The 51,857-nt window shown below is 64.0% G+C and carries 55 protein-coding genes, 1 tRNA gene and 1 pseudogene; 41 read left to right on the plus strand and 16 right to left on the minus strand.

Going from position 1 to position 51,857, the window contains the following annotated elements; all coding sequences use genetic code 11:
- Positions 1 to 967 precede the first annotated feature (967 nt).
- The 6 genes from ACW2Q0_RS28965 (at position 968) to recN (ending at position 6,830) form a co-directional block, all read left to right on the plus strand.
- A complete protein-coding gene (locus ACW2Q0_RS28965) occupies positions 968 to 1,840 on the plus strand; it encodes a tetratricopeptide repeat protein (RefSeq protein ID WP_457194146.1) in 873 nt (290 codons plus the stop codon).
- 178 nt (positions 1,841 to 2,018) lie between these two features.
- Positions 2,019 to 2,915 (plus strand): HAD-IIA family hydrolase, encoded by an 897-nt coding sequence (locus ACW2Q0_RS28970; protein WP_457194094.1) that lies wholly within the window; start codon positions 2,019 to 2,021, stop codon positions 2,913 to 2,915.
- Positions 2,916 to 2,928: 13 nt separating this feature from the next.
- Entirely contained in the window at positions 2,929 to 3,237 is a 309-nt protein-coding gene (locus tag ACW2Q0_RS28975; protein WP_457194095.1) for a hypothetical protein, read from the plus strand.
- Position 3,238: 1 nt separating this feature from the next.
- Complete coding sequence (locus ACW2Q0_RS28980) at positions 3,239 to 4,060, plus strand: TlyA family RNA methyltransferase (protein ID WP_457194096.1); 822 nt, start codon at positions 3,239 to 3,241, stop codon at positions 4,058 to 4,060.
- Complete coding sequence (locus tag ACW2Q0_RS28985) at positions 4,057 to 5,061, plus strand: NAD kinase (RefSeq protein ID WP_457194097.1); 1,005 nt, start codon at positions 4,057 to 4,059, stop codon at positions 5,059 to 5,061. The genes ACW2Q0_RS28980 and ACW2Q0_RS28985 overlap by 4 nt, the downstream gene beginning before the upstream one ends.
- Positions 5,061 to 6,830: a DNA repair protein RecN gene (recN, locus tag ACW2Q0_RS28990; protein ID WP_457194098.1), complete on the plus strand. Its 1,770-nt coding sequence runs from the start codon at positions 5,061 to 5,063 to the stop codon at positions 6,828 to 6,830. Before ACW2Q0_RS28985 ends, recN begins: the two co-directional genes overlap by 1 nt.
- Positions 6,831 to 6,834: 4 nt before the next feature.
- Here recN and ACW2Q0_RS28995 read toward each other — a convergent pair whose 3' ends face one another.
- Complete coding sequence (locus tag ACW2Q0_RS28995; RefSeq protein WP_457194099.1) at positions 6,835 to 7,254, minus strand: SRPBCC family protein; 420 nt, start codon at positions 7,252 to 7,254, stop codon at positions 6,835 to 6,837.
- 160 nt (positions 7,255 to 7,414) lie between these two features.
- On the opposite strand from ACW2Q0_RS28995, the gene steA reads away from it, so the two are divergent.
- From steA to ACW2Q0_RS29060, 13 genes are all read left to right on the plus strand, one after another.
- Entirely contained in the window at positions 7,415 to 8,626 is a 1,212-nt protein-coding gene (steA, locus tag ACW2Q0_RS29000; protein WP_457194100.1) for a putative cytokinetic ring protein SteA, read from the plus strand.
- Positions 8,623 to 9,570 (plus strand): copper transporter, encoded by a 948-nt coding sequence (locus ACW2Q0_RS29005; RefSeq protein WP_457194101.1) that lies wholly within the window; start codon positions 8,623 to 8,625, stop codon positions 9,568 to 9,570. Before steA ends, ACW2Q0_RS29005 begins: the two co-directional genes overlap by 4 nt.
- Positions 9,571 to 9,700: 130 nt before the next feature.
- Positions 9,701 to 11,422: a CTP synthase gene (locus ACW2Q0_RS29010; RefSeq protein ID WP_457194102.1), complete on the plus strand. Its 1,722-nt coding sequence runs from the start codon at positions 9,701 to 9,703 to the stop codon at positions 11,420 to 11,422.
- The gene (locus ACW2Q0_RS29015) at positions 11,422 to 12,081 is read left to right on the plus strand and encodes an NUDIX domain-containing protein (protein WP_457194103.1); all 660 of its coding nucleotides are present in this window, start codon (positions 11,422 to 11,424) and stop codon (positions 12,079 to 12,081) included. The genes ACW2Q0_RS29010 and ACW2Q0_RS29015 overlap by 1 nt, the downstream gene beginning before the upstream one ends.
- A gap of 12 nt (positions 12,082 to 12,093) precedes the next feature.
- Positions 12,094 to 13,044: a site-specific tyrosine recombinase XerD gene (gene xerD, locus ACW2Q0_RS29020; protein ID WP_457194104.1), complete on the plus strand. Its 951-nt coding sequence runs from the start codon at positions 12,094 to 12,096 to the stop codon at positions 13,042 to 13,044.
- 365 nt (positions 13,045 to 13,409) lie between these two features.
- Positions 13,410 to 14,384 carry a ParA family protein gene (locus ACW2Q0_RS29025; RefSeq protein WP_457194105.1) on the plus strand — a complete coding sequence of 325 codons (975 nt, stop codon included), beginning with the start codon at positions 13,410 to 13,412 and terminating at the stop codon, positions 14,382 to 14,384.
- Positions 14,385 to 14,503: 119 nt separating this feature from the next.
- Positions 14,504 to 15,367, plus strand: coding sequence for a segregation and condensation protein A (locus tag ACW2Q0_RS29030; protein WP_457194106.1), 864 nt, complete (start codon positions 14,504 to 14,506; stop codon positions 15,365 to 15,367).
- Between the two features lie 479 nt (positions 15,368 to 15,846).
- Entirely contained in the window at positions 15,847 to 16,494 is a 648-nt protein-coding gene (gene scpB, locus ACW2Q0_RS29035) for an SMC-Scp complex subunit ScpB (RefSeq protein ID WP_457194147.1), read from the plus strand.
- Positions 16,495 to 17,028: 534 nt separating this feature from the next.
- On the plus strand, positions 17,029 to 17,907 hold the full coding sequence (locus ACW2Q0_RS29040) for a pseudouridine synthase (RefSeq protein ID WP_457194107.1): 879 nt from the start codon (positions 17,029 to 17,031) through the stop codon (positions 17,905 to 17,907).
- A 32-nt stretch (positions 17,908 to 17,939) separates the two neighbouring features.
- Complete coding sequence (cmk, locus tag ACW2Q0_RS29045; RefSeq protein WP_457194148.1) at positions 17,940 to 18,650, plus strand: (d)CMP kinase; 711 nt, start codon at positions 17,940 to 17,942, stop codon at positions 18,648 to 18,650.
- Positions 18,651 to 18,681: 31 nt separating this feature from the next.
- Entirely contained in the window at positions 18,682 to 20,097 is a 1,416-nt protein-coding gene (gene der, locus ACW2Q0_RS29050) for a ribosome biogenesis GTPase Der (protein ID WP_457194108.1), read from the plus strand.
- Between the two features lie 545 nt (positions 20,098 to 20,642).
- Positions 20,643 to 20,915, plus strand: a complete 273-nt coding sequence (locus tag ACW2Q0_RS29055) for an ArsR/SmtB family transcription factor (RefSeq protein ID WP_457194109.1) — start codon at positions 20,643 to 20,645, stop codon at positions 20,913 to 20,915.
- Positions 20,916 to 20,932: 17 nt separating this feature from the next.
- Complete coding sequence (locus ACW2Q0_RS29060) at positions 20,933 to 21,934, plus strand: LLM class flavin-dependent oxidoreductase (RefSeq protein ID WP_457194110.1); 1,002 nt, start codon at positions 20,933 to 20,935, stop codon at positions 21,932 to 21,934.
- On the opposite strand, the gene ACW2Q0_RS29065 is transcribed toward ACW2Q0_RS29060, so the two are convergent.
- Positions 21,931 to 22,458, minus strand: a complete 528-nt coding sequence (locus ACW2Q0_RS29065; protein WP_457194111.1) for a hypothetical protein — start codon at positions 22,456 to 22,458, stop codon at positions 21,931 to 21,933. The two genes, ACW2Q0_RS29060 and ACW2Q0_RS29065, sit on opposite strands and share 4 nt — an antisense overlap.
- 114 nt (positions 22,459 to 22,572) lie before the next feature.
- Here ACW2Q0_RS29065 and ACW2Q0_RS29070 point away from each other — a divergent pair, with 114 nt between their 5' ends.
- Positions 22,573 to 23,325, plus strand: coding sequence for an acyl-[acyl-carrier-protein] thioesterase (locus tag ACW2Q0_RS29070; protein ID WP_457194112.1), 753 nt, complete (start codon positions 22,573 to 22,575; stop codon positions 23,323 to 23,325).
- A gap of 92 nt (positions 23,326 to 23,417) precedes the next feature.
- Positions 23,418 to 23,491 (plus strand) — tRNA-Pro (locus tag ACW2Q0_RS29075).
- A gap of 45 nt (positions 23,492 to 23,536) precedes the next feature.
- Here the strand turns inward: ACW2Q0_RS29075 and ACW2Q0_RS29080 are convergent.
- From ACW2Q0_RS29080 to ACW2Q0_RS29105, 6 genes are all read right to left on the minus strand, one after another.
- On the minus strand, positions 23,537 to 24,799 hold the full coding sequence (locus ACW2Q0_RS29080) for a tyrosine-type recombinase/integrase (protein WP_457194113.1): 1,263 nt from the start codon (positions 24,797 to 24,799) through the stop codon (positions 23,537 to 23,539).
- The gene (locus tag ACW2Q0_RS29085; RefSeq protein WP_457194114.1) at positions 24,799 to 25,026 is read right to left on the minus strand and encodes a helix-turn-helix domain-containing protein; all 228 of its coding nucleotides are present in this window, start codon (positions 25,024 to 25,026) and stop codon (positions 24,799 to 24,801) included. The genes ACW2Q0_RS29080 and ACW2Q0_RS29085 overlap by 1 nt, the downstream gene beginning before the upstream one ends.
- A complete protein-coding gene (locus ACW2Q0_RS29090; RefSeq protein ID WP_457194115.1) occupies positions 25,023 to 25,223 on the minus strand; it encodes a helix-turn-helix transcriptional regulator in 201 nt (66 codons plus the stop codon). Before ACW2Q0_RS29090 ends, ACW2Q0_RS29085 begins: the two co-directional genes overlap by 4 nt.
- A 534-nt stretch (positions 25,224 to 25,757) precedes the next feature.
- The gene (locus ACW2Q0_RS29095; RefSeq protein WP_457194116.1) at positions 25,758 to 26,534 is read right to left on the minus strand and encodes a hypothetical protein; all 777 of its coding nucleotides are present in this window, start codon (positions 26,532 to 26,534) and stop codon (positions 25,758 to 25,760) included.
- The gene (locus tag ACW2Q0_RS29100) at positions 26,531 to 27,271 is read right to left on the minus strand and encodes a hypothetical protein (protein ID WP_457194117.1); all 741 of its coding nucleotides are present in this window, start codon (positions 27,269 to 27,271) and stop codon (positions 26,531 to 26,533) included. The genes ACW2Q0_RS29095 and ACW2Q0_RS29100 overlap by 4 nt, the downstream gene beginning before the upstream one ends.
- 8 nt (positions 27,272 to 27,279) lie before the next feature.
- Entirely contained in the window at positions 27,280 to 28,149 is an 870-nt protein-coding gene (locus tag ACW2Q0_RS29105; RefSeq protein WP_457194118.1) for a hypothetical protein, read from the minus strand.
- Between the two features lie 231 nt (positions 28,150 to 28,380).
- Between ACW2Q0_RS29105 and ACW2Q0_RS29110 the strand changes: the two genes are divergently transcribed.
- The 3 genes from ACW2Q0_RS29110 to ACW2Q0_RS29120 all read left to right on the plus strand — a co-directional run bounded on the left by ACW2Q0_RS29110 (position 28,381) and on the right by ACW2Q0_RS29120 (position 31,637).
- Entirely contained in the window at positions 28,381 to 29,223 is an 843-nt protein-coding gene (locus ACW2Q0_RS29110; RefSeq protein ID WP_457194119.1) for a sigma-70 family RNA polymerase sigma factor, read from the plus strand.
- A complete protein-coding gene (locus ACW2Q0_RS29115) occupies positions 29,223 to 30,047 on the plus strand; it encodes a hypothetical protein (protein WP_457194120.1) in 825 nt (274 codons plus the stop codon). The genes ACW2Q0_RS29110 and ACW2Q0_RS29115 overlap by 1 nt, the downstream gene beginning before the upstream one ends.
- A 1,245-nt stretch (positions 30,048 to 31,292) precedes the next feature.
- The gene (locus ACW2Q0_RS29120) at positions 31,293 to 31,637 is read left to right on the plus strand and encodes a hypothetical protein (protein WP_457194121.1); all 345 of its coding nucleotides are present in this window, start codon (positions 31,293 to 31,295) and stop codon (positions 31,635 to 31,637) included.
- 225 nt (positions 31,638 to 31,862) lie between these two features.
- On the opposite strand, the gene ACW2Q0_RS29125 is transcribed toward ACW2Q0_RS29120, so the two are convergent.
- The 4 genes from ACW2Q0_RS29125 to ACW2Q0_RS29140 all read right to left on the minus strand — a co-directional run bounded on the left by ACW2Q0_RS29125 (position 31,863) and on the right by ACW2Q0_RS29140 (position 33,854).
- Complete coding sequence (locus ACW2Q0_RS29125; protein ID WP_457194122.1) at positions 31,863 to 32,126, minus strand: tyrosine-type recombinase/integrase; 264 nt, start codon at positions 32,124 to 32,126, stop codon at positions 31,863 to 31,865.
- 379 nt (positions 32,127 to 32,505) lie between these two features.
- Positions 32,506 to 33,021: a DUF6630 family protein gene (locus ACW2Q0_RS29130; protein ID WP_457194123.1), complete on the minus strand. Its 516-nt coding sequence runs from the start codon at positions 33,019 to 33,021 to the stop codon at positions 32,506 to 32,508.
- 429 nt (positions 33,022 to 33,450) lie between these two features.
- Positions 33,451 to 33,651 (minus strand): hypothetical protein, encoded by a 201-nt coding sequence (locus ACW2Q0_RS29135; protein ID WP_457194124.1) that lies wholly within the window; start codon positions 33,649 to 33,651, stop codon positions 33,451 to 33,453.
- An 8-nt stretch (positions 33,652 to 33,659) separates the two neighbouring features.
- Positions 33,660 to 33,854, minus strand: coding sequence for a hypothetical protein (locus ACW2Q0_RS29140; protein ID WP_457194125.1), 195 nt, complete (start codon positions 33,852 to 33,854; stop codon positions 33,660 to 33,662).
- A gap of 214 nt (positions 33,855 to 34,068) precedes the next feature.
- On the opposite strand from ACW2Q0_RS29140, the gene ACW2Q0_RS29145 reads away from it, so the two are divergent.
- Genes ACW2Q0_RS29145 through ACW2Q0_RS29155 form a run of 3 tightly spaced genes read left to right on the plus strand, consistent with a single transcriptional unit; the run spans position 34,069 to position 35,457 of the window.
- Positions 34,069 to 34,536 (plus strand): NUDIX hydrolase, encoded by a 468-nt coding sequence (locus ACW2Q0_RS29145; RefSeq protein WP_457194126.1) that lies wholly within the window; start codon positions 34,069 to 34,071, stop codon positions 34,534 to 34,536.
- A gap of 7 nt (positions 34,537 to 34,543) precedes the next feature.
- Positions 34,544 to 34,885: a hypothetical protein gene (locus ACW2Q0_RS29150; RefSeq protein ID WP_457194127.1), complete on the plus strand. Its 342-nt coding sequence runs from the start codon at positions 34,544 to 34,546 to the stop codon at positions 34,883 to 34,885.
- Positions 34,882 to 35,457 carry a carbohydrate kinase family protein gene (locus ACW2Q0_RS29155; protein WP_457194128.1) on the plus strand — a complete coding sequence of 192 codons (576 nt, stop codon included), beginning with the start codon at positions 34,882 to 34,884 and terminating at the stop codon, positions 35,455 to 35,457. Before ACW2Q0_RS29150 ends, ACW2Q0_RS29155 begins: the two co-directional genes overlap by 4 nt.
- Here ACW2Q0_RS29155 and ACW2Q0_RS29160 read toward each other — a convergent pair.
- Genes ACW2Q0_RS29160 through ACW2Q0_RS29170 form a run of 3 tightly spaced genes read right to left on the minus strand, consistent with a single transcriptional unit; the run spans position 35,454 to position 37,950 of the window.
- Positions 35,454 to 36,128, minus strand: coding sequence for a hypothetical protein (locus ACW2Q0_RS29160; RefSeq protein ID WP_457194129.1), 675 nt, complete (start codon positions 36,126 to 36,128; stop codon positions 35,454 to 35,456). The two genes, ACW2Q0_RS29155 and ACW2Q0_RS29160, sit on opposite strands and share 4 nt — an antisense overlap.
- A complete protein-coding gene (locus ACW2Q0_RS29165; RefSeq protein WP_457194130.1) occupies positions 36,125 to 37,270 on the minus strand; it encodes a radical SAM protein in 1,146 nt (381 codons plus the stop codon). Before ACW2Q0_RS29165 ends, ACW2Q0_RS29160 begins: the two co-directional genes overlap by 4 nt.
- The gene (locus tag ACW2Q0_RS29170) at positions 37,267 to 37,950 is read right to left on the minus strand and encodes a hypothetical protein (protein WP_457194131.1); all 684 of its coding nucleotides are present in this window, start codon (positions 37,948 to 37,950) and stop codon (positions 37,267 to 37,269) included. Before ACW2Q0_RS29170 ends, ACW2Q0_RS29165 begins: the two co-directional genes overlap by 4 nt.
- A gap of 338 nt (positions 37,951 to 38,288) precedes the next feature.
- Between ACW2Q0_RS29170 and ACW2Q0_RS29175 the strand changes: the two genes are divergently transcribed.
- The 3 genes from ACW2Q0_RS29175 to ACW2Q0_RS29185 are packed head-to-tail and all read left to right on the plus strand — an operon-like array spanning position 38,289 to position 42,160.
- Positions 38,289 to 39,581, plus strand: coding sequence for an XRE family transcriptional regulator (locus tag ACW2Q0_RS29175; RefSeq protein ID WP_457194132.1), 1,293 nt, complete (start codon positions 38,289 to 38,291; stop codon positions 39,579 to 39,581).
- Positions 39,578 to 40,477: a phosphotransferase family protein gene (locus tag ACW2Q0_RS29180; protein WP_457194133.1), complete on the plus strand. Its 900-nt coding sequence runs from the start codon at positions 39,578 to 39,580 to the stop codon at positions 40,475 to 40,477. Before ACW2Q0_RS29175 ends, ACW2Q0_RS29180 begins: the two co-directional genes overlap by 4 nt.
- Before the next feature lie 3 nt (positions 40,478 to 40,480).
- Positions 40,481 to 42,160, plus strand: a complete 1,680-nt coding sequence (locus ACW2Q0_RS29185) for a hypothetical protein (protein WP_457194134.1) — start codon at positions 40,481 to 40,483, stop codon at positions 42,158 to 42,160.
- Between the two features lie 324 nt (positions 42,161 to 42,484).
- Here the strand turns inward: ACW2Q0_RS29185 and ACW2Q0_RS29190 are convergent, their stop codons facing one another.
- Complete coding sequence (locus tag ACW2Q0_RS29190; RefSeq protein ID WP_457194135.1) at positions 42,485 to 42,895, minus strand: hypothetical protein; 411 nt, start codon at positions 42,893 to 42,895, stop codon at positions 42,485 to 42,487.
- Here ACW2Q0_RS29190 and ACW2Q0_RS29195 point away from each other — a divergent pair.
- From ACW2Q0_RS29195 to ACW2Q0_RS29245, 11 genes and pseudogenes are all read left to right on the plus strand, one after another.
- The gene (locus tag ACW2Q0_RS29195) at positions 42,880 to 43,635 is read left to right on the plus strand and encodes a hypothetical protein (RefSeq protein ID WP_457194136.1); all 756 of its coding nucleotides are present in this window, start codon (positions 42,880 to 42,882) and stop codon (positions 43,633 to 43,635) included. The two genes, ACW2Q0_RS29190 and ACW2Q0_RS29195, sit on opposite strands and share 16 nt — an antisense overlap.
- A gap of 354 nt (positions 43,636 to 43,989) precedes the next feature.
- On the plus strand, positions 43,990 to 44,502 hold the full coding sequence (locus tag ACW2Q0_RS29200) for a DUF6301 family protein (protein WP_457194137.1): 513 nt from the start codon (positions 43,990 to 43,992) through the stop codon (positions 44,500 to 44,502).
- Complete coding sequence (locus ACW2Q0_RS29205) at positions 44,499 to 44,963, plus strand: TY-Chap domain-containing protein (protein ID WP_457194138.1); 465 nt, start codon at positions 44,499 to 44,501, stop codon at positions 44,961 to 44,963. Before ACW2Q0_RS29200 ends, ACW2Q0_RS29205 begins: the two co-directional genes overlap by 4 nt.
- A gap of 590 nt (positions 44,964 to 45,553) precedes the next feature.
- A complete protein-coding gene (locus ACW2Q0_RS29210) occupies positions 45,554 to 46,792 on the plus strand; it encodes an IS110 family RNA-guided transposase (RefSeq protein ID WP_457194139.1) in 1,239 nt (412 codons plus the stop codon).
- A 111-nt stretch (positions 46,793 to 46,903) separates the two neighbouring features.
- A pseudogene (locus ACW2Q0_RS29215) lies at positions 46,904 to 47,194 on the plus strand (transposase); the annotation flags it as partial.
- Positions 47,195 to 47,363: 169 nt separating this feature from the next.
- On the plus strand, positions 47,364 to 48,200 hold the full coding sequence (locus ACW2Q0_RS29220) for a hypothetical protein (RefSeq protein ID WP_457194140.1): 837 nt from the start codon (positions 47,364 to 47,366) through the stop codon (positions 48,198 to 48,200).
- Positions 48,201 to 48,298: 98 nt separating this feature from the next.
- Positions 48,299 to 48,787 (plus strand): DUF6301 family protein, encoded by a 489-nt coding sequence (locus ACW2Q0_RS29225; protein ID WP_457194141.1) that lies wholly within the window; start codon positions 48,299 to 48,301, stop codon positions 48,785 to 48,787.
- A 5-nt stretch (positions 48,788 to 48,792) separates the two neighbouring features.
- On the plus strand, positions 48,793 to 49,233 hold the full coding sequence (locus tag ACW2Q0_RS29230; RefSeq protein WP_457194142.1) for a TY-Chap domain-containing protein: 441 nt from the start codon (positions 48,793 to 48,795) through the stop codon (positions 49,231 to 49,233).
- Between the two features lie 7 nt (positions 49,234 to 49,240).
- Positions 49,241 to 50,038 carry a hypothetical protein gene (locus ACW2Q0_RS29235; RefSeq protein ID WP_457194143.1) on the plus strand — a complete coding sequence of 266 codons (798 nt, stop codon included), beginning with the start codon at positions 49,241 to 49,243 and terminating at the stop codon, positions 50,036 to 50,038.
- 5 nt (positions 50,039 to 50,043) lie between these two features.
- A complete protein-coding gene (locus tag ACW2Q0_RS29240; protein WP_457194144.1) occupies positions 50,044 to 50,583 on the plus strand; it encodes a hypothetical protein in 540 nt (179 codons plus the stop codon).
- Between the two features lie 492 nt (positions 50,584 to 51,075).
- Positions 51,076 to 51,774, plus strand: coding sequence for a hypothetical protein (locus tag ACW2Q0_RS29245; RefSeq protein ID WP_457194145.1), 699 nt, complete (start codon positions 51,076 to 51,078; stop codon positions 51,772 to 51,774).
- Positions 51,775 to 51,857: the final 83 nt, after the last annotated feature.

Consider the following 51,857-nt stretch of genomic DNA (forward strand, 5'->3'; position numbering starts at 1 on the left):
CACGATAGGGGACCCAACACTTTGGGTCCCCTATCGTCGTTTGTGCACCTATACCTACACCGTGTTCGGGCCCGACCGCCGACACGTGATTGAATTCAGAGGTTCGACAACCTCTGGCGGAACCTAGAAAGGGGCCACCGTGTCGGAACAGAACGACGGCCGGAAGTCTTTCCGGCAGGACGGTCCCGACCGCGATCGCGGTGATGCCTCCCGCAGCTCCGACCGAGGCGATTCCGGCGAACGTCGCGGCTTCAAACGCAGCGGCGACTCGCCCCGGAGTGGTTCGAACGATCGCAGCTCCGGCGACCGCGGTGGTTTCAAGCGCAGCGGATCCGGCGAGCGCGGCGGCTACAACCGCAGCGCTGATGATCGTGGTGGCTTCAACCGCGGCGGTGGACGGGGCGGTTTCGAGCGCGGCGACTCTGGCCAGCGCAGGGATTCCGGCGACCATGGCAGCTTCGACCGTTCGGGCGAGCGCGGTGGATTCAAGCGCTCCGGTGATTCCGGCGGCCGCGGTGGTTTCGACCGCGGCGGCTCCAGCGAGCGTGGCGGTTTCAGCCGCTCCGGTGATTCCGGCCGCAGTGGTGCTTCCGGCCGACGTGGTGATTCAGCTGAGCGCGGTGGTTTCAGCCGAGGTGGCTCCGGTGAGCGCGGTCGCTTCGATCGGGGCGATTCCGGCGAGCGTGGCGGTTTCGACCGTGGCGGTGATTCCGGCGAGCGCCGTGGTTTCAAACGCGGTGATTCCGGACAGCGCAATCACTCCGGCGATCGAAGTGGCTTTTCCCGCAGTGGTTCCGGTGAACGCGGCGGTTCCGGTGAACGCAGTGACTTCAGGCGCAGTGGCTCGGGTGATCGCGGCGGCGGGTTCAATCGTGGTGACTCGGGCAATCGAGATGGGTTCAGCCGCGGTAGCAGCGGTGAGCGTGGCGGCTTCAAGCGTGATGCCGAATCGAGACCGCGAGGCGATGTGAACGAAGGCGGCGGGTTCAAGCGACGCGAAGAAGCCGGACAGCGCGGCGGATTCAACCGTGGTGGTGACTCCGGTGGTCGAGGTGATTCGGGCCAGCGCGGCGGCTGGAACCGCGACGATGCGCAGGATCGTCGTCGCGGTGGCGAAGGTGCACGTACCGGGGGCGGCTCGGCTGATAGACGTGCGCCCCGTCCCGAAGAGCCGGATCTGCCCGATGACGTCCAGGCCACCGACCTCGAAATCGAGGTGCGCCGCGACCTGCTGAGCCTCGACAAGGGCAATGCCGAAACCGTAGCCCGGCACCTCGTAATGGCGGCTCGACTCATCGATGACGACCCGCGTCTTGCTTTGGCTCATGCGCGGGCCGCCCGTCAACGCGCGGGCCGCATCGCCGTGGTCCGCGAAACCGCGGGTGTCACCGCCTATCACGCGGGTGAATGGGCTGAAGCCCTTTCCGAATTGCGCACGGCCCGCCGGATGTCCGGTGGATCCGGTCTACTCGCGGTCATGGCGGACTGCGAGCGCGGCCTCGGCCGCCCGGAGCGCGCCATCGAATTGGGCCGCAGCGATGAGGCCCGTGCCCTGCGCGGTGACGAGGCCACCGAACTCCGCATCGTGGTCGCCGGTGCGCGCATGGACCTCGGCCAATACGACCAGGCCGTAGTCACCCTGCAAACCTCGGAACTCGACCCCTCCCGCACCGGGTCCGCTGCTGCCCGCCTGTTCTACGCCTACGCCGACGCCTTGGTCGCGGCCGGTCGCACCGCCGAGGGCCTCACCTGGTTCCTCAACGCCGCCTCCGCCGACCTCGACGGCGAAACCGACGCCGAGGAACGCGCCGAAGAACTCACCGGAGACACCGAGCTGTAGGGTCCGGCTCCTGGGCCCGATCACCGATGAGTGCGTCGACTGAGGTGACAGCGCAGGCCGGCTCGGCGGACCGGGCTTGCGACAGACCGTCGGTCGACGCTGTCATTTTCCTGTCGGCGGGCTGGCGTAGGGTTCGGGAACGGCAATGTGTCGGTCGGCGACATGAAGTGAGAGTGGTGTGAAGCGGCTACGAGAGCAGTACGAAGCCCTGCTGCTGGATCTGGATGGCACGCTGTATCGCGGGCCCGAGGTGATCGGTGGCGCGCCGGAGGCATTGGTGAATTCCGTTGTGGCACAGCGGCTTGTGTATGTCACGAACAATGCGAGTCGTGGTCCGGACGTGGTTGCGCGGCATTTGGCCGAGCTCGGATTCGCGGCGGAAACCGATGATGTCGTCACCAGTGCGCAGGCGGCGGCGCGGCTGTTGGCGGAGCGGCTCGACGCCGGGGCAACGGTATTGATCGTTGGCACCGATGACCTGGCCAAAGAGGTCGAAGCTGTCGGATTGCGTGCGATCCGGCGTTTCGACGGCACGGCGCCCGATGCTGTCGTACAAGGGCATTCACCCGAAACCGCCTGGCCGGATCTGGCCGAGGCGGCGTACGCGCTGAGCGCCGACGCATTGTGGGTCGCCGCCAATACCGATAAGACCTTGCCGAACGAGCGCGGCCTCGCGCCCGGCAACGGCGCCATGGTCGCCGCACTACGTGCCACCTCCGGCAGGGAGCCGGTGGTAGCGGGTAAACCCTTTGCGCCGCTGCTGGAGGACGCCTTGGTGCGCGCCGGAACGCGCAGCGCGTTGGTGGTCGGCGATCGCCTGGATACCGATATCGAGGGCGCCAACCGCGTCGGCCTCGAATCGCTGCTGGTCCTGACCGGCGTCAGCACCCTCGACGAGCTACGCCATGCCCCGGCGGACCTGATCCCGACCTATGTCTCGGAGTCGTTGGACGCACTGAATCACCCGCCGGTCGAGGACGAGGCGACCGACCTCGCCGACGACTTGGCGCAACGCTTGCGGGGCAACCCCGGACGAGCCGTAAGGGTGCGGGCGTCCGGTTCGGAAATCCGATAGCGTTGACCCCACGATGACTACCCCGATGCCCCGCTCCAACGGACCCGGCCCCGGCTCGAACGGACCGCGCCCCGGGCCACCGCTGCCCGGCCAGCATCTGCCGGGTGCACAGGGACGCCCGGAGCCTGCCGACCCCGCGCGGATTCGCGCCGAGATCGATGGCCTGCTCGCCGAACTGGACGCGCGTTCGGCCTGGACCGGCTTGGCCGCGCCTCCGCCGACGGACTCCGATTCCGGCGCCGACATCACCCGGCGCGCCCGCATCCTGGAGCAGGCACATGAGGTGCTCGTGCAGGCACTGGCCACGGTGGACAAGATCTGAGGTGGCCAGGCGCGCGCGGGTGGACGCCGAATTGGTTCGCCGCGGATTGGCGCGGTCGCGTGAACACGCGGTCGAGCTGATCGGTGCGGGCCGTGTCCTGATTGCTGGAACAGTCGCCGTGAAGCCGGCGACGGCCGTCGAGGCGGGCACACCGCTGATCGTGCGCGAGGAGCCCGATGAGGTGTCGTGGGCCTCGCGCGGTGCGCACAAACTGCTCGGCGCGCTCGAAGCCTTCGAACCCCAGGGCCTGACCGTTGCGGGGAAGCGGTGTCTGGATGCCGGTGCGTCGACCGGCGGCTTCACCGATGTGCTGCTCTCCAAGCAGGCGCGGGAGGTCGTCGCCGTCGATGTCGGCTATGGCCAGCTGATCTGGCGGCTGCAGAACGACGACCGGGTGCGGGTTTTCGATCGCACCAATGTCCGCGCCATCACCCCCGAATCCATCGGCGGTACCGTCGAGCTCGTCGTCGGCGATCTGTCGTTCATATCGCTGAATCTGGTGCTGCCCGCACTCGCGGCCTGCGCCGCGCCGGGCGCAGACCTGCTGCCCATGGTCAAACCCCAGTTCGAGGTGGGCAAGGAGCGGGTAGGCTCCGGCGGTGTGGTGCGCGATCCCGCATTGCGCGCGGAAGTGGTACGCGATGTCGCGGCGTCCGCCGCCGATTTGGGCTTGCGCACCGTCGGGGTGGTGGCCAGTCCACTGCCCGGCCCATCGGGCAATGTCGAATACTTTGTGTGGCTGCGTAAGGACGGGCTGTTCGAGTACGACGGCGAGCAGGTCGCGGCGCTCGTCGAATGTGCGATTGAGGAGGGTCCACAGTGAACGCGCTGACGCCGGCCGAATCCAGGGAGATTCTGCTGGTTTCGCATCCGGGCCGGGCGGAGATCATCGAAACCGCCCATCGCGTCGCGAAGATTTTCGCGGACGCGGGCATCGGGCTGCGCGTGCTCGCGGACGAGGCGGACAGCACCCGATTCGACTGCGAGCCCGATACTGCGGGCAGGACGGCCGTCGCGGAACCGGGCGGATATCCGGCGCGGGTGGTCGAGCATTGCCCGGACGCGGCGGTCGGTTGCGAGATGGTGCTCTCGCTCGGCGGTGACGGCACCTTCCTGCGCGCGGCCGAATTGGCCCGGCCCGCGAGGGTGCCGGTGCTCGGAATCAACCTGGGCCGCATCGGTTTTCTCACCGAGGCCGAGGCCGAACATCTCGATGAGGCGTTGGCGAGTGTGGTCCGGGGCGACTATCGTCTCGAGCAGCGGATGACCATCGATGTGAACGTCCGGGTGGACGACGAGATTGTCGAAACCGGTTGGGCACTCAATGAAGCCAGCATCGAGAACGCCTCGCGCATGGGTGTGCTCGAAGTGGTTCTGGAGGTCGACGGGCGTCCGGTTTCGCAATTCGGCTGCGACGGCATCCTCATCTCCACCCCGACCGGATCGACTGCCTACGCGTTCTCCGCGGGCGGTCCGGTGGTGTGGCCGGAACTCGAAGCGCTGCTGGTGATTCCGAGCAATGCGCATGCCCTGTTCGCGCGGCCGTTGGTGACCAGTCCAGAGTCCAGGATCGCGGTCGAATCCGTTGCTGTGGGCCACGATGCGATTGTTTTCCTGGATGGCAGGCGCACCCTGGCATTGCCGAAGGGCGGGCGGCTCGAGGCGGTTCGCGGCGCTGAACCGGTGCGCTGGGTACGGTTGGATTCCGCTCCGTTCGCCGACCGGATGGTACGCAAATTCCAATTGCCTGTGACAGGCTGGCGTGGCCGACGGCGAGTGGAGAGCAGCCGAGGGATGGCAGCCGGCGGGGTGGGTGAGGACTAGTGCTGACAGAGATCAGGATTGACGGACTTGGCGTCATATCCACGGCCACTGCGCAATTTCATGAGGGTCTGACGGTTCTGACCGGTGAGACCGGTGCCGGTAAGACCATGGTGGTGACGAGCCTGCACCTGCTCAGCGGGGCGCGGGCCGATGCGGGCCGGGTTCGGCAGGGCGCGGCACGGGCCGTGGTCGAGGGGCGGTTCACCGTCGATGAGGTGAATACGACCGCGCAGAAGCATGTGCAGGAAGTGCTGGAATCGGCTGCGGCCGAACGCGATGACGACGGCAGCGTCATCGCGATCCGTACGGTCGGCAGTGATGGACGTTCCCGCGCGCACCTCGGCGGTCGCGGTGTGCCCGCTGCTGTCCTCGCCGATTTCACCGCGTCGTTGCTGACCGTGCACGGTCAGAACGACCAGTTGCGGCTGCAGCGTCCGGAGCAGCAGTTGTCCGCTCTGGATCAGTTCGCCGCCGATGCGGTCGGTCCGCTGCTGCGCAAGTATCGGGCGCAGCGGCGATCCTGGCTCGATGCCCGCAATGAGCTGCTCGAACGTACCGCGCACAGTAGGGAACTCACGCTCGAGGCCGACCGGCTGAAGCATTCGCTGTCCGAAATCGATGCCATCGCACCCGAGCCCGGTGAGGATGTGCGTATCGTCGCCGAGGTGCGCCGGCTCAGCGATCTGGATTCGCTGCGTGAGGCCGCCGCGATCGCACACGATGCCTTGGCCGGTCCCGCCGATTCACCCGAAGACGGTTCGGGTGCGCTGGAATTGCTCGGCGCCGCGCGGGCACGCATCGTATCGGCCCACGATCCGGCACTGACCGCGCTCGAGCCCCGGTTCGGCGAGGCCATCGCGGTGGTCGTCGATCTCACCACCGAACTCAGCGGCTATCTTTCGGATTTGCCTTCGGACCCGGGCGCTTTGGATTCGTTGCTCAACCGGCAGGCCGAATTGAAATCGCTGACCCGCAAGTACGCGCCGGATATCGATGGGGTGATCGCGTGGGCCGATGAGGCGCGCACGCGTCTGGGCTCGCTCGATGTTTCCGAAGAGGCGCTGGCCACGCTGGCGGCGGAGGTGGATATCGCCGCGGAACGCGTTCGAGAAGCGGCACGCAAATTGACCGCGGCGCGTACCAAGTCGGCGGGTAAGCTCGCCTCGGCGGTGAGCGTCGAACTCGGTGGGCTCGCGATGGGTAAGGCGAAACTCGAGGTCGTGGTGCGGCCGGTACCCGCGAGCCCGCAGGATTCCGCGCCGCTGACCGTGGACGGGCAGCAATTGCATGCGGGTTCGAACGGCGTCGACGAAGTGGAATTCCGGTTGTCCGCGCATTCCGGCGCGCAGTCGTTGCCATTGAGCAAGAGCGCATCCGGTGGTGAGCTGTCGCGCGTGATGCTGGCCCTCGAGGTGGTACTCGCCAGTTCGGATCACGGCGCGACCATGGTGTTCGACGAGGTCGACGCCGGTGTCGGCGGCCGGGCCGCGGTCGAGATCGGCCGTCGGCTGGCCCGACTCGCCCGCACCCATCAGGTGATCGTGGTGACCCACCTGCCGCAGGTCGCCGCTTTCGCCGATACCCATCTCGTGGTGGACAAATCCGATGACGGCAAGGGCAAGGTCAACAGTGGCGTTCGGGCATTGACCAAGGATGAGCGCGTCATCGAATTGGCTCGTATGCTGGCCGGTCTCGATGACACCGAAACCGGCCGAGCCCACGCCGAGGAACTGCTCGAAACCGCCCGCGCCGAACGCGCTCTCGCCTGAAGGTTCAGCGCAGCGCTTTTCGGGCGCCCTCGAGGAACTGGTTGATAAGGTTCTTCAGGCCGAATTCGACGACCTTGGCCGGTACGGGAAGGCTGGGCTCGGACTCCATCGTGTAGGAGACCAGGGTGCCGTTATCGGCATCGGTGAAGGTGATGGTGCCGACGTGTCGTTTCACCGGGGCACCCTTGATGATCTTGTATTCCATCAGCTCGCCGGGGACCAGCTTGGTGGTCTCCTCGACGAAGCCGACACCGGCCTTGCCGATGAGATACTGCGCACCGACGCCGTTCGGGGTGGGCGAGCCGGGGGTCTTCAAGGTGAAGTCGACCGGGATGTACGGGTTGATGCCGTCCCGTTCGGTGAAGAACTTGTAGACCACATCGCGCGGTGCCGCGATCACGGCATCGACGGTGCTGCTGACCATGGTGACTCCTCTTCGGGATATCTGTGACCCCGCAGCATACGGGCATTGGTTGACATTTCTTCGGCGTGACGTGGTGCTCGTGGTATCACAGTGACGAATGTGATAGATGTTACGGCGCGCCTCCACCAATGGTTGAGGGCTAACAGCCAATATCTCGCCCATGAAGATGTTGGCGTTGTTGTCGAAGAACACCGAAGCGCTGCCCGGTCTGACCGGGGTAGCTCGGGTTGACCGCAACACCAGGCGTCTGCTGAGGCGGGTCGGGCCCGGTGATGTCGTAATACTCGATGAGATGGATCTGGATCGGCTCACCGGCGATCGGTTGGTCGAGGCGGGCGTGGCCGCGGTGGTGAATACTTCGCCATCGATCTCGGGCCGCTACCCCAACTTGGGGCCGGAAGTATTGGTCGCCAACGGAATTCTGCTGCTGGACACGGTGAGTTCGGATGCCTTCCGCATCAAGGACGGCACCAAGGTCCGCATCGATGAGGGCGTCGTCTACGCCGATAAGCTGGTCAAGAAGGCGCCCGAAGTCCTGGTCAGCGGCATCGAGCTGACCGCATCCGATATCGCCGAGCGGATGATCGAGGCGCGCAACGGCCTCGCCGATCATCTGGAGGCCTTCGCGGGCAATACCATCGAGTTCATCCGCACCGAGAGCGCGCTGCTCATCGACGGTATCGGGGTGCCGGAGCTCGACCTGTACATGAAGAATCGGCATGTGGTCGTGGTCGCCGATGGTCCGGACCATGTGGACGATCTGAAGCGACTCAAGCCGTTCATCAAGGAGTACGCCCCGATCATGGTGGGCGTCGGCCGGGGTGCGGACACCTTGATGAAGCGGGGCTACCGCCCCGATCTGATTGTCGGCGACCCGGACGAAATCACCACCGCCACCTTGAAATCCGGTGCCGAGATGATCCTGCCCGCCGATACCGACGGTCACGCCAAGGGGTTGGAACGCATCCAGGATCTAGGTATCGGCGCGACGACCTTCCCATCGTCCGGTGCGGCGTCCGATCTGGCTCTGCTGCTGGCCCACCACCACGGGGCATCGCTGATCGTGACCGCCGGTGCCCCCGCTTCGCTGGACGATTTCTTCGACCGCGGCCGCCGCGAGAGCAATCCGGCGACCTTCCTCACCCGACTGAAAATCGGCACCCAACTCATGGATGCCAAGGCGGTCGCCACGCTCTACCGAAACCGGGTGTCCGGTACCGCCATCGCGATGGTCGTACTCGCCGCGCTCGTCGCGGTAATTGTGGCCATGCTCGCCTCGAATATGGGGACCGAGGCATTGGATTGGGCCAGCGATACCTGGAACCGGTTCGCGCTATGGGCCCAGGGTCTGGCTGCTGGAGGGGACTTATGATTTCGATTCGGCAGCACGCGGTTTCGATCGTCGCGATCTTCCTGGCCCTCGCCCTCGGCGTGGTGCTCGGCTCGCAGACGGTGGCGGCGGACCTGTTGACCGGATTGCGCGCGGACAAAACGGATCTGCGCAAACAGCTCGATGGGACCACCGATCAGAATCGTCGGCTCGGCGACGAAATGAATGCCGCGGACCGTTTCATCGCCGGATCGGCCGGCCGGATCCTCGGCGGCACGCTTACCGACCGCAGCGTCGTGGTCTTCACGACCCCTGACGCCGAACCCGCCGATGTCGAGGCCGTCGCGAAAGATTTGGAAATCTCCGGCGCCACCGTGACCGCCCGCGTCGCGCTCACCGACGCTTTCCTCGACGCCGCGGAGGGCGATCGGATGCGCACCGCGGTCACCAATGTCATCCCTGCTGGCGCGCAGCTGCGCACCGGTCAAGTGGATCAGGGGAGCATGGCGGGCGATCTGCTGGGGCTGGTGCTGCTGCTCGATCCGGCGAACCTGCAACCGCGCAGCACCCCGCAGGAGTTGAGCCTGGTGCTGGAGACACTGCGCGGCGGCGGTTTCCTCGCCTACGGCGACACTCCGGCGCATCCCGCCAACCTCGCTGTTGTCGTCACCGGCGACGGTGCGAAGGCCGGCGAGAACAGTCAGGGCAGCAATATCGCGCGATTCACCGGCGCCCTGCGCGGTCGTGGGGCGGGTGCGGTCCTGGCCGGACGATCCGGCGCCGCCGATAACCCGGGTCCGATCGCGATCACTCGTTCCGACGCCGCGCTGGCCACGGCCGTCACCACCGTAGACAATCTCGACCGCGACATTGGTCGCGTCACCACTGTGCTGGGCCTGAGTGAGCAGCTCAACGGTGGTGTGGGCCGATACGGAACCGGCACCAAGGCGACCTCCCTCACACTCGTCGCGCTGCCCGCAAGCTGATCCGCCCGACTTGCGATGTCAGGTGCTACGCACATGGCGTACGGGCCGGATCCGATCGATGGCAGCGACTGGGTGGCAAACGTGTGTGGCATGTGATCAGGCCAGCGATTCCGTGTTACCGTGAAGACCCGTGGGTCATACACGGAATCAGGCGCGAACGGTCACGAAGCACATCTTCGTCAGTGGTGGTGTCGCCTCCTCATTGGGTAAGGGTCTTACCGCCTCCAGCCTCGGTCAGCTGCTGACCGCGCGCGGTCTGCGGGTGACCATGCAGAAACTCGACCCGTACTTGAACGTCGATCCCGGCACTATGAATCCGTTTCAGCACGGAGAAGTGTTCGTTACCGAAGACGGGGCGGAGACCGATCTCGATGTCGGCCACTACGAGCGGTTCCTGGATCGGGACCTGTCCCGGGACGCGAATGTGACTACCGGGCAAATCTATTCGTCGGTGATCGCCAAGGAGCGCCGCGGCGAATACCTCGGCGACACGGTGCAGGTCATCCCGCACATCACCGACGAGATCAAGAGTCGCATTCTGGCGATGCAGGGCCCGGATCTCCAGGGACAGGTGCCCGATGTGGTGATCACCGAAATCGGTGGCACCGTCGGCGATATCGAATCGCAGCCCTTCCTCGAGGCCGCACGTCAGATCCGCCACGATGTGGGCCGAGACAATGTGTTCTTCCTGCACGTATCGCTGGTGCCGTACCTCGCGCCGTCGGGTGAGCTCAAGACCAAGCCGACCCAGCACTCGGTGGCCGCGCTGCGCAATATCGGTATCCAGCCCGATGCGCTGATCCTGCGTTGCGATCGCGAAGTGCCGCAGGCGCTCAAGAGCAAGATCGCGCTGATGTGCGACGTCGACGTCGATGCGTGCATCTCCACGCCGGACGCGCCGTCGATCTACGACATTCCCAAGGTGCTGCACCGTGAGGGCCTGGACGCCTATGTGGTGCGCAGGCTCGGGCTGCCCTTCCGGGACGTGGACTGGACTGTGTGGGGCGATCTGCTGGATCGGGTGCATCAGCCGCGGGAGACGGTCGAGGTCGCACTGGTCGGCAAGTACGTCGATCTGCCCGATGCGTATCTGTCGGTGACCGAGGCGTTGCGCGCGGGCGGATTCGCCTCACGGGCCAAGGTGAATATCCGCTGGGTGCAGTCCGATGAGTGCGAGACCCCGGCGGGTGCGCAGGCGGCGCTGCGCGATGTGGACGCGCTGCTGATCCCCGGCGGGTTCGGTATTCGTGGCATCGAGGGCAAGGTCGGAGCCATCAAATATGCGCGGACCAGGGGGCTTCCGCTACTCGGCCTGTGTCTGGGTCTGCAGTGCGTGGTCATCGAGGCCGCGCGATCGGTCGGTCTGGCCGAGGCCAATTCGGCCGAATTCGAGCCGGACACACCGCATCCGGTGATCTCCACCATGGCCGATCAGAAGGAGATCGTCGCCGGTGCGGCCGATCTCGGTGGCACCATGCGCCTGGGCGCCTACCCGGCGACGCTGCGGAAGGGGTCGGTGGTCGCGCAGGCTTACGGCACCGACCAGGTGTCCGAGCGGCATCGGCACCGCTACGAGGTGAACAACGCCTACCGCGACAAGATCGCCTCCAGCGGTTTGAAGTTCAGCGGCACCTCGCCCGACGGGCATCTGGTCGAATTCGTCGAGCTGCCCACGGATAAGCATCCGTTCTTCGTGGCCACTCAGGCGCATCCCGAGCTCAAGAGCCGCCCGACCCGGCCGCATCCGCTATTCGCCGCGCTGATCGCGGCGGCGTTGAAATATAAACTGGCCGAGCGGCTTCCGGTCGATATCCCGGGCGAAGAGTTCGCGAACGCAGATCAGGTGTCGTAATGAGTGAGAACGGGGGAGCCCGGCCGGGCAGCCACGATTTCGAGACGGTGGCGAGCAAGACCGTGTACAGCGGGGCCATCCTCGCCTTGCGGCTCGATCAGGTGGCGATGCCGGGCGGACGCGTCGTCGAGCGCGAGGTGATCGAACATCATGCGGCGGTTGCGGTCGCGGCCATCGACGATGCCGATAATGTGGTGTTGATCAGGCAGTACCGGCATCCGATCGGGCAGCGGCTGCTGGAGCTGCCCGCTGGACTGCTCGATGTGCCCGGCGAGGATCCGCTGGCCGCGGCCAAGCGCGAGTTGGCCGAGGAGACCGGACTGGCCGCCAGGGAGTGGGCGGTACTGGTGGACGTCGCGCTCTCGCCCGGATTCACCGATGAGGCGCTGCGGGTATATGCCGCGCGGGGTCTGTACGAAACCGACCGACCGGAGCCGGAATTGGAGGAGGCGGACCTGGAACTGGTCCGCATGCCGGTGGACGAGGCTGTGCGCGCCGCATTGGCCGGTGAGATCGTCAATGCCACGGCGGTCGCCGGTCTGCTCGCACTCGCGGCAGCCAAGGCGGGCGGGGCCGAGTCGCGTCCGGCCGACGCACCGTGGCCGGGGCAGTCCACCGCACTTTTGCGTCGCAAGGCGCAGCGGCAGTCCGAAGACTGACGGGTCCGGGCGGTGCTCGCGCGGGAGGTGGACGCCTACCTCGATCATCTTGCGGTCGAGCGCGGCGCCGCCCGCAACACCCTCGGTGCGTACCGTCGCGATCTTGGTCGCTATCGGGATTTCCTGGGCGGGCGCGGGATCGCGGCGCTCGACCAGGTCTCCGAATCCGATGTCGCGGAATTCACGATGGTACTGCGCGCGGGTGGGGAGGCATACCCGCCACTGGCCGCCAGTTCGGTCGCTCGCGCGCTGATCGCGGTACGCGGGCTGCATCGCTTCGCCGCGGCGGAAGGGATGACGAGTACCGATGTCGCACATGCGGTGAAGCCGCCGACGCCCGGACGGCGATTGCCGAAAGCGCTGCCGTACGACCAGGTGTTGCGGTTACTGGAGGCGGCTGGCGGCGCGCCGATCGATGATGCGAACGGCGCCGGGTCCGATGGCGGGCCGCGTGGATTGCGCGATCGGGCGTTGCTCGAGCTGCTGTATTCGACCGGGGCGCGGATTTCGGAGATGGTCGGGCTCGATGTGGACGATCTCGATACCGAGGAACGGGCTGTCGTACTGCACGGTAAGGGCGGCAAGCAGCGCATGGTTCCGATCGGTAGGCCCGCGCTGGCGGCGGTCGACGCATATCTGGTGCGGGGTCGGCCGGTGCTCGCCGCGAACGGGAAAGGCACAGCCGGCGCGCTGTTCCTGAATGCCCGCGGTGGGCGGTTGTCGCGGCAGAGTGCCTGGCAGGTTCTGCGGATCGCGGCTGAGCGGGCCGGTATCGGGGCCACGGTTTCGCCGCATACGCTGCGGCATTCCTTCGCAACGCATTTGCTCGACGGGGGTGCGGATGTGCGTGTGGTCCAAGAACTTCTGGGGCACGCCTCGGTCACGACCACGCAGATCTACACCTTGGTCACCGTGAGCACCCTTCGCGAGGTCTGGGCGACCGCTCACCCCCGCGCCCGCTGACCCCGCTGCGCACTGCTCGGCGCGCCGCGCGCGATTTTGCCCGCTGGCGTACCAAACGTGTGCTGGGCCGTTTCGGCGGGCGGCGGTATTCCTTGTCGATGGGGAACGTCACGGGTCCGCAAAGGGGGTCGGTGGTGGTTCGCGCGGGTACCGTGTATGGCTTCGGGGTGTCGGTGGACGCCTGCGCAGGTAAACGTGGGTGTCGCGTGTCCGAGCGTGGGTCTTGCGGTGTCAAGCGGTAGCGTCTATCGAGAGCTGGACCGTACGAAAGCGAGGTCAGGCCTGATCGGCCTCGCTACGCTCGGGCAGAAGATGCCGGAGGCGGGCGAATGCAACGGGCAGGAACGTATAAGGAGCAGCGGATCGTGACGACAGCCGGTGCGGCAGAACCGCCGATGAGTGCTGGGGCGCAGCCGCTTACGGGTCCCCGGACGGGTCCGTACTCGGAAGCCGCGGCGGAAACGCTGTGGGGCAACGGTGCCGAACCCGTCCCCGACGACGCGTCGCTCGGCCCGACCGGGCGACCGCTGCGTGCGGTGCCCGACCCGCCGCCGGTCGAGCGGCACGGTGATGCGCTGATCGTCGCGATGTGTAATCAGAAAGGTGGCGTCGGCAAGACCACCTCGACCATCAATCTGGGTGCGGCGCTGGCGGAATTCGGTCGACGGGTGCTCCTGGTGGATCTGGATCCGCAGGGTGCGCTGTCGGCGGGATTGGGTGTTGCTCACCACGATCTCGATTTGACCGTGCACAACCTGCTGATCGGATCCAAGGTCTCGATCGACGAGGTCCTGATGGAGACGCGTGTCGAGAATTTGGATCTGCTGCCCAGCAATATCGACCTGTCGGCCGCGGAAATCCAGCTGGTCAACGAGGTCGGCCGGGAGCAAACGCTGGGTCGCGCGCTGGAAGCGGTGCGTGATCGCTATGACTACATCCTCATCGATTGCCAGCCGTCGCTCGGCCTGCTCACGGTGAACGCGCTGGCCTGCTCCGATGGTGTCATCATTCCGATGGAGTGCGAGTACTTTTCGCTGCGCGGGCTCGCCCTGCTCAACGACACCGTCGAGAAGGTGCGGGACCGCCTGAACCCGCGCTTGAGCCTGTACGGCATCGTGGTCACCATGTTCGATGCGCGGCTACTACATTCGCGTCAGGTCATGGCGCGCGTCGTCGAGGTATTCGGCGACCTGGTGTACGACACGGCGATCGCGCGTACCGTACGTTTCCCGGACGCCAGCGTCGCGGGCGAACCCATCACCACGTGGGCGCCGAAATCCAGTGGAGCCGAAGCATATCGGTCGATGGCGCGGGAAGTCATCCACCGGTCCGGCCGGTGATCGGCGGTACGGAACCGGCGCCATCGACGAACACCGATACACTCGGCTCGGGGTCTGATGAGTTCGTCGATCGGGACTCCGAGGCCGGGCATGCGGCGTCGGCCGCGCACGACTGCGCCGTGGCGCAAGATGATCTGCCTGGTAGCGAACCGAACGGGCAGACGTCCGGGTTCCAGCTGCGACTGAGCAACTTTCAGGGCCCGTTCGATCTGCTCTTGAATTTGATCAGTTCACGCAAGCTCGATGTGACCGAGGTCGCGTTGCATCAGGTGACCGACGAATTCATTGCCTACACAAAGGCTTTGACTGCCGGCATCGGGCAGCAGGGGACGTTGCGCGCCGACAAGATCCTCGATCAGACCACCGAATTCCTGGTCGTCGCGGCGACCCTGCTGGATCTCAAGGCAGCGCGGCTGCTGCCGTCCGGCGAGGTGACCGACGCCGAGGATCTCGAACTGCTCGAGGCGCGCGATCTGCTCTTCGCCAGGCTGCTGCAATATCGCGCGTTCAAACAGGTCGCCGAGTTGCTCGGGGAGTTGGAGGCGGTGGCGTTGCGGCGCTACCCGCGCGCGGTCGGGTTGGAGGAGCGCTACGCCGACCTGCTGCCCGAGGTTACGCTGGGGGTTGACGCACCCAAGTTCGCGGCGATCGCCGCGGCGGCCTTCCGGCCCCGTCCGGTGCCGCGGGTCGGACTCGACCACCTGCACCAGCACGCGTTCTCGGTCGCCGAACAGGCCGCGCTCGTGCTCGAACAGCTCAAACTGCGCGGACCGGGTGGTTGGACGACCTTCGGCGAATTGGTCGCCGATTGCGAAGTGCCGATCCAGATCGTCGCCCGCTTCCTGGCACTGCTCGAGCTGTACCGGGGCAAGACGATCGAGTTCGACCAGCCCGACCCGCTCGGCCCGCTCTCGATCAGCTGGACCGGCGACCCCGAGGACGAGACCGCCGACACCGTGACCATCGAGGAGGACTACGGGTGAGTGAACGCACCGACGATGCGGCACCCCTCGAGCACAACGGCATCGAGCATGAGTGCGTGGTCCCGAGCGAGCATGAGGATTTCGCACCCCGTGCATCTGACGGGATCCATGGCTCGCTGGCCACGAGTGCGGCATCGTCGATCGGTCGCGGTGACCATATCGAAGACGCCACATCCGAGAGGATCGACAACGGTGCCGCACTCGACTCGGCTGGCGGAGACGATGTCGGGGGCGCGGCGGTACCGAGCGGCTCAGGTGCGAAGGACACCGAAAGTGGTCGAATCGTGCACGCGGATTCGTCGAGTACGGCCGAGTCGGCCATCAGCGAGGAGGCAGGGTCGAGCACGCGTGGCGGAATCGACGACATCGAGGGAGCGCTGGACAGCAGCGAGACGCCGCCGTCGAGCAGTAGGGGTGTAGGCGGCGCGGCCTCCGCACGTGCGACGAGAAACAGGGGAGGCGCCGGTTCCGACGAGGAAGTGGCGGAGTTCACGCCTGAACCGCTGGAGGACGATGAATTCCGGTCGGCGTTGGAGGCGATGCTGCTCATTGTGGATGCTCCCGCCCCGGTAGAGTTGCTGGCCGACGCGTTGCGAGATAAGTCGGCGCGGGTGCAGCGGGTGCTGCACGAAATGGCGGCGGAACTGTCCGCGCGGGCCAGTGGCATAGATCTGCGTTTCGTAGGTGACGGGTGGCGCTTCTATACTCGCAGCGAGTACGCGCCGTATGTGGAACGGATGCTGCTCGATGGCGCCCGGTCGAAATTGACCAGGGCGGCTCTGGAAACATTGGCGGTGGTGGCATACCGCCAACCGGTGACCCGGACCAGGGTCAGCGCGGTGCGCGGTGTGAACGTCGACGGTGTGATGCGAACCCTCTTGGCTCGCGGATTGATCGCCGAGACCGGGGTCGACCCGGAGACGAACGGCACGCAGTACTGCACGACCGAGTTGTTCCTGGAGCGGATCGGACTCGCCTCGCTGTCCGATCTGCCGCCGCTGGCGCCCCTGCTGCCGGGCGTCGACCTGATTGACGAGATCAACGAGAGCCTGGAGACGGACCCCCGTTACACCAGGCTGAAGAAATCCGCCGAGACCGATTTGGATCTCGGTACCGAAGAAGACTGACAGGACAACATGAATACGCCCGCTCGCCGAGATGGCACACCGGATCGTAGGACGAGAAGCGACCAGCCCACCAGGGGCGGCGCCGGCCGAAACGCACGCGATACGCGTTCGGCGCAACGCGGAGGTACGCAGCGCGGAGCCGCATGGGGCGGTTCCGAGCGCGGCTCCTCGCAAGGGGGTTATCGAGGCAGTTCCGAAGGCGGTTACCGCGGCACCTCACAGGGCGGTGGCGGATACCGTCGTTCGTCGCAGGGTGACGGCGGCTATCGCGGCTCTGGCGAGCGCGGCTCCGATCGGCGTGGTACTTCGCAGGGCGGTTATCGCGGTTCGTCGCAGGCCGACAGCGGTCATCGCGGTGGCTCGGGTCAGCGCGGTTCGTCGTACGGCGGCTCCGAACACCGTGATTCGCGTGGCGACGCCTATCGTGGTGCCGCACAAGGCGGTTCGGTACCGCGTACCGGCGGTTCGCGCGGCTATGCATCGGGAGGCGCTGCGCAGCGGGGCAATCCGTCGCGCCGCACCACCTCGGCCACGATGTCCACGCCTGTCGGCAAGAAGGCCAAGAATCCGAAGCCGCAGAAGAAGGTCGTCGCCGCTCCACTGCTGAGCAATGCCAAGCCGGCCAGGAAGCAGCACGTCGACCAGCCCGCCGAAGGCGGCCACGAGAAATTGCCGTGGGGCGAGGGCGAGCGGCTGCAAAAGGTCCTCGCCAAGGCCGGTGTCGCCTCGCGTCGTGCCGCCGAGGAGATGATCGCCCAGGGCCGGGTCGAGGTCGACGGCGCGATTGTCACCGAGCAGGGCCTGCGGATCGATCCACAGCACGCCGTGGTCCGCGTCGACGGCACCCGGGTGATGGTGCGCGAAGAACTGGTCCATATCGCGCTGAACAAGCCCAAGGGCTGGCAGTCCACGATGTCCGACGATCTGGGTCGCCCGTGCGTCGGCGATATCGTGGCCGAACGCATCGCGGCCGGTCAGCGCCTGTTCCACGTCGGCAGGTTGGATGCGGACACCGAGGGGCTGCTGCTGCTCACCAATGACGGCGACCTCGCGCACCGGCTCATGCACCCGTCGTTTCAGGTGCCCAAAACCTATCTGGCGACGGTGAACGGTGAAGTCGACAAGTCGGTCGGCAAGCGCCTGCGCGACGGTGTCGAACTCGACGACGGTCCGGCCAAGGTCGACAAGTTCCAGGTGCTCGAGCTCGGCGAGGGACGTTCGCTGGTCAAGATCGTGTTGCACGAAGGACGTAAGCACATCGTGCGCCGACTGCTCGACGCGGTCGGCCATCCGGTGACCCGGTTGGTGCGCACCTATATCGGTCCGGTCGCCCTGGGCGACCAGCGGCCCGGCACGCTGCGCGTGATCGGCCGCGATGAAGTCGGCAAACTTTACGAGGCGGTGTCGCTGTGAACGGTGTAGAGATTCCCGTGGAGGTCCCCGCGATGGTCGAAGGCAGCACACCGCTGGTCGTTGCCATGGACGGGCCATCGGGTACCGGCAAGTCCAGCGTGTCGCGGCGGCTGGCCACCCGTCTCGCCGCGAGCTACCTGGACACCGGCGCGATGTACCGCGTCGCGACGCTGCGGGTGCTGCGGGCCGGTGTCGAGCTGACCGATACGGCGGCGATCGGTGCCGCGGTGAAGGAGCTGCCGCTGACCATCGGCACCGATCCCAGCCGTGAGCTGATCCTGCTCGACGGTGAGGACGTCTCCTCGGAGGTTCGCGGCAATGCCGTCACCAAGGCGGTGTCCGCGGTATCCGCCGTGGCCGAGGTGCGCGAGCTGCTCGTCGCTCTGCAGCGTGAAATCGCTTCCGCCGCACAGCGAATCGTGGTCGAGGGACGCGATATCGGCACCGTCGTGCTGCCGGATGCCGACGCCAAGATCTACCTCACCGCCTCCGCCGAGGCCCGCGCGCAGCGGCGCAACCAGCAGAACATCGCCGAAGGCCGCGGCGACGACTTCGAGGGCGTACTCGCCGACGTGCAGCGTCGCGACACCCTCGACTCCACTCGTACGGTGTCCCCGCTGCGTCCGGCCGACGACGCGGTGCAGGTCGACACCAGCGAACTGAATATGGATGAGGTCATCGACGAGCTGTATCGCGTTGTGGTGCGGCAGGTTTCGGTCGGCCGGACGGGCAGGACAGCGTGAGCGAGCGAACCAAAGACAGCGAGACGCAGTCATGAGCGAGGACGTACTCGCGGGTGATGGCGTCTGGAGTGACGAATCCGATTGGGAGATAGCCGATCTCGACAGCGAGTTCGGTGCGGACGAGCATATCGCGATGCCGACGGTGGCGGTGGTGGGCCGCCCGAATGTCGGCAAATCGACCCTGGTGAACCGGATCCTCGGTCGTCGTGAGGCCGTCGTCGAGGACATTCCCGGCGTGACCCGCGACCGCATCTCCTATGAGGCGAACTGGGCGGGTCGCCGTTTCCTCGTGCAGGACACCGGTGGCTGGGAGCCAGATGCCAAGGGCCTGCAGCAGTCGGTCGCCCGGCAGGCCGAACTGGCCATGGAGACCGCCGACGCGATCCTGCTCGTGGTCGACGGCGTGGTCGGTGCCACGGCCACTGACGAGGCCGCGGTGAAAAAGCTGCGCCGCTCCAAGATTCCGGTGATCCTGGTCGCCAATAAGGTCGACGACCAACGCGTCGAATCCGAGGCTGCCGCGCTGTGGTCGCTCGGTCTCGGCGAACCGCGCATGGTCAGCGCCGCGCACGGCCGCGGCACCGGTGACCTGCTCGACGACGTCCTGGAAGTGCTCCCGGAAACCCCACGGGAGGGCACCGGCGGTACCGGTCCGCGTCGGGTCGCGCTGGTCGGCAAACCCAATGTCGGCAAGTCCAGCCTGCTCAACAAGCTCTCCGGTGATGAGCGTTCGGTCGTGCACCATATCGCGGGCACGACCGTCGATCCGGTCGATTCGCTGGTCGAATTGGGCGGCAAGATCTGGAAATTCGTGGACACCGCGGGTCTGCGTCGCAAGGTCTCCCATGCCAGCGGCATGGAGTTCTACGCATCGCTGCGCACCAAGGCGGCGCTGGAGGCCGCCGAGGTCGCGATCATGCTCATCGACGCCTCCGAGCCGATCACCGAACAGGACCTGCGGGTGATCAGCATGGTCGCCGAATCCGGTCGCGCGCTCGTGCTGGCCTTCAACAAGTGGGATCTGGTCGACGAGGACCGTCGCCTGCAGCTCGACAAGGAAGTCGACCGGGATATGGTCCGGGTGCCGTGGGCACAGCGCGTCAATATCTCCGCGCATACCGGCCGCGCCGTCCAAAAGCTCGTGCCCGCAATGGAAACCGCACTGGAATCCTGGGATAAGCGCATCCCCACCGGGCGCCTGAACAACTGGCTCAAGGAAGTCATTGCCGCGACGCCGCCGCCGATGCGCGGTGGCCGGTTGCCCCGCGTCCTGTTCGCGACGCAAGCCACCACTCGGCCGCCGACCTTCGTGCTCTTCACGACGGGGTTCCTGGAGGCGGGCTATCGCCGGTTCCTGGAGCGCCGCCTGCGTGAGGAGTTCGGCTTCGACGGTTCTCCGGTTCGTATATCGGTTCGCGTGCGCGAAAAGCGGGAGCGCAAGAAATAGCCTCCGGAGCGGACGTCGTTGCGTGGCAACGGTGTCCGCTCCGGGTGTGCGCTATCAGCGGAAGTCGGCGAGGTGGTCGGCTACCCACTCGGCCAGCGAACGCGCCGGGCGACCGGTGCTGTCGGCGACGGTTGAAGTGGTTCGGGGGGTGCGGCGATGGTGTGACCGGTCGCGCGCAGCGGCAATAGGATTGCGCACCGAGGCCCGACTCTGGATCGACACCCACCGCGGCGACTGTCGCCGCCGGCGAGGCACTGGCTCGCCATCGTGAAGTCTCCTTCGCCGCCACCAATCTGGTGGCGGCTGTCAACTGCCGCGATCCTCGAGACCTCGGTCGCTACCTCACCGAACGCATCGCAGAACTGCCCAGCGTCGTCACGCTCGAAACCGCTCCGATTATTCATACCGCCTGCGCGCGGGTTCCCTGCTTCCTCAGCGTTCGGCGGCGTGTGATGCGTCACGATGCCGAGCCGCCGCATCCGGCGTAAATTCGTTAATTAGCGAAATATCGAAGGGAAGTGGATGTGCTCGACGAGTGCAAAGCGTTGGCGAATGAGACCCGCTTGCGCATTCTGGCGTGGCTCAAAGATCCGGATGCGAACTTCCCGGAACGGGGCGATGACACCGACGAGCTAGGCGTCTGCGTCGGCTTCATCCAGCAGAAGGCGGGGACTTCGGCCTCGACCATATCGGCGCATCTCGCGATCCTGCAGCGCGCCGGATTCCTCAGCGCCACCCGACGCGGCCAGTGGACCTACTACCGCCGCGACGAGGCCCGCATCCGGGCCTTCACCGAAGAACTCCACCGCGTTCTCTGAGCTACGAAGGAACTTATATGTCCACCGCACTGTCGATTCTCGACTTGGCGTCGATCGCACCCGGCCGCACCGCACGCGACAGCTTCGAAAACAGCGTCGCGCTGGCCAAGGCCGCCGAACGCAGCGGCTACCGTCGGGTCTGGTACGCCGAACACCACAACATGCGTTCGATCGCATCGAGCGCCACCAGCGTTCTCATCGGTCACGTCGCGGCCCAGACCGAGACCATTCGGCTCGGCTCGGGCGGCATCATGCTGCCCAATCACTCGCCGCTGGTGATCGCGGAGCAGTTCGGCACCCTGGAGACGCTGTTCCCCGGACGGATCGACCTCGGGCTCGGCCGTGCGCCGGGCAGTGACCAGAAGACCATGTTCGCGCTGCGCCGCAATACGACCTCGGCGGATTCCTTTCCACAGGATGTGCTGGAGCTGCAGGGCTATTTATCGGGCAACTCGCGGGTGCCCGGTGTGGAGGCTGTGCCGCGCGCGGAAGGCATTGTGCCGCTGTACATTCTGGGTTCATCGCTGTTCGGGGCGCAACTCGCCGCGCAGCTCGGTCTGCCGTATGCCTTCGCATCCCACTTCGCGCCGGACGCGCTGCACCAGGCGGTCGCCGTCTACCGCGACAGTTTCCGGCCGTCGGAGCAGCTGGCCGAGCCGTACGTGATGGCCGGTGTCAATGTATTCGCGGCCGAAGACCACCATGCGGCGGTGGCGCAGAAGACGATCGCCTACCGTGCTCGCGCGCGACGCATGATTCAGCGTGGTGGCGCAGGCGCCGACTTCACCGATGAGGAGATCGACACGTTCCTCGCCTCGCCGAACGGCAGCCAGATCAACGCGATGACCCGGTACACCGCCGTCGGTACACCCGCCGAAGTCCATTCGTACCTGGCGGATTTCGCGGCTTCCATCGAAGCGCACGAACTCATCGTCGCCCACCACGCCACCGACATCGATGACCGTCTCCGGTCCGTCGAACTCACCGGTGGCCTCATCACCGAGCCGGTAGCTCGCTAGCTGAGCAAGCCGCCGACTATCAGATTCGCGGTAATGGTGCCGTCGGCCTCGTTATCGCCATAGATGACGACCGCGGCACCGACCGCCACATCCGACACCCTGTTGCCGGTGAGGACCAGCACATTGGTATCGGCGGTGACGTGAACTGGTGTCGTGGCACCCAATATCCCTTCCACCACCAACGTTCTGCCGTCGTTGGCCCGGACCCTGCCGATAGTCAGTCCGCGATCGACCTGGACCGCATTCGCCGGGCCGGCGGTGGCCGCCACCGCTGCGCTGGCCGTCGGTTCTCGGGCCGGTGCCGAACCCAGGGATGCAATGAAGAGATAGACCACCAACGAAAGCAGGACCGCGAAGCTGGTTCCGATGAGCATGCCGAGGTCCGGATAGTGCTGCCGTCGTTTCGACGGAATTGTGATGGCGGTGAGTATCACCGGGTCGATGGCCAGTTCGGCGGCGCCGGTGGACTCCTTGTTCGGGAGGCCCTTGGGCTGGTTCGACCACGGCGTGGCCGGGGAACTCATAGCTTCAACGTTATTCAAACGAGTGCGACTACCTATCACCACTGGCGGGAGCACGTCGATGGGGGCGCGGGTCGCAGTGCGGCCGCGGGGGCGGGACCTGGCATTATCCGTTTCATGGTCATTCCCAGCGTGCTGCCGCAACGCCCTACCGCCGGGACTCCGTTCGAGACCGGCTGGCCAGTCCGCCTCGCCGATACCGGCCGGGACCAGCGCCTGCGTCTCGACGCCATCGCCCGCTATCTGCAGGACATCGGTTTCGAACACCTCGAGGCCGTCGAGGACGGCGATACCCACCGCGGCTGGGTGGTTCGCCGCACCGTCATCGATGTGCTCAAACCGGTCGAATTCGGCGAACACGTCACCCTGCGTCGCTGGTGCTCGGCCCTGTCCAACCGCTGGTGCACTATGCGCGTGCAGATCTGCGGCAATCGCGGCGGCCTGGTCGAAACCGAAGGATTCCTCATCCATTTCGGCGCCGAATCCGGTGTCCCCGCCCGCATGAGCGACCGTTTCATGGCACCCATGCTCGCCAGCACCACCGAACACCGCCTGCGCTGGCAAGCCGCACTGACCGACCCACTCCCCATCGGCCCCGACGTCCACGAATTATCCTTCCCCTTGCGCGTCGCCGATTTCGACTGGCTCGACCACGTCAACAACGCCGTCTACCTCAGTGCCCTGGAGGAACTCCTCACCACCCACACCGACCTCACCTCCGGCCCCCACCGCACCGTCATCGAATACACCAAACCGCTGAAAGCAGGCGAGCAGGTCCGCGTGATCGGCCGCCGCACCGACAACACCCTCGACGCCTGGTTCGCCGTAGCCGACGACCGCCGAGCCGCCGCCCGCGTCACCCCACGCTGACTCCCGCCCCACCCGCCACACCGATAACCAGGCGATTCGGCGTCTGGCCCACCCCTGAGGTAATCTTTCCGAGCGCCCGAAACCGGGCGCAACGGGCTGTGGCGCAGCTTGGTAGCGCACCTGACTGGGGGTCAGGTGGTCGCAGGTTCAAATCCTGTCAGCCCGACACACAAAAATCCCCTCCGACCTGGGTCGGAGGGGATTTGCGCTTTTAGACGGCTCGAAGATTTGGGGCCAATCTGGGGCCAGAGTCCCCGTTGAGGTGCCGTGCGAGCCGGTCCCCGTCGTCGCGTAGCGCCGCGATGTCCGGGTGTAGGTAGCGCTGGGTGATCCGAGGATCGGTGTGCCCAGCGATCCGTTGCAGGCGATGCAGCGGGACGCCCGCGTCGGCGAACCAGGTCAACCCGGTGTGCCGCAGATCGTGGCGCCGCAGATGCTCGTAGCCGAGTTTGGTCACGACCTCATCCCAGTGAGTTGCCTTGCGCAGCACTCCTGTTGCGATGCGGCCACCGCGCGGCCCGACAAACATCCGAGCGTCGAGCAGTGCGGCGTGCTGAGCCTCGGCGTTCGCGTCGTCCAGCTCGTCTGCGATCCGGCTGCGCGCATCGTTGATCCGCGCCAGGATCAGTGGGCGGATGTTCTCGATGATCGGAATCGTCCGGGAGCGTTTGCCTTTCGTGCCCTTGTCCTTCAACCCGCCTGGCCCCGGCGTTGTCTGGCGCCGAAGGGTCCAGACCCAATCCACAGTGTCGATATCGCGAATTCGGCAGCCCGATACCTCACCGATGCGGGTTGCGGTGCACGCGGCGAAGACCACCGCGTCACCCCATCCCTGGAATTGGCCGGCGGAGGCGGCGACCAAACCGGCGGCGAGCTTCTGGAGCGTCGCCCAGTCCGGCAGCGCCAGCGCGCGAGGGTTGTCGACGTCGTCCTCGTCGGTGACGATCTGGCGCTGCCAGCCGGTCACGTCGACCCGATTGCGGTCGAGGATCTCGTCTCTGACCGCCTGGTCGAGAATGCGAGTCAACGCGGCGAGGGTGTTCTTGATGGTCGACCGGCCGCTGCCCTTATCGATCCACTGCCGCACCGCCCGGTCGGCCATACCCGAAGTGATCATCGTGACCGGCAGGTGGCCCAGCGTCGGCACGATTCGCAATCGCCAGCCGCACATATACGGGTCGAGAGTTTTCGGCTCCAAACCGCGCATCGCAGTGTCCCAGTGCATGTTTCCGTAATCGGCCAGCGTCGCGGTCGCGGTCATCGGGTCGACGCCACGCGCCGCGGCTTGCTGGATGCGTTCGATCCAGCCCTCGGCCTCCTCGCGGGTCGCGAAGGATTCCGATTTCGAGTTGCGGTCTTTGGTGGCCGGATCGGTCCACCGCACCCGGGCACGGTGCTTTCCGGCCTTGCCGCGCTGCTCGATGTAGCCGGTGATCGCCACGCCGAGCGGCGTCGGGTCGATGCGCTCAATCATCACGCCGCCCTCGGGTCGACGCGGCGGCTCGCGATGAAGGCGAGCACATCGGCACCGCTGTAGCGGATGACGCGCTCGGAGAACGCGACGAACGCCGGGCCTTGCGGCGGGCGCGCGGTGCGCCACCGCCTCATGCTGGACGGGTCCACCTTCAAAGCCGCGGCGACCTCTTCGGTCGTGTACCACTGCGAAGGTTCGAGTCCCTGCGGCTGGTGCTCGGTGCTCACGGCTGGCCCTCCTTCCCGGTCTGTGCTTCCTGCTCGGTGATCCATGCGTGGATGACGCTTTCGCGGTAGACGCGGCGACGGCCGAGTTTGAAGCTGGCCGGGCCGACGCCCTTGTGCGCCCAGTAGCGCCAGGTTGCGGCGGGGATGCCGGTGAGTGTTTCGAGATCAGCGGCTTGCAAGAAGTTCTCGGTGCTCATGGTCAGGTTCTCAGCTTTCGTGGTCGGTGTGCGCCGCGAGGCGACGGAATCGGGTGGTGAGGGCGACAGCGCGTCGCACGCTGTCGCTGTCGGTGTCGCCTGTCGGACGGAGGAGGGCGACAGCGGGTGGACTGCTGTCAACCGGGTGGACAGCCCTGTCCAGTCGCCGTCTACCGGTGTCAAGCCACCGATGACTTTTGGACCGGACCGGACCGTCGGCGTATGTTGCCCGAATCATTGGGGTTGAAATCGGGTGTTTCCCCTGGTCGTTGACCTGAAGGGGGCTTGCCGCGCCGCACCGGACAGGACTGTCAACCGGCGTCGCCGGGCTGGACAGCCGCGTTAATGCGCTGTTGCCTGTCGCGAATTGCGATGCCCCGGGCGAGGTTTCGGCACCGCCGCTGTCCGCTGCGTGGGCGGGCGGTTGGACGGCGTTGTCCAGCCGGTGTTGACGGGTGTCCACCCGCTGTCGCCCGGTGTTGTCGCTGCTGTCAAGCGTGGACGGGCGACTGGACAGGGCTGTCGCGTGGGTGTTCACGGTCGCTCCACCTCGCTCGCGCCGGGTTTGCTGCCAGTGCTGGAGTCCGGGTATCCGGGGTCGTCGGTGCCGCCGACGACCAGACGCAGCGCGGGCCGTGGCTGCTCACTTGCGATCGGATTCGCCAGGAGCTTGTCCACGTCGGCAAGCCGCGCCCGCGGCCCGTCCGACAGGTCCACGCTCTTCGCGGCCTCATTGATGACGTTCTTCACCCGCTCGCCCCGGCAGTAGTAGATCAGCCCTTTGCATCCGGCGACCCTCGCGGCCTGGTGGGCACTGGCGACCGCCGCTCTCGCCACGGTCAGCGTCCGCTTCGGAGTCAGTTCGACTTCCACCGCCCACCATTCGCCCTCGGCGGTGAGGTATCGGCCGTCGTGGATGTGCGGGCGGGGGGTCCCGGGCTTGGTCGGGCCGATCTCGTGACGCAAGGTGCGTTCGGAGATCCAGCGTTCGGAGTCCAGGCCAACAAGCGCCAGCCGGGTCCGCAGCACCGTGGCCACGTGATTGACCATTTTCGGCGTCGGCGCCCAATGCCGAACCGGGAAACCCAAGTACGCCTCAGCGGTCCCGGTTGTGGGGACCACCCAGGTCGGGCCGGGCACCGGGCGAAAACCCAGAGGGGCTATCAGCCGAGCTTCACGCCACCGCTGGGCCATTCGGTACGCCGACCGCATGCTTATCCCGTGCATTTCGGCGACCAGATCCAACGGTGCGCCGTAATGCTCGGCCAGGATCGTCAGACTCGCTATATCGCGAGGTCCGAGACGGATCATCGCTCCATCCCTTCACGTTCGGTGCTGCGGTCAAGGGCATTGGCGAGGGCGCTGCCGGGCTGGTAGTCGGCCAGCGGAGACCGCCGCTCGGGGGTGGGAACCCAGCTCATCAACTCGCGCATCCGCGCATTCTGAATGGCATCGAGGTCCTGGCTGGCCGCGAGATGTACCGCGTCGGCGTCGCGTCGCGCCTGGGCGCGTTCCTCTCGTTCCGGGTGGTCGGCGAACCAGGCGGCGCGAGCCGCATCGATCGCGGGCTGCGCCGAGGATTTCGAGAGGTCGTTCCGGTGTTTCATCCAGTCGGAGCGTCCGCCGAGTACTTCCCCGTGCTCGGGGTCCCAAGTGACGTGGGATTCATTCGAGTCAGTACCCAGGTCTCGGGCCACCGACGCGTTCGCGGGCACCGCTGCACTCCCCGGCCTCGGCACTTCGCGTACGGGCAGCTGCCGAACGTTGGAAGACTGCGAGCGATCTGGTTCCGGCCGCACCGGTTGCGGCGGCGAAAACAGCTGCTCAACGCTGTAGCCGGGCAGCATGGCCTCGAGAATCCGGCACTGATCCGGGTACGGCAAGCTCTTCACATCGCCCGACAGCCACCGATAGAACTGGGCCTTCTGTGGGGCCTGCCCCACCATGGCCGGATCCACCGTCGCGGCGACCTTGTCGTACTCACGCCGAAAAGTACTCAACGTCTGCCAATGCCGTTGCCGCAGAAGAGCTTTCAGCTGTGTATCCACCGTACCCCTCACCGCTCGACCCCGTCACGGTCGCGGTCGTTGGCCAGTCTCGCTAGGGCGCTGCCGGGCTGGTAGTTCGCCAGCGGGGACCGATTCGCCGTGGACGTCGGCACCCAGCTCATCAACTCCCGCATCCGCGACTCGGCAACCGCGTTCGTCTGCGGCTGGCGTTCGGTCTCCGGCATTTCGCAAACAGCTGCGAGCGGCTTCGCCGGAGCTGCTGAAGGCAGCTTCTCGAGTCCCCAGGAGCGGACGCCGTGCACGTTCGTTTGTTCGACGCGCCGCCAGCCTTCCGGAACCTCGGTTGTCCAATGCCCGCGTGGCGGCTCATTCGTGCTCACCACTGGGCCCTCGATACCGGCATGTGGCGCAGGCCGATCCGCCGTCACCTGTGGGGAGTGCGGCTGGTATCCGCGCTGGCAGCGTTGCGCGGTGGCTTCGGGCCACAGCTCCGCTTCGGGCACGCCGACCACGACCGAAACGGCCTGCCGAACCACTGGGAACGGAACCCTGCCCCTTGTGACCCACCGCTCAACGGTCTTCGGATCGACTCCCACCTTCTCCGCTGCCTGTTCATACGAGAGCCGGGCCTCGTAGAAGGCTTCGCGCAGGCGCGAGTTCTCTTTTTCCGGGTCCTTCAATGGCGTTACGTTCGGTCTGCGACCGGGCCACAGCTCCGACGCCTTGGTTCCGACTGCTTGCTCAACAGCGAACTGGTGCACCGGATACGGGACCCGCCCGTTGGCGATCCACCGTTCCACGGTCTTCGGGTCGACTTCGACCTTTTTGGCCAGCTGCTCCGGGGTCAGTTCGGCATCGATCAACGCCTGCCGCAGACGGTCATTTGGCGATGCCGCCATGCGTTCTACACTGGACATGCTTCAGGGACTCCTATCCCATCTGAAGTGGATGAATGCTGAAGCAGCTGCTAACTGCTTCGGTGCTTGGGCTCCCCGGTGACTGCTAATCACCGGGGAACCTTTCCGGTTGACTTCCGTTTACACCCCCTAAACAACGTGGCTCCGTTTGTTTGCGTCGATTTAGTGGGTATAAACACGAGGATACGTCGGTCTGTGTCAGCGAGTCAACACCCCCTAAACTCATGTTCTATGACCGAGCGCGATGAGTTCGATGCGGTGCGGAACGACCCGGACCCGCTCCGGCGAGGGCGGCGTGCGGCCGAGCTGATTACGGTCTACCAACAGCGGGCCGCTGAGCTGGCGCGTTTGCGACGGGCCGCAATTGACGAGGCGCACCAGACGCTTGGTCTCAACTACACCGACATCGCGGCGCAGCTGGGGATCACGAAGGGCCGTGTCACCCAAATCAGGAACACCGCACCGCCACAAGAGCGGGCGTTCTTCGGTGTGGGGCCTGTGTCGATCGGGATACCTCGCAGGTACGGGATGGAGGAAGGGCGCGAACGCCCCTTCTTCGACGCGGTCGATATGGTTTCGCAAACGACGGTCGAGAACATCCTGAACCGCCTGTCGATCGCATCGTCTCGGCAAGCGATCGAGCCCACGGCGGAGACCGTGCCGGAGGGAGACGCAGTCGTCATTTGTGGTCCGAAATCCGCGCCGGTAGCGCGGACATTACTCGCAGCCGATCCTGTTTTGAGCTTTACGCAGGATGGCGGCGGTCGATGGTGGATCAAGGGCGAGACAGCCGCCGGCCGCGTCTGGTTCGACTCTCCATATCGTCGCCCTGATCCCATCCGGTCGGATGTCGGCTACTTTGCCCGGCATGTATCGCCGTCGAGGGTGATCATTCACGTTGCGGGGGTGACCAGCGTGGGATCGCTCGGCGTCATCGATTGGTTGGACCAGAACCTGCCAATGCTCTTCTTGGGCAACGAGAACAACTCGGTGAGCGGAGTTGTTCAGTGTGAGTTCGACGACCAGTTCGCGGTTGAGTCGAGCCGTCTCGTCGCTGGCCCCTACGCTTGGTGATGGCCGTGCCGCGCATACATACAGCGCAGCTTGCAGCAGAGTCGGATGAGGATCACCTGTTCGTCACCCAGTCCGGTGTTGCAGTCCTTGACGGTGCAACCTCGCATCTATCCGTAAATGGGCCAACAGGTGGGCAGTATGCCGAAGAACTCGGCAACGCTCTCGTAGAGGCGCTCGACCAGGAGAACGAGCTGACGTCGCTCGTCGCAATTCTCGAAGGTGCGATCGATCGGACTATCGCGGCGCTGCAGCTTGAGCGAGGCACTCAAGAGGCTCCCTCCTGCACGGTGGCGCTTATTCGCACCTGCCCGAGCGGCAGGCTTGATCTCTTGCTTCTGGGCGATTCAACTATCGCTGTGGGCAACTCGGACGGAACCACCGAGCTCATCACCGATACCAGACTTCAAGAGCTCGGCCTTCCGGAGGCTGATCTGTACAAGGCGCGGTTGCTGAGCGGCGGTGGCTACGACGAGGCCCACCGGAGCATCTTGGTGAAATTGCAGCGGGCACAGCAGTATCGACGCAATCGCCTTGGCGGGTACTGGATTGCATCGACCGACCCCGCCGCGGCTCGGCATGCGATCACTGCGACTAGAGCGGCAGGGGCAACGGACTGGGTAGCCCTGGCGACTGATGGCGCAGCCGAGTGCATCGACGCTGTCGGTGCTCGCTGGCCGGACGTCGCCGCCTCTGGCAACTCCGAGCTTGCGAATCTTCTTTACCGGTGCCACATATGGGAAGCAGAAGCGGATCCCAACGGCGTTGAACGCCCACGGGCAAAACGCCACGACGACAAGACCATTGCCGTGGTTCAGTTGAACTGACTTCCCAGAGATGCCCGAGCAGGGTTCATCGTGGATCACGTCGCCGCGCATGGCGCTCTGCTTTTCGGCCATCGATTTGGGGCTGGCTCGGCGCGGCAGCCTTCGGCTTTCCACCCCAAACCTTCCCCTGGCCCTTCCTCCGAAGGCATTTTGAGCACGGATCGGTGATTGCTCAAGGGTGGCCGTCAGGCCATCGGCGTAGCCGACGCGACGTAGGAGCGCCCTTGAACAAGCGCTGAGCCGTGCTCAGGCTATCCGCCGAGGAAGGGCATCCTCTCGTATTCACGGGGTCCGGCAACCGGCGATCGGATGCCGGTTTCGGGGGATTCGGAGTGTGTCAAAACCCCGGCAAAACCGTGTCACTTCCCCGGCAAAAAGCGTCATATTTTGTGACGCCGTTTGCCACGATCCACCACCGCACCAACCCCCCGTTGAGCTGGGCAAAGGGCGGGATTTCTGCTCACTCCCCCCACCCCCACCAATGCGACATCTCATACCCACTTCGTGTGCACGAGATGTCGCATTGGTGGGGGTGGGGGGAGTAATCAGAAATCAAAAGATCAAAAGAGGGGAGGGGGTGGTGTGGTGGTTGAGAGAAAGAGAAGTGGTTGCGTTGGGTGGGCCTCGGAAGGTTCGCGAGTGGGTTGCTTTGGGAGACGGTGACGGTGGTGGTGTCGTCTGCATCGGCGTCGGTTTACTGCACGCGGCTGTGCGTGGTGTCGAGGACGGAATACGCGAGCCGGAGAACCGAAGTGACGTGGTAACGAAACAGGGCGGGCCGCAGAGTTTTGTAACGCCGGATCGATCCGGCGTAGTGCTCGGGCAGCTAGACAGGGTGATGCAGCGCGGTGCGCGCGAAGAGAAGTGCCTCCGGCGGGATCTAGCAACAGGATGGGGGCGAGATCCCTTGTGTCGTTGCGGTTTGTTGATGGTCACCAGGTAGTTTCCATCCCGCCACTGAGCCGAGGCAGAGCCGAGCAGACAGGCAGGAGGGCATCAAGGGCGCTCCTTCGTCGCGTCGCCTGGCGGCGATGGCCTGACGGCCACCCTTGCTACCCTCCTGCCTGCCCGCTCCACAATGTGTCGACTCAGCGGCGGGATGGAAACCACAGCCTCTCCGGACAGTTGGGTGCGGGGGATCAGCGGGTTGAGTTGGGGCCAATCGGGGAGTGGTTGGGATCAGCCGCTCCTCGAGGAGCCGAACCATCACAGACCGTCGTGCGACGACCACGTAGACTGCCGGGCATGGCATCGGAGGATCTTGAGGCGCGCGTCGCCGCGCTGGAGGGGCAAGTTCGCGATCTGACCGGCCGGATGCGCAGCGCTGAACAGGACGCGGCGGCGGCGCGGGTACTCGCCGGTGGCGCTGACCGCGACGTGACCGAGATTCGTTCCGAGGTCCGCGACTTCCGTCAGGCGACCGTGTCGAGCCTGAATGCGATGCGTGAGGATCTCACCGATCTGCGTACCCAGATCAACGATGGGTTTACCGAGATGCGAGGCAAGCTGGATGCTGCGGCGGCCGGACAGGCTCAGATCGTGGCCCTGCTGACGACGCTCATGGAACACGACGATCAAGACGACCAATAACCTGGCCCTCGTGCTGGACCTGCATGTTGGGGCCAATCTGGGGCCACACGCTACGAACGGCCGTGAACGACCAGCGTATTCGGAAGATGGTTCGAACGATGCGTGCCGTGTCTGACGTGCGTAAACGGCCGTCTCCGTGGGCTGGGGGTCAGGTGGTCGCAGGTTCAAATCCTGTCAGCCCGACCACACGAAAACCCCTTCCGGCCAGCGTCGGAAGGGGTTTTGTCATTTGCCGACCACACGGAGTTGGGGACCATTTGGGGACCGCTCCGGCGCTCGGAGATGTAGCGAGAGCAGGGTGCCGTCATTCTGGAGCGCCTCTATGTCCGGATGCAGGTATCGCTGGGTGATCCGAGGATCAGTATGTCCGGCGATCTGCTGAAGACGATGCAGCGGGACGCCCGCGTCAGCGAACCAGGTGAGTCCAGTGTGGCGTAGATCGCGCCGTCGCAGTTGTTCGTAGCCAAGTTTGGCAACGACCTCGTTCAAGGCGCACCGGCGGCGCTACGCGCCGCCGCCGCGCTACGACGCGCAGCGCGGCTCCCTGAACGGCGGTCACCGCGGCGCGTCGAGCGCGTCGGCAGCGCGATGGCCGGCTGGAACACATTGGTCCCATCGCGGGTTCTGGCATCCGCTTCGGCGACGTGGTAGCACGTGGACTCCTCAGAGCTGGCCGCTTTTCGTTCACCGCGCAGTGCTGGGCACTCCGTCAGCCGTCCCCGACTCGCTCTCCCGGGCTGCCCACCGCATCCGCCGGCACTCGCTCGTAAGGCCCGGCTGTGGTCGGTCATGGGAAGTTCGAAATCGAGCTGACCTACACGATAAGTTGCTGAACGCAGTCAATGACACCGACATCCGCTCTGTTCGGTCAGACCAGGAAGGTCTCTATACCCGGGTGCACCACACGTAGGTCACAGTTCGCGATCCGTGCTAACTCCACGATTCGGTCGATGTGATTGGCCGAGACGAACCCGATACCGTAGCCGTCCGAGCCAGCGTCGAGGATGATCAGAGCGGAGCCGAGTTCGCGGCACCGCGCGGCGAGCGGCCACAGGAAGTTCTCGATCTCTTCGGGATTCCAGTCGTCGTCGAACTCGTCGAGCCAGTCCCAGTTGAGCGCTGCCGGGTAGGCGGGTAACTCGACCAAATAGCCGCGGATCTCAGCAGGGTCGCAGTTCATTTCGCAATAGGCCATGCCTGCCTCGTGGAGGCCGGCGGACTCGGGGTAGAGAGCCTCCAGCAGCGCACCGGACGGAGCCCACGAGTCCGCGAGCTCACGATCGGCGATCGCCTCGGCCAACCGTCGCTGGGTCGACTCCGAGCCAGGTGCGATGAGTTCGACGATGTCGGACAAAGCCTGCGGTATCTGCTGCGTGTCGGGCATGCGGAGAGAGTATTCGCCCTTACCGTCAGACGTCCGTCCAAGTTTCCATCAGGTCGATTGCGCGACCTTCGGTCGCGTGGCCCCGCTGTCTTGTGGCCTGCATTGTGTTCCCGCGCCCCTCCAGCCTCAAGAGCGCCGAAGGCATCCCTACGGGATGGGCTTCGCCCACTCTTGACCCGGAGCCTCTGCCTCGGCAGCCAGGAACCCTCATCCCCGTTGCCGTCGCCTGATGCGTCAGTCGAATCCATAGCGTCACTGTGACGCCGGATGAACGTGACGGTGTGGCGGTTGTCCGTCTGAACCGTCTGCCACCATCGACCAACCCTGAAGCTGAGCACCGCCGTGAAGAACACCGAAGCGGGCCACAGGATAAGGACTAGGGACGAAGCCATCCGAATCAGCAGCCAGCCCCGCCAAGTAGCCGCGCCATCAGAAAGCGTCTCCATCGAGCAGCAGAAGCCAGGCTGCCTCCAGATGGACCACGCAGTCGTCTGGATGGTGCTCGCGGTGGATGTACCGAAGCTCTCTGGCGCGTTCCGGTGTCAATTCCAGTAGGTGCACCTGGCACATTAACTCGGCCAGCAGGCCATCGGCATGAACGAAAGTCCTGTGTTCCAGGGGATTTGCCATCTCTACGCTCATTCCCACAGCTCCGCGCAAGGCAACGGTGGCAAATCCTCGGGCACGTTGTCATCGATGGTCACCACGAGTTGCAGATCGGCGTAGCCGCTGGTCAGCTCATCTGCCACGCTTTGGACCTGTTCGGCGCTGGCCTGGTAATCGAGCTTCAGCGCACCGCTCTCGATGTGAATATGGCGCGGCCTGGGTCGCATTTCGGTTGCCTCCCTTGCGGTTTGACCGGTTTCCGCCGGATGGGGTAGTCCCACGGTCGCGTTTGTCCAGGTCAGGGGCTATACCCGGTCGTCGCGGGCCGTTATGCGCCGGGCGCATAGTCCCTACCCGCCCAAGGGATTAGGCTCAGGTCGATTCACCCCGAAGTCAGAAATCGCCAGGTCAGTAGTACTTTTAGGGAAGGAAATCTTCTGCATGAGCCAGACGGCAACGGTATCGGCGACCGACACCAAACCCGAGCGCCACAAGGTCACCGGCGATGTTCACCTGCTGCTGCGCCGCGGCAACGAAGTGCTGTTCGGTCAGCGTCAAAACACGGGCTTCGAGGATGGGGCATGGCATCTGCCCTCGGGCCACCTCGAGGCCGGCGAATCCGTCATCGACGCTCTGATCCGTGAAGCCGACGAGGAGATCGGCGTGACGATCGAGGCCAAGGATGTGCAGTTCAGCCACATCATGCACAACTCATCCTCGGGTGGCCGGATAGCCTTCTTCTTCACGGTGCGGACGTGGCAGGGCGAACCGACGAACCAGGAGCCCGACAAGTGCAGCGGCCTGGAGTGGTTCACGGCGGATGCACTGCCTGACCACATGATCGCCTATTGCCGGGCCGCGATGGAGCACATCGCCGATAACCAGACCTTCTCGGCCTACGGCTGGTAGTTCGCTGATGACGGCACGCGCCTACCCGATCGTCTGCTTCAGTTACCTCGCTGCGGCTCAGCTCTGGCGCGTGCAGCAGTTTCCCACTGCCAATTCCGGCGCTCCGATCATGGAGGCCGAAGACTCGATCGCCGCCGACGCACCAATGGCTGCTGCGGTACTTTCGGCCCTCGATGTCCCAACCCTCCTCATGGCCAACGCCGTCGGCACTGATCAGCCTGGACAGCAGGTCCGCGCCTGGTTGCACCGGCACGCCGTCGCCACACACGACAGCTTGAGTACGCCGTCGATCACCGTCGTGGTTGATGGTGCGCCGACGCGCACGTGGTCGCTCATCTGCCCGGTGTGATTGACGCCCTGCACCAGCTCGACCTGTCGCCGATTCGCACCGCCGCATTCGTCTACGTCGACGCCTACGAACTGATCGAGACGGCCGCGGTGCGGGTCATCGTGGCAGCCAGAGCGGCGAATGTTCCGCTGCTGATCAACCTCGGAGGATCGCCGCTGTCGGATGACGTACGCCAGGCCGTGGCCGGCTACGACAAGCTCCTGATTCAAACCAACGTCGATGACGGCGACCATGCCGAAGCACCAGTGGTCGCCAGATCGCTTCTAGCCCAAACGAAAGCAGCCTGGGCGGTGGTAACGGCCGGAGCATCCGGAGCAGTGGCGGTCAACTGCGGCGAGGAGGTATCCGTGCCCGCTTTTCCTGTCACGGTGCGGCATACCCACTGCGCGGGCGCCGCCTTCTCGGGCGGGCTGCTGTATGGCCTGTACAACGGTTGGGAGATGGAGCGCAATATGGTGATCGCGTCGGCAAGTGGGGCACTGAGGTGTGCACGACACCACGATGCCCCACTGCCGACGCTAACCGAACTGGAGGCCCTGATGCGGGCCGGTTCGTGGCCTGTGGCCAGCTAGAACAGGCCCCAGTCATCGAGCTGGCCGATCAGCCCCTCGAAGCGATCAGGCGTGATGCGTTTCCGCTCAGCCTCGTCGGCAGACTCGTCTTTTGCCCCGTACTGCCACCACGCCTGCCCAGTTGTCCGGTCCATGACCAAGAAGCGATCTTTCATCGCTGGTCCCCGCACGACCAGGCTCGCGGTGAACGGCTCGGCCACCACGGCGTGAACCATGCTGTGGTGCAAGGCGTAAGCGGTGCCGACCGGCTCCTCCCGCACCATCAGCGGTTCGAGCTTCCACGGGTCGATCTGGTCATCGACTTCAGCGTTGCCGTACAGGAAATGCCGGTAGTGGCCGCGCAGAATCCGGCTGGCGTAGCTCCACCGGTGATTGTGCGGCCGGTCGAAGTAGCCGGGCAGGAAGATGTGCAATCGCACCCGGAAGCCGGCCACCGGATCATCGTGCAGCACGATCTTGTCCAGAATGTCGTAGTGCTCACCGAGCATCATCAACTCCGGCCGGGTAGGCAAGGCACTGAGCCGGGAACGAACGATACTCGGGTTGGCCACCAACTCGTCCAGTACCGCCCTGGTCGTCTGCTCGACCTCGTCGATGTCCTCCCAGTTCAGCATCCGCAATTCTTCGACGGCGTAGTCCATGTCATCCGTGGGGTTCATTTCTCGGTTCACCCTTCATCCTTCGCGCTGGATTTCCACAACCGGCAGACCGGCACGATGTCGTCGTAGGCCGAGCAGGACGACTGGCCCATGACCACCTCCTCGGCCGGGCAGCCGCCGAGGCAGGCGTCCGCCTTGCAGCCACCGCAGGCACTGTCGCGAAGCGGCTGCGTGAACAGGTCGAACTCGTTGGCTTCACGGTTGAGTTGCACGTGGCCGTCGACCATCTTGGCGAAGAACAGATCGGTATCGAACAGGTAGGAGCAGACGTAGCAGCGACCATCGGGGAAGATCGAGATCCGATCCAATGTCCGGCCAATGCACCCCTGGTAGCCTTCCGCGGCGTAGCGATCCATCTGATCGCGTCGGGCGTACGTCGGCTGATACCACACTCGTGTGTTGTACTGCGGCGCAACCTCATTCAGCTGGTCACAGAACTGCACCCATTCCAGGGGATTCATCGCCATCTCGGGATTGCCGTGCCCGGTGCCGATGGTCGAGAAGACGTGGAACTTCACCAGGCTGACGCCCATCACATCTGCAATATCCAGCAGCTGCAACACATCTCGCTCGTTGGCCTTGTTCACTGTGCAGATGATGCGGGTATCGAACCCGCGCTCGCAAAGTTCGCGTGTCGTCTCCATCGCCTCATCGAAGGTGCCACTGCCCCGCACGGCATCGTGGGTGGCTCGGCTGCCGCCGTCCAAGCTGACCTGCACGTAGGCGAAGTCCGACGGATGCAATTGCCGGAAACGCCGAAGCGCCGGTTTCTGCGCGTTGGTGGTGGTGATGACGTGCTCGTAGCCCAGCTGCCTGCTCAATCGGATGACCTCGCAGTAGTGGGGATGCAAGGTGGGCTCGCCGCCGAGGATGGTCAGCTTGCTGCCGCCCAACCGTCGCCAGGTGGTGAGCGTGTCCACGATCTTCGGCACTGGCATCTTCAGTGCCCGCTCCAGTCGTTCGCCCATGTAGCAGTGCTCGCAGCGCAGCTGGCAGGCTTCGGTGATGTAGAGGTAGACATTCCGAAATCGGCCATAGGGAACACGGTCGATTCGGTCGGGCTGGGGCACCGTTGCCCCACGAGGCATGCGGGCATGGCCGTAGCCATCCCTGTCGGCGCGCACCTGCGGGGTCGGCAAAGAAACCTGAGTCATAACGTCGAACTCCGTGAAATGAGCAGTGGGGCAAGCAGGTTCGCTGCGCCCTCGATGGTGTTGGTGGTGTCGAGCTGCGTGACCGGCACCCCTGCGGACGTGAAGCCTTCCCGGATACCGGCGGCAGACTCGTGGTAGCGGTGCAGACGGGCCTTGAACAACCGCGGTGAGTCGCCTCGGCGGGGATGGAGCAACCCGCCGCACCGAACACACGCCCACGAGTCGTCTTCCCGCGACAAGGCCGGAAGGCGAGGATCGCGGATCGGATCACGCTCACACTGGCGGCGCACCTTGCGCGTGCGGGCGCGCTGCTTCAGCGTCTTGGCGTCGGTAATTGCTTCGATCGCCTCGATGTGGCACCCCGGCACCATGGAGAGCAGGATAATCAGCAGCTGGTCAACCTGGGCGCGGCTGCCGGGAAAGTTGTCCATGAGAACCGTGTGGACGGTTGCCTCCTCCTGCACGGCTGCGAAGTACGACCGGACTGCTCGGCTGACCGTGAACTCATCGATCCAGCCAAGCTGCTCCGGCGACGTGGCCGTGGCGGCAAGGGCCTCGGTCGGTACGTGCTCCCGCAGGCGGAAGATGCGCCGGCCGGGTTCCGATCCGAGATGGAGAGTCAGGGTGGTTTTGCCAGCAGCGGGTGGTCCGAAAATTGGAATGATCAGGCGAACCGCCACAGTGGCCCCCTTTCGTTTTGGCCCGTAGCGTTCTGACCGGTCAAGGGTCGGTTTTTACGGCGAAAACGGCTACGACAAGGGGGTATTCGGGGTATGTATGAAACGCATAACGGCCGTTGTCAAGGGCTGGTAGGGTTTTCCGACCAAAGGCACGGCCCGTAAAATTCCAGGTCAACCAGGAGCGGACAGCCATGACGCGGGGAGCCCAGGCGCAGCGTTACTGTGCGCGTTGTGGGAGTAGGCTCAATCAGTACAACGCCGAATCCCGGTGTGCCTCATGTGAAGTCGCAGCTCGTGATGAGCTTCACGCGCCGTCTTCCGTGCCACCGGCCTTCTGGGTGACCGATCAGATGCGCGATGCCCTCGCTACCTGGCATATGGGACGGGTCATCTACGCCTACCGGATGCATCCATATCACGGCCGAACGTTGCCGCAGGAGCTGGTGGCCGGGTGGCTGGGACTCACCCAGGCACAACTGAGCCGAATCGAGACGGGCACGGCACCGGAACTGCTCTCCAAGCTGACCCGCTGGGCTCAGACGCTCGGCATCCCGGAGGAACTGCTGTGGTTTAAGCTGCCGAAACCAGCGCCGACTACGCTCGATGAGGTGAAACGGCAGGAGTTCGTGCGGGCGGCACTCGGTGTGACGGTCGCTGCTGCAACTGGGCAATCACTGCTGGAAATGCTCGCCGCGCTTGAGCCAACACCAGTACCGTCCGCAGTCGGCCCGGCCGAAATCGAGCAAATACGTACCGCCGCACGAGAATTCACCTCGTGGGATCACACTTACGGCGGCGGTTTGGTCCGGGAAGCCGTCAGCGCTCAGCTGCGCTACGCGGTGAACCTGCTCGGTGCACACTGCGCCGAGCGGTACCGGGCCGATCTTCACAGCGCAGTCGGCTTCCTCGGTCATACCGCCGGATTCATGGCCTTCGATGCCTACGCGCACGCGGATGCCCGCAGCATGTTCCGGCTGGCCCTCACCTGCGCCGAGGAGGTCGGCGATTGGCACCTGCGCGGCAAAGTCTTGTCCTCGATGGCACGGCAGGCGATTTGGTGTGGCCAACCCGACGACGGCCTCACTCTCGTTGAGCTGGCGATGGTGCGTGGTGACCGGCTCACCGCGACCGAACGCGCCATGCTTCACGCCGCCAGGGCCAGAGCCCTAGCCAAGCTGCATCGCACTGAAGACGCCATCCGGGCGATCGGGCAGGCCGACGATGCGTTCGCCGCTGCCTCGCCCGCCAACGATCCAGCGTGGATGGCGTACTACGACGCTGCCCAGCATTCCGGCGACACCGGCCACGCGCTTTTTGACATAGCGATTCAGGGCCAGTTCGCTGGCGAGGCCCGTCATCGACTGGAAGCGGCGGTGGCGGGCCACAGCGCCGCTTATCTTCGTTCCCGTGCGATCTCCGGGATAAAGCTGGCCTCGCTGACGATGGCAACCGGCGATCCGAGCGAGGCCGCGGTGATCGGCAACACGGCGCTCATCGACGCAGGCCATGTGCGATCGAGGCGAGCAGCTGACGATCTGCGCGAACTTGCCGATGCGGCTGCACCGCACACCGGCATAACCGACGTCGACGAACTTCATGCCCATGTGACCTCGACGTTGGCGGCGGTATGACGACTGATCAGGCGAGCACTGATACGTTGGCGGTGCTCCGTTCGGCATGCACGGCAGTCGGGATTGATCCGCACGCAGCCGAGTTGCTCAATCTGAGCGAGAACGCCGTCTACCGCCTGCCCGGTGCCATCGTGGCTCGCGTCAGTCGGCCGGGTCAGGTAGATGCCGCTCGGCGTGAGGCCAACGTCGCTGGGTGGCTCGAAAGATCGGGCGTGCAAGCGGTTCAGCTGGTGCCCAGTCTCGAACAGCCGGTTATCGTCAATGACCGGGCCGTCACCTTCTGGAAGGAACTTCCACCCCATCATCACGGTTCCCCGGCTCAGGTTGCTGCCGCCTTGAAGCAGCTTCACGCCGTGGCGCCGCCGGCCTCGTTCAAGCTGGGCCATGTTGCGCCGTTCGTCCGGCTGAGTGAACGGATCGACACTGCCCGCGGGGTTACCGAGGATAGTCGCCGGTGGCTGCGGGAGCACCTGGTCGACCTTCACGAACGATGGGCGGATCTGCCGGAAGGATTGCCCTGGTGCGTCATTCACGGTGACGCCTGGGTCGGCAACGTTGTCGCCACCGACGACGGACACGTGATCGTGCTCGACTTGGAACGCACCTCGCTTGGGCCACCCGAATGGGATCTGGTGCACACGGCGATCAAGTGGCTTTCGTTCGGCTGGATCACCAAAGACCAGTACGCCGAGTTCTGCGCCGTCTACGGCCACGATGTGACCACCTGGGCCGGATTCGAGCTGCTTCGAGACATACGGGAGTTCCGGATGACAACGATGGCAGTCCAAGCGGCCACCGCCGACCACGGACACCAAGCGCAGGCGCAGCACCGATTGGCCTGCATCCGAGGAGAACGGGGGCCACGGCCTTGGGCAGGGTGGGAACCTCTCGGCTAACGTTTGGAGACCGAGCACCGATCTGTCACCAAAGCATTCAACCAAGCGGGGTGGAAGTTGACGCAGGACCCAAAGCAGGAGGCGTTCGCCAAACTTGCCCAGGAGGCAATGCGTTCGCAAATTGCTAGCGCGGGTGGCGGAGCCTGGATCACTGTCTGCCAATCGTGGCAGCAACTCAATCACTCGAATGGTGGCATCCACTGCGTCTTGGCAGATCCCGCGAAAAGGAACAAAGCCCTCTCCAAGAGCAGCTGGGATGCCTCCAACCGCGAGGGAGCGCCCGCATTTACCACTGGCTATCGGGATGGCGAGCCGCGCACGACCTACCATCGCCACTGCATCGAGGATGGCTTCGAACCGCTCGTTCTCCTGCGCCAATTCCATGGCGTTGTCCCAGATGAATACCACATATCTGAGGAGTTCATTCTCTTTATGAATCTGTGGCGCAATCCAGATACTGGGAACTACGAGGTGTTGGAGCACGACACCCGGGTTGAAGCAATTCAGATCGGCGACGACTACGTACGCATCCGAACACCGATCCTGCGACGGTATCAGGCCGCCAGGCGGATGGATCTGATCATTTTTGTAGACTCGGTTGTTTTTGTTGACGGATTCTCGGATGCAGACGAATTTATCTCCCTACACGAGGATGACCATATTGTAAATGGCGATACCTCGATCAGCTTGAGCCTTGGCGATGTCAGGCATCGGGTTCTTAGCAGGATCCTCGCTACTAGGGTCTTGCCGCCACCGCCGCAAGAAGAGTGCGGCATCTGGCCATGGGAGGCCGACGAAGAATATCCCGAGTTTATCGTCGGAGAAACATCGACCGGTAGGCCCGTAACGTATACCTGCAATCCGGATGAACTCGCCAACTACTTCGGCGCTAACCCGGATGCACCGCACTATCTGACCGGAGTGTCATTTCGCAAAGAGGTGCTGCAACGCTACTACGATGATCCGATTTACGAAATTTCTGACGGTTATTTGCGTTGTGGCACTCTCTGGGGTGTGCAGATCGACAACCACGGGCCAGATGTAGTGAACGTCTTCCTCGGTGATATCGGCCGCGATATACCTGCCGTTCATCGGGATCACTGGAAAGCGCACAATATTGTCCCAACTACGGACTTGAGCGAGACGATCGTTCGGCGGGCCTTTCTTAATCAACCAACCAGTTCTCCTAGCCTTGAACATAAGTTCAAACGAGCGTACGTACGCCTTGCCGAGGCGTGGGAAAAGGCATTCGGTGGAAAATTATTCCGTGAACCGAAGGGTAGCGACGCCCATGCTTTGACTCGGCTTCGAATTCCACTGAATGATACAGATGCGGAATTTGAGGCACAGCTCCTTATACTTTGCAAACTCATGGTCGATCTGTTAAATGAGAAGGAGCTTGTCAAAGGTCTGGATAAGGTGCCAGACGAGAAGGGTATCAGCAAGCTCAGCAGACGCCTCAATCATATCGAATACCCCGAAATAGATCGCGATATAGCATTCATGAGAAGGCTTCAGGAGCTCAGGTCAAAAGTCTCCGCCCACACTAAGGGATCTGATTTCGATCGCTATTTCAAGGCTCAACTCGGAACCGGGACCAAGCCCGATCTGATAGAGACTCTGATGAAGGATGCCAGTGAGATGGCCGACGACATAGTCGCTCACGTATCGACAATTGAATGACTGTCCAATTCTGCCACACTGTTGGAGAATTTGCTATCCGACGTAAAAGCCACACCTCCATTTATTGCGAAACCTCTTGATTCTGCGCATGGAAGGAGCTAAAACAGTAGCGTAACTCGGAGGTTTGTTATGCCAATTGTCCATCCATTGAAAAATCCCGCAAACGTGTCACAATTAGTAGTGATGGATAATTCTGACTATCCTAAATACGAACTCCTCGCCAAAGCTAACCCCAGCACATGCGAAACCCCTTCCGACCAGCATCGGAAGGGGTTTTCTCGTTCCACGACACGCCGTGAAATTTGAACCGAGCCAGTCAATATCTCATACTTTCGGCTCGCGTCCACGTGCCCAGGCCTCGAGCACGGCCCTGTTGTCGGGCACGGTCTCGGGCACGTCGGTGTAGTGGGTCTTGGCCACCTCGCGGGTGTTGCCGAGCTGGCGGGCCGCGCGTTCGGGATCTCCGGAAGCGTGATCGACCGCGGTGGCCACGCCTTTGCGGAAGGTACGCGGGGTCACCCAGGCGAATTCGTCGCCGCGTGCGGCGCGCCAAATGCGGCCGAAGTTGTTGGGGTTGCGCACCGACCCGTTGCGCGCGGGAAACAACAGCCGGTCAGGGTTGGGGCAATCGGTGACCTCGAGGTCCTTGATCGCCTCGCGGACGGCTTCGACGGTGTGCTCGGGCAACAGGATCCGCCGCCACCCGTTGTCGGACTTCGGTGCGGGTTTTCGCACCCAGCCGCCCGCACGGCACCCCTGACTTCCACCAGGGTGCCGGTGACATCGAGGTAGTCGCTGGCATCGAGGTCTATGTCATCGAGCAGGAGCGCGAACACCTCGTGCGGGCGCATCCCGGTTCCGGTGATCACATCCACCACCCACACCACCGTCCAATCCCGCGCCGGCCCGCGCGTATAGGCGGGTGTGCCGGGGATGGCCTCACCGTGTGCCCACGCCCGTACCTGGGCTCGGAACTGTGGCAGCGCGGTGTGGTCTTGTACCTTGCCTCGGGCCGGGTTCCGACGGCGCACGAAGGCGCCGACCCCATCCACGGGGTTTATCTCGAGTGCGCCGTGACGGACTGCGATCTGCATCATGGCCCGCAGAATGATCTTGTGCTGCTTGGCCTTCCGTCGCAGCCCGAGCGCGACCAGCCGTTTGAGGTGCCGATCGATCTCCCCGGAGGTGGCCTGCCATACCTGGAGGTTCCCGACCGAGTTCTCGATTTTGATCGTCGCCCGGTTGGCGCGACGATCCTTGGACACATAGACCTCGCGTCGATAATCCTCGACGTTGCCCTCGGTATAGGCGTCGTCGTTGTTTACAAGCCGGGAACGTCAACGATCGGCACCCCGGACAGCATCTATGCGATAACACCCGATTTCAAGCAGTCCCTGCCGCTCGTGCAGGACGGTCATGTGGTCGGAAAATACGGCACCCTCCAAAATCCTGACGGCACCTCACCGACATGGTAAAGAACGTCTACACCAATAAAGACGGTGTAACAAGTTTTTGGCAGTCCCACCCCGGGGAGTTCGGGGGCATGGTCACCACCCAGACAGGCGAGCGCGACGCAGACGGCAAAGGCTGGCAGCTCACCGGCTATCCCGGCCAAGGCGGCGGCACAGTTCCCGGAATGTATCGAAAGTGGGACGTCTCTCCCACGGCGGCGGTGGCGAGTTCTGGACCAACGCCGAAGACACTTCCAGCGGACACCATTTCCGGACCTACAACACAGAAAACAAGACCTACTCCGATAAATACGACAGCGCTATACCCGGTAAAGGCTATTACCGAAGTTGTCGGATCTTTGACCGTATCATCAAGCGGTGCAGGATGATATCGACCGTGCTCAGCAGGCCGTCCGTATTGCAGCGCGCCTGGATTGGACTTGGTCCCTCGATGACATCGAACGTTTCTCCGCGGCTACGGGATGGAACGTGACACGGCGCTCCCAGTTCGGGGCTGGCTTGGCGACATCGTTCGTTGTTCGCCGCTCGGAGGCAGGCTTTTCGATCAGGGGGGAGGTGATCAACGCCATTTCCTTCACGGTTGTCGACACCGCAGTCCGTGACGGTTCTGCTGCACCCGAAGTCGTGCTGGACTCGTTCGCGGAACTTGGCGGCCGGATGGTCACGGAATTGGGTGAGCCTTCTCGACGCAGGCCCGGCGTCGAGCCCTGGATCAGGTGGGATCTGGCGAACCTGGTCGTCTTCCTTGATGCGACAGATGCGCTGGTAGTTGTGCGTCTGGTCAGTCCCGATTATCAGCGAAAGCAGGACCACATTGATGAGGTGGTGATTCCATGGATGGCCGCCAACCCGTTGGACGAGGATCAATGAGCGAGACGGCACAGGCGAACAATGAAGCATGGCATCGGTTTTCAGTCGAGTTGGCGTTGGTGCTGGGGCGGCTGCCTGCCTCGACCAATATCGTTGCGGAAGCCAGTGGGAACAGGTTCGCCCAGTTCCTGATGGCCGATGCGGGTTTGGTGTGTGAACTGGTATGCAACGACGACCTCGGCGTCGAGCATCGGATGACTGTGGGTGAGGAAGTGCGGTTGCACCTGGATGGGTGGGGTGAACCTCGAGATGGTCACCATTGGACCCGATTTCTCACCTGGCCCGCGCGCTTGTCCGCCTATCAGGACCTCGCCGATCACGTCGTGATCGCACTGCGCGATATCCTGCGCATCGGCGACCCATCCGAGTTGATCCTTACCGGTTGGCCGGGCCCCACGAGCCAAGCCCCTGATCTCACCCAACTGGGGATCGCGGTGAGCATCGCCAGCGGGCCCTACTGAACACGTAGAATGTCCCTTTTATGCTGCTACTGACGAGTTGTAGCGGGGTCCAGCGCTCGATTCCAAATGGAAGCTATGCGATTCGAGATAAGCCCCCCGCGTGATCCTGGAAAGCGAAGATAACCCGGCGGTGACGGCGATGGCACCCTCTCAGCGGAGAGTCCGGTGCACGTGCCGCGTGACGCCGGGCCTTGCCCCGCAAACAGGAAAGCAGCATCCGCCGTACGTATGCCGATATCGAAGGCGCCGTCTGAATCCTCCCGGCTTGTCCGGAGATTTCATTCCTTGGGAACGACCCAGGCCGCTTCGAGGCCTCCATGGAGTGGGAAATCGTGTGGCTGATCTGGCCTTCCAGCGGTGTTGCGAACGGCAGGCTGGGTGGGTGCGTGTCGCGGTCGACCCCGGTTTTCCTTTGGTGCTGTGAGCCTGTTTGGGAACGTGGTGGTGGAGGTAGGGCGGTTTCTCGTCCTGTTGCGGGAACCGTGGATTGTTGCCTCGAGCACGTGTAGGAAAGTCCTGTACTTTACTCGCCTCCCCGTGACACACACGCCGACAACGGATTTCACGAGCAAGCGGGAAGGGCGGTCAGGATGGAAGTGGTGCATCCGCGGTGTGCGGGTATCGACATCTCGAAGAAGGACGCGAAAGTCTGTGTCCGGGTGCAGGGTTCGGGGCGGCGGGCGACGAAGTCGACAGTGACGACGTGGGGTGCGATGAGCAACGAGATCCTGGCGTTGCGTGAGCATCTGATCGCGGAGAAGGTCACGTGCGTGGTGATGGAGTCGACCGGCGACTACTGGAAGCCGTTCTACTACCTGCTCGAAGGCGTGTTGGACGTAATGCTGGTCAACCCGCGCGATGCTCGTAATCGTCCGGGCCGCAAGACCGATGTCAGCGACGCCGCGTGGATCGCCGATCTCGGTGCGCACGGACTGCTGCGCGCCTCGCTGGTCCCGCCGCCGCCGATTCGGCGGTTGCGTGACCTGACCAGGGCACGCACCGACCTGACTCGCGACCGTACTCGCCAGATCAACCGGCTGGAAAAGATCCTCGAGGACGCCGGGATCAAGCTGTCGTCGGTCGCCACCGACATCATGGGAGTCTCGGGCCGGGCGATGCTGGAAGCGTTGATCGAGGGAAAGGCTGACCCGGCGGCTATGGCCGATCTGGCCAAACGCCGGATGCGGGCGAAGATTCCGGTGTTGATCGAGGCGCTGACCGGGCGGTTCACGCCCCATCACGGTCACCTCGTCCGGATGCATCTGAACCTCATCGACTACTACACGGCTGCGCTGGTCGATCTGGACGCCAGGATCATCGCGGCGCTGCCGCCGTCTTTGAGGACCGCTCGGGATCTGTTGTGCAGTATCCCGGGCTGGTCGACAACGGTGGCCGAGATCTTCCTCGCCGAGACCGGCGGCGACATGGGCGTATTCTCTACTTCTGGGCACCTTGCCTCCTGGGCTGGGGTCTGCCCCGGCGCCAACGAATCCGCGGGCCGGGTCAAATCCACGAAGACCCGCGAGGGCAATCGCAATCTCAAAGGCGCTCTCGGCATCGCCGCCCTGTCCGCTGCCCGCACCAAGGACACCTACTTCGCCGCCAAGTACCGGCGCATCTGTGCAAGACGCGGACTGATGAAAGCGCTCGTCGCGGTCGAACGATCGATGCTCGTGTCGGCGCACAGCATGCTCACCACCGGCACCTTCTATCGAGACCTTGGTGCGAACTACTTCACCAGCCGTCGGCCCGGCGCGGCCAAGGCCAACGCGATCCGTCAGTTGGAAGCCCTCGGATACGCCGTCACCCTCGAAGTGCTGACTCCATAACCCTCGCACCGGATATCAATCGCTGTCTGCCGTAACAGGCTAGAGCGGTCGCCTTCTCATGTGGTCACCAGCCGTGCTCACCTTCGATTTCGTAGGAGGAAGGATGGAGTCATGTCAGGATCACCGAAGAGGTACCCGCCGGAGTTGCGTAAACGGGCTGTGCGGATGGTCGCAGAGGTTCGAGGCGAGTACCCGTCGGAGTGGGCGGCTATCACTTCTGTCGCAGGCAAGCTCGGTATCGGATCGGCTGAGACACTGCGTAACTGGATCCGGCGAGGTCAGATCGACACCGGCCGGAGTCCGGGAGTTAGCACCGATGAGGCCGCCGAGATTCGTAGGCTTCGCGCTGAGAACCGAGAACTCAAGCGAGCCAACTCGATTCTGAAGTCGGCCGCCGCTTTCAGTATCGAGCTGGCTCGCTCGACTTGCCGCAGGCGTGCCTCCGATTCTCTAATCCGCGCGTCTTTATCGACGGGCGCGGCCTCGCCGCGGTCACCGCCGGGCCGATGCCCCTGCTGATCCTGGCGCACCCAGTTACGCAAGGCTTCCTTGTGAATCCCCAGATCACGTGATGGCCAACGGCCCGCAAGTCCCGACCTGGCGCAACGAGGTCACCCTCTCCAGCATCGATAAATTCCAGTCCTACGCCCCAGAAGCGTTCCTACGCCGCGTATCTCCGACACCCCTTCTGATGGTCATCGCCGAACAGGACACCCTGACACCCGCCGATATCGCGCTGCAGAGCTACGCCGAGGCAGTCGATGTGGGCGGGCCGAAGAAGATCAACGCTCAGCAGGGGTCGGTGCCGTACGGGGTGGACGAATTCCGGACTGGTTCGAAGGCCCTGCAGGCGATCGTCGACTACGACGCGAAACACGGTACTCGCCTGGCCCAGGATCTGATCTCGGGAGAGTCCGACTTCGACTACCTCCTGATGCACACCGAACCGGGGACGAACAAGATCACCGTGACCCAGTTCGAACCCGGCGAAGGTCAGGGGTTCAACCTCGCGCATCCAGGAACGGGGCAGAAGCCGTCGACGCTGCCCGAACCCACGCGATCGGTGGGTGACGGCGGGAATCCTCCAGAACCGTCGGTCTCCGTTCCGGCCGCCGCGAGCCCGACCGCCGCCGAAGCGCCACCCTCAACGATCATTCCGTCGACACCGAAGTGGGCGACTGGCGTGATTGCCGCGGCCGCACCCTGGCTTGCAGGAATCGCTGCACAGGCGCAACCGCGTATCACGCGGGTCGCTGGCCCGCTCCCCAGCAGCCAGTTCCTATCGAAGCCGACATCGTCCGTGAATCAATCGCTGACCGTCAACATCGCAACCCAGCCCTCACTCGGCCTGAGTCAATCCGATGGGGAAAATGCGCGCGTCATGGCATATGCTGCCTCCATCCGATGACCAGCCATTACCGCATCCGACGGGCCAGAAATGGTCACTCTGGCGCTTTCTTCTCCGACCCAGCCGGCAGCGACTACTAGAGAGAATTATTACCCATAATGAACGTCGACATCGAAGGTGCCATCAGAATTGCGCGCCTGGCCGCAGAATTTGACTGGACTTGGCGCATCGACGACATACCTCGATTCTGTGAATCAGTAGGATGGCAAATCGTAGAATCATGGGATAATGGTGCAGAGCTACGGACCGATCTTCAACTCCAGCGGCCTGTGGCCTATGTGCATCCACAGAAGCGAATAATCGATGATATTTCATGTCTCGTTACAGACATCGCCGACGATGAATTGCCCTGGGTAGAGATTCGAAGGCTGGTAGTGAATGCATTCGCCGACCTTGCAGAGGGTATCACAGAGAATCTTGGCATTCCGACCTATGGACTGCCCGGAAGTCATGCCACAATGGCATGGAATCGTGAAAACGTGATTCTGAAGCTAAGCGCCTCCCCTCAGGTGGTTAATCTCAATTTCGTTGGTCCAGAGCATCAGAAGTTTCTTGATGAAGTCGCCGCTCGGGATGGGTTGGAATGAAAAATATGACTTCTAATGTGAATTGGCGGAAGTTCTCGGAAGCGTTGGCGTTGACGTTGTCGGGTATGCCCGCCAGGGCGTTCCTGGTCATCAATGCTACCGAGGGGCGGTATGCGCGTTTCCATGTCTTTACGCCCGAGCTTTGGTGCGAGATCGTCCACAACAGCCAGCTCGGCGAGGACCGTCGCATGCCGGAGGAGTCCGAGACAATGCTGAGGCAAGCGGGCTGGTATCCGCCAGTCGAAGGGCGCTCGATCAGTTGGCACCGCATGGTGACTTGGCCGGTGCACTATCGCGAGTACGAGGTTGTCGCCGACCAGGTGACCTCGGTGCTTCATCAGGTACTGGGCGTCGGTGACCCGACCGAACTCGACATCGAGTCCTGGATAGAGGATTCGGACGAGACCTTCGGCATAGCCGCATTGTTGTCCGCCGTCGGCGGCTGACAAGCCCGTGTGCGAGAGTGCCGGCCGCCTGCATCGGGTTCGGCGCGACCACCGCGGTCATCGTGGTGGTCGAGGTCGCTGCGTTCAGTGGTGGTGGGGGTTTGGCGGGGCCGATCACCTCCGGTATCGCCTCGGGCGCTGGCAGCTTGTCGATGGTTACGGGTGGTTCGGCGGTGGCGACGCCAACGGCAACCCGGTCTACAGCCCCGACGGCAAACTCGACCAACAGCACGCCACGCTGAACTTTCTCGACGACCTGTCGATAACGGTCATCGGCACCGACTGGAGCCAATTTCCAGACAAACCCCTCGAAACAATCGGCACCGCAGGCTTCGGCATCGGAACCTTCATCGTGCCAGGCCCCAAAGGCCTGAACGCCCTCGGCAGAGGAGCCCGCGTCCCCGAAGGCGTCGGCGAAGCAGGAATCCGTACCGCTACCCCTTGGGATACGCGTCCGGGCACACAACTTCCCAACACAGCCACTGAATCCAATCCGTTGCTGCGCGGCAACGAGGACGGTGGTGGTCTTGGGCAGCTGGCTGCCGACAGGCCACGGGGGCTTTTCAATCTCGCAACGTTCTTTATTCCCGGACCGAAGGGCGCCGGCGCCCTGAAAGCCGGTGGGCGAATTGAAGAGTCGGTGCTAATTGACAGCATGGTCGCTGCGGGCAAGAGCGCGAAGGAGATCTTCGACGCCATCGCGGAGGCTCGGTCAGCACGCGATGCGCTGCGTCGCGGCGACGATACTCTCCTCCGGTCTGGGATCGAGATGGTGATGGTGTCCTCACACGCGACCAGATCCTAGACGCGGTGACACGATCGAGACTGCAACGTGGTGGTGATACTCCGGCCATTTTGAAGCGGCAAGACGATGATTTTCCTGGCCTGCTCAACAAGGATGGATATCCGAAGACGCGCATCGACAGTGACGGGGCGCTCGCTCCACTGAACCCCGAGAGTGACACCACGCTGCTTCAGCACATTATGGCGAACCGTAATCCGAAAGCTAAAGCGAATAGTCCCTTCAGCTCGTTTTCGTCCTTGGAAGGCAACGGAAAGGTCTATGGAAGCCCGGAAATATGGGTCGACAGCACCAAGCTGCAGCTTGCGATCGATGCCGGTGAGCATCCCGGGTTGGAGATTGTTCCACCGCAGGTAATTCAGGATACGATTCAGGCCGAAATCAACAGGATCGCAGGAAAGCATGTCGAAATCGACCTGTCGTACGACATTGGCCGTGATGATCTTCGCGAATATAATCGAACTTTAGGCATCAGTAATTCCAAAGCCAACGATCTCGCACCACGTATTCGCGCACTGCTCAACACGCGCGTGACAATGAATGGCTGATACGCGGCACGCTTCCGAACGACTACCTAATCGGTCCCTTCGCGTCGGGCGAAGCGAGATCAGGTCTTGGCTCGATACCGGATCCATCACCGCCTACATCTGGCGGTACCAGCCCTGCGGCCACCCCCTGCATCCAGGTGCTAATGACGATGGTCAATCCTTGCTGGTACCAGCCTTGCTGGGGTCGCTATTGCAGGCTGGCCAGCGTACCGAACAACTTCAGACCGGTCCGGTTATGCCCATGCTCGACATGATTCCAATGATTGCCGAAATCTTACTACGGAATTGGAACGTCGCATCCGACCAATCCCTGACGATCAACCTCACGCAGCAGAGGAAAACATCCTTTCTCGATTCAGATAGAGCGGCAATTCAAACATACGGTGCACATCTTCGCTAGGGTGCTTATCTGGCGGCGCGCGGTGCACCGTTAGAATCCCGGCCAGAACAGTGCAGTGATAAACGGATACCAACTCAGAAGAGAGGATGAATATGGCAAACCCCTACTCAGGATTCCGCCTCAGCCCCAAGGCGAAACTATTGTTCTATACGGACTTCGACGGAAATCCCGCGGAGCCCGACGACGTCTTGAACGAGGCGATGGACGGTAGCTGGCGTGTGCGTGAGGCTGAGGTGCTGGGGTTGTTCGAAGACTCGCAGGCGCATCCGGCGGAGCGGTTGCTGGCGTGTTGTGCGCTGGCGCGCTGGGGGTCTGCGAAGGGCTACGATGCGGTGATTGAGGCCGCGAGGGACCCCGATCGGGTTGTGTGGCGTGGTCAGTCGCGTGATCGGTGGGGCGGTGCCGACAATTCGTTCGGGATTCTCGCCAGCGATGTCGCCGACAGCGACGAGATCGCGGAGGAGCGCGGCACGGCGGAGTTGCGGTTGAAGGCGCTGGCGGCGTTGATCGAGCTGGCAGATCGTTACCAGTTCGAGCGTCACCTCAATCAAGGGTTGTTCAACGCCGATATCAGAGCCCTGGCATCCGAAATCTCCGACGTGATTCGCCGCGGAACACAGCGATTGGCTTCGGGTGCGGGACCCTCTTTCGACCTCGAGACTCAGGTTGCTGGACTGATCGTTGCTCTCGGTCGCGCCCATCCGGAGCGGGCGCGTTCGCTTGCTGCTGAATTCCTGCATACATCGCCACACCGCAGAGCGGTCGATGAGTTGGGTGCACTCGGAGAATAGTTCGTAAGACCGTGAGGCTTATTGGGTTCTGAAGAGGTGCAGCCCCACCACAGTCCGCAACGTGGTGACGACGTATCTATGGG

It is taken from the genome of Nocardia citri, assembly GCF_054065835.1.

Bases quoted from the DNA above. Each gene is read 5' to 3' on its own strand.
- ACW2Q0_RS28975 (WP_457194095.1), top strand. From the start codon at position 2,929: ATGACTACCCCGATGCCCCGCTCCAACGGACCCGGCCCCGGCTCGAAC.
- ACW2Q0_RS28995 (WP_457194099.1), bottom strand. From the start codon at position 7,254: ATGGTCAGCAGCACCGTCGATGCCGTGATCGCGGCACCGCGCGATGTG.
- steA (WP_457194100.1), top strand. From the start codon at position 7,415: ATGAAGATGTTGGCGTTGTTGTCGAAGAACACCGAAGCGCTGCCCGGT.
- ACW2Q0_RS29005 (WP_457194101.1), top strand. From the start codon at position 8,623: ATGATTTCGATTCGGCAGCACGCGGTTTCGATCGTCGCGATCTTCCTG.
- ACW2Q0_RS29015 (WP_457194103.1), top strand. From the start codon at position 11,422: ATGAGTGAGAACGGGGGAGCCCGGCCGGGCAGCCACGATTTCGAGACG.
- ACW2Q0_RS29040 (WP_457194107.1), top strand. From the start codon at position 17,029: ATGTCCACGCCTGTCGGCAAGAAGGCCAAGAATCCGAAGCCGCAGAAG.
- cmk (WP_457194148.1), top strand. From the start codon at position 17,940: ATGGTCGAAGGCAGCACACCGCTGGTCGTTGCCATGGACGGGCCATCG.
- der (WP_457194108.1), top strand. From the start codon at position 18,682: ATGAGCGAGGACGTACTCGCGGGTGATGGCGTCTGGAGTGACGAATCC.
- ACW2Q0_RS29060 (WP_457194110.1), top strand. From the start codon at position 20,933: ATGTCCACCGCACTGTCGATTCTCGACTTGGCGTCGATCGCACCCGGC.
- ACW2Q0_RS29065 (WP_457194111.1), bottom strand. From the start codon at position 22,458: ATGAGTTCCCCGGCCACGCCGTGGTCGAACCAGCCCAAGGGCCTCCCG.
- ACW2Q0_RS29070 (WP_457194112.1), top strand. From the start codon at position 22,573: ATGGTCATTCCCAGCGTGCTGCCGCAACGCCCTACCGCCGGGACTCCG.
- ACW2Q0_RS29080 (WP_457194113.1), bottom strand. From the start codon at position 24,799: ATGATTGAGCGCATCGACCCGACGCCGCTCGGCGTGGCGATCACCGGC.
- ACW2Q0_RS29090 (WP_457194115.1), bottom strand. From the start codon at position 25,223: ATGAGCACCGAGAACTTCTTGCAAGCCGCTGATCTCGAAACACTCACC.
- ACW2Q0_RS29095 (WP_457194116.1), bottom strand. From the start codon at position 26,534: ATGATCCGTCTCGGACCTCGCGATATAGCGAGTCTGACGATCCTGGCC.
- ACW2Q0_RS29105 (WP_457194118.1), bottom strand. From the start codon at position 28,149: ATGTCCAGTGTAGAACGCATGGCGGCATCGCCAAATGACCGTCTGCGG.
- ACW2Q0_RS29110 (WP_457194119.1), top strand. From the start codon at position 28,381: ATGACCGAGCGCGATGAGTTCGATGCGGTGCGGAACGACCCGGACCCG.
- ACW2Q0_RS29115 (WP_457194120.1), top strand. From the start codon at position 29,223: ATGGCCGTGCCGCGCATACATACAGCGCAGCTTGCAGCAGAGTCGGAT.
- ACW2Q0_RS29120 (WP_457194121.1), top strand. From the start codon at position 31,293: ATGGCATCGGAGGATCTTGAGGCGCGCGTCGCCGCGCTGGAGGGGCAA.
- ACW2Q0_RS29130 (WP_457194123.1), bottom strand. From the start codon at position 33,021: ATGCCCGACACGCAGCAGATACCGCAGGCTTTGTCCGACATCGTCGAA.
- ACW2Q0_RS29135 (WP_457194124.1), bottom strand. From the start codon at position 33,651: ATGGCAAATCCCCTGGAACACAGGACTTTCGTTCATGCCGATGGCCTG.
- ACW2Q0_RS29140 (WP_457194125.1), bottom strand. From the start codon at position 33,854: ATGCGACCCAGGCCGCGCCATATTCACATCGAGAGCGGTGCGCTGAAG.
- ACW2Q0_RS29145 (WP_457194126.1), top strand. From the start codon at position 34,069: ATGAGCCAGACGGCAACGGTATCGGCGACCGACACCAAACCCGAGCGC.
- ACW2Q0_RS29150 (WP_457194127.1), top strand. From the start codon at position 34,544: ATGACGGCACGCGCCTACCCGATCGTCTGCTTCAGTTACCTCGCTGCG.
- ACW2Q0_RS29165 (WP_457194130.1), bottom strand. From the start codon at position 37,270: ATGACTCAGGTTTCTTTGCCGACCCCGCAGGTGCGCGCCGACAGGGAT.
- ACW2Q0_RS29180 (WP_457194133.1), top strand. From the start codon at position 39,578: ATGACGACTGATCAGGCGAGCACTGATACGTTGGCGGTGCTCCGTTCG.
- ACW2Q0_RS29205 (WP_457194138.1), top strand. From the start codon at position 44,499: ATGAGCGAGACGGCACAGGCGAACAATGAAGCATGGCATCGGTTTTCA.
- ACW2Q0_RS29210 (WP_457194139.1), top strand. From the start codon at position 45,554: ATGGAAGTGGTGCATCCGCGGTGTGCGGGTATCGACATCTCGAAGAAG.
- ACW2Q0_RS29220 (WP_457194140.1), top strand. From the start codon at position 47,364: ATGGCCAACGGCCCGCAAGTCCCGACCTGGCGCAACGAGGTCACCCTC.
- ACW2Q0_RS29225 (WP_457194141.1), top strand. From the start codon at position 48,299: ATGAACGTCGACATCGAAGGTGCCATCAGAATTGCGCGCCTGGCCGCA.
- ACW2Q0_RS29230 (WP_457194142.1), top strand. From the start codon at position 48,793: ATGACTTCTAATGTGAATTGGCGGAAGTTCTCGGAAGCGTTGGCGTTG.
- ACW2Q0_RS29245 (WP_457194145.1), top strand. From the start codon at position 51,076: ATGGCAAACCCCTACTCAGGATTCCGCCTCAGCCCCAAGGCGAAACTA.